Annotated in this window: 40 protein-coding genes and 4 pseudogenes (1 of these 44 running past the window's edge); 13 read left to right on the forward strand and 31 right to left on the reverse strand. The window is 69.1% G+C overall.

The annotated features are described in order from the left end of the window. The 3 genes from AB0F61_RS19105 to AB0F61_RS19115 all read right to left on the reverse strand — a co-directional run. Positions 1 to 620 (reverse strand): 4Fe-4S dicluster domain-containing protein (locus AB0F61_RS19105; RefSeq protein WP_357811315.1); only part of this gene is annotated, 620 nt, incomplete at its 3' end. Between the two features lie 3 nt (positions 621 to 623). Further along, entirely contained in the window at positions 624 to 3,899 is a 3,276-nt protein-coding gene (fdh, locus tag AB0F61_RS19110) for a formate dehydrogenase (RefSeq protein WP_357811318.1), read from the reverse strand. 145 nt (positions 3,900 to 4,044) lie between these two features. Next, positions 4,045 to 4,842 carry a PrsW family intramembrane metalloprotease gene (locus AB0F61_RS19115; RefSeq protein ID WP_357811321.1) on the reverse strand — a complete coding sequence of 266 codons (798 nt, stop codon included), beginning with the start codon at positions 4,840 to 4,842 and terminating at the stop codon, positions 4,045 to 4,047. Positions 4,843 to 4,987: 145 nt separating this feature from the next. Here AB0F61_RS19115 and AB0F61_RS19120 point away from each other — a divergent pair, with 145 nt between their 5' ends. Further along, a complete protein-coding gene (locus AB0F61_RS19120; RefSeq protein WP_357811324.1) occupies positions 4,988 to 5,656 on the forward strand; it encodes a permease-like cell division protein FtsX in 669 nt (222 codons plus the stop codon). 386 nt (positions 5,657 to 6,042) lie between these two features. On the opposite strand, the gene AB0F61_RS19125 is transcribed toward AB0F61_RS19120, so the two are convergent. The 6 genes and pseudogenes from AB0F61_RS19125 to AB0F61_RS19150 all read right to left on the reverse strand — a co-directional run bounded on the left by AB0F61_RS19125 (position 6,043) and on the right by AB0F61_RS19150 (position 11,347). Continuing rightward, positions 6,043 to 6,228, reverse strand: a complete 186-nt coding sequence (locus AB0F61_RS19125; protein ID WP_357811328.1) for a hypothetical protein — start codon at positions 6,226 to 6,228, stop codon at positions 6,043 to 6,045. Positions 6,229 to 6,451: 223 nt separating this feature from the next. Further along, on the reverse strand, positions 6,452 to 6,871 hold the full coding sequence (locus AB0F61_RS19130) for an ASCH domain-containing protein (protein ID WP_357811547.1): 420 nt from the start codon (positions 6,869 to 6,871) through the stop codon (positions 6,452 to 6,454). Positions 6,872 to 7,024: 153 nt separating this feature from the next. Next, positions 7,025 to 7,738, reverse strand: a pseudogene (locus AB0F61_RS19135) (FkbM family methyltransferase); the annotation flags it as partial. An 87-nt stretch (positions 7,739 to 7,825) separates the two neighbouring features. Beyond that, positions 7,826 to 9,406 (reverse strand): annotated as a pseudogene (locus AB0F61_RS19140) (sulfatase-like hydrolase/transferase); the annotation flags it as partial. Positions 9,407 to 9,691: 285 nt separating this feature from the next. Beyond that, positions 9,692 to 10,384 (reverse strand): annotated as a pseudogene (locus AB0F61_RS19145) (CDP-alcohol phosphatidyltransferase family protein); the annotation flags it as partial. 147 nt (positions 10,385 to 10,531) lie between these two features. Then, positions 10,532 to 11,347: a helix-turn-helix transcriptional regulator gene (locus tag AB0F61_RS19150; RefSeq protein WP_357811330.1), complete on the reverse strand. Its 816-nt coding sequence runs from the start codon at positions 11,345 to 11,347 to the stop codon at positions 10,532 to 10,534. Positions 11,348 to 11,470: 123 nt separating this feature from the next. Between AB0F61_RS19150 and AB0F61_RS19155 the strand changes: the two genes are divergently transcribed. Further along, positions 11,471 to 11,815, forward strand: a complete 345-nt coding sequence (locus AB0F61_RS19155) for a DUF1330 domain-containing protein (RefSeq protein ID WP_357811333.1) — start codon at positions 11,471 to 11,473, stop codon at positions 11,813 to 11,815. 85 nt (positions 11,816 to 11,900) lie between these two features. On the opposite strand, the gene AB0F61_RS19160 is transcribed toward AB0F61_RS19155, so the two are convergent. Further along, a complete protein-coding gene (locus AB0F61_RS19160) occupies positions 11,901 to 13,073 on the reverse strand; it encodes a beta-propeller fold lactonase family protein (protein WP_357811336.1) in 1,173 nt (390 codons plus the stop codon). Between the two features lie 207 nt (positions 13,074 to 13,280). Next, positions 13,281 to 14,030 carry a glyoxalase gene (locus tag AB0F61_RS19165; protein WP_357811339.1) on the reverse strand — a complete coding sequence of 250 codons (750 nt, stop codon included), beginning with the start codon at positions 14,028 to 14,030 and terminating at the stop codon, positions 13,281 to 13,283. A gap of 167 nt (positions 14,031 to 14,197) precedes the next feature. Between AB0F61_RS19165 and AB0F61_RS19170 the strand changes: the two genes are divergently transcribed. Genes AB0F61_RS19170 through AB0F61_RS19185 form a run of 4 tightly spaced genes read left to right on the forward strand, consistent with a single transcriptional unit; the run spans position 14,198 to position 17,440 of the window. After that, positions 14,198 to 15,124 (forward strand): hypothetical protein, encoded by a 927-nt coding sequence (locus tag AB0F61_RS19170; RefSeq protein WP_357811342.1) that lies wholly within the window; start codon positions 14,198 to 14,200, stop codon positions 15,122 to 15,124. After that, positions 15,121 to 15,573: an ABA4-like family protein gene (locus tag AB0F61_RS19175; RefSeq protein ID WP_357811345.1), complete on the forward strand. Its 453-nt coding sequence runs from the start codon at positions 15,121 to 15,123 to the stop codon at positions 15,571 to 15,573. Before AB0F61_RS19170 ends, AB0F61_RS19175 begins: the two co-directional genes overlap by 4 nt. A 5-nt stretch (positions 15,574 to 15,578) precedes the next feature. Continuing rightward, positions 15,579 to 16,817 (forward strand): histidine kinase, encoded by a 1,239-nt coding sequence (locus tag AB0F61_RS19180; RefSeq protein ID WP_357811348.1) that lies wholly within the window; start codon positions 15,579 to 15,581, stop codon positions 16,815 to 16,817. Next, complete coding sequence (locus AB0F61_RS19185; RefSeq protein ID WP_357811350.1) at positions 16,814 to 17,440, forward strand: response regulator transcription factor; 627 nt, start codon at positions 16,814 to 16,816, stop codon at positions 17,438 to 17,440. Before AB0F61_RS19180 ends, AB0F61_RS19185 begins: the two co-directional genes overlap by 4 nt. A 3-nt stretch (positions 17,441 to 17,443) precedes the next feature. Here AB0F61_RS19185 and AB0F61_RS19190 read toward each other — a convergent pair whose 3' ends face one another. After that, a complete protein-coding gene (locus tag AB0F61_RS19190; protein ID WP_357811352.1) occupies positions 17,444 to 18,160 on the reverse strand; it encodes a YoaK family protein in 717 nt (238 codons plus the stop codon). A gap of 70 nt (positions 18,161 to 18,230) precedes the next feature. Here AB0F61_RS19190 and AB0F61_RS19195 point away from each other — a divergent pair, with 70 nt between their 5' ends. Continuing rightward, on the forward strand, positions 18,231 to 18,911 hold the full coding sequence (locus tag AB0F61_RS19195; protein ID WP_357811354.1) for a GntR family transcriptional regulator: 681 nt from the start codon (positions 18,231 to 18,233) through the stop codon (positions 18,909 to 18,911). Here AB0F61_RS19195 and AB0F61_RS19200 read toward each other — a convergent pair. The 9 genes from AB0F61_RS19200 to AB0F61_RS19240 all read right to left on the reverse strand — a co-directional run bounded on the left by AB0F61_RS19200 (position 18,908) and on the right by AB0F61_RS19240 (position 32,971). Beyond that, entirely contained in the window at positions 18,908 to 20,698 is a 1,791-nt protein-coding gene (locus AB0F61_RS19200; RefSeq protein ID WP_357811356.1) for a gamma-glutamyltransferase family protein, read from the reverse strand. The genes AB0F61_RS19195 and AB0F61_RS19200 overlap by 4 nt on opposite strands. Beyond that, a complete protein-coding gene (locus AB0F61_RS19205) occupies positions 20,695 to 21,696 on the reverse strand; it encodes an oligopeptide/dipeptide ABC transporter ATP-binding protein (RefSeq protein ID WP_357811359.1) in 1,002 nt (333 codons plus the stop codon). The genes AB0F61_RS19200 and AB0F61_RS19205 overlap by 4 nt, the downstream gene beginning before the upstream one ends. Continuing rightward, positions 21,693 to 22,709, reverse strand: a complete 1,017-nt coding sequence (locus tag AB0F61_RS19210) for an ABC transporter ATP-binding protein (protein ID WP_357811363.1) — start codon at positions 22,707 to 22,709, stop codon at positions 21,693 to 21,695. The genes AB0F61_RS19205 and AB0F61_RS19210 overlap by 4 nt, the downstream gene beginning before the upstream one ends. Beyond that, a complete protein-coding gene (locus tag AB0F61_RS19215; protein ID WP_357811366.1) occupies positions 22,706 to 23,593 on the reverse strand; it encodes an ABC transporter permease in 888 nt (295 codons plus the stop codon). Before AB0F61_RS19215 ends, AB0F61_RS19210 begins: the two co-directional genes overlap by 4 nt. Continuing rightward, on the reverse strand, positions 23,590 to 24,546 hold the full coding sequence (locus AB0F61_RS19220; protein WP_357811369.1) for an ABC transporter permease: 957 nt from the start codon (positions 24,544 to 24,546) through the stop codon (positions 23,590 to 23,592). The genes AB0F61_RS19215 and AB0F61_RS19220 overlap by 4 nt, the downstream gene beginning before the upstream one ends. Positions 24,547 to 24,552: 6 nt before the next feature. Further along, the gene (locus AB0F61_RS19225; protein WP_357811371.1) at positions 24,553 to 26,229 is read right to left on the reverse strand and encodes an ABC transporter substrate-binding protein; all 1,677 of its coding nucleotides are present in this window, start codon (positions 26,227 to 26,229) and stop codon (positions 24,553 to 24,555) included. A 214-nt stretch (positions 26,230 to 26,443) separates the two neighbouring features. Continuing rightward, complete coding sequence (locus tag AB0F61_RS19230) at positions 26,444 to 28,024, reverse strand: alkaline phosphatase D family protein (protein WP_357811374.1); 1,581 nt, start codon at positions 28,022 to 28,024, stop codon at positions 26,444 to 26,446. Between the two features lie 180 nt (positions 28,025 to 28,204). Further along, positions 28,205 to 32,236: a discoidin domain-containing protein gene (locus AB0F61_RS19235; protein ID WP_357811377.1), complete on the reverse strand. Its 4,032-nt coding sequence runs from the start codon at positions 32,234 to 32,236 to the stop codon at positions 28,205 to 28,207. Between the two features lie 168 nt (positions 32,237 to 32,404). Further along, positions 32,405 to 32,971 carry a TetR family transcriptional regulator gene (locus AB0F61_RS19240; protein ID WP_357811379.1) on the reverse strand — a complete coding sequence of 189 codons (567 nt, stop codon included), beginning with the start codon at positions 32,969 to 32,971 and terminating at the stop codon, positions 32,405 to 32,407. Positions 32,972 to 33,083: 112 nt separating this feature from the next. Between AB0F61_RS19240 and AB0F61_RS19245 the strand changes: the two genes are divergently transcribed. Continuing rightward, positions 33,084 to 34,484: an MFS transporter gene (locus AB0F61_RS19245; RefSeq protein ID WP_357811381.1), complete on the forward strand. Its 1,401-nt coding sequence runs from the start codon at positions 33,084 to 33,086 to the stop codon at positions 34,482 to 34,484. Positions 34,485 to 34,631: 147 nt separating this feature from the next. Here the strand turns inward: AB0F61_RS19245 and AB0F61_RS19250 are convergent, their stop codons facing one another. The 3 genes and pseudogenes from AB0F61_RS19250 to AB0F61_RS19260 form a co-directional block, all read right to left on the reverse strand. Next, complete coding sequence (locus AB0F61_RS19250) at positions 34,632 to 36,416, reverse strand: alpha/beta hydrolase (protein ID WP_357811383.1); 1,785 nt, start codon at positions 36,414 to 36,416, stop codon at positions 34,632 to 34,634. A gap of 112 nt (positions 36,417 to 36,528) precedes the next feature. Further along, entirely contained in the window at positions 36,529 to 37,515 is a 987-nt protein-coding gene (locus tag AB0F61_RS19255) for a LuxR C-terminal-related transcriptional regulator (protein ID WP_357811386.1), read from the reverse strand. 106 nt (positions 37,516 to 37,621) lie between these two features. Then, positions 37,622 to 39,508 (reverse strand): annotated as a pseudogene (locus AB0F61_RS19260) (Na+/H+ antiporter NhaA); the annotation flags it as partial. A gap of 170 nt (positions 39,509 to 39,678) precedes the next feature. Between AB0F61_RS19260 and AB0F61_RS19265 the strand changes: the two are divergent. Together AB0F61_RS19265 and AB0F61_RS19270 are read left to right on the forward strand one after the other, a co-directional pair. Then, entirely contained in the window at positions 39,679 to 40,101 is a 423-nt protein-coding gene (locus tag AB0F61_RS19265; RefSeq protein ID WP_357811388.1) for a hypothetical protein, read from the forward strand. A gap of 70 nt (positions 40,102 to 40,171) precedes the next feature. Next, positions 40,172 to 40,726, forward strand: coding sequence for a Uma2 family endonuclease (locus AB0F61_RS19270; RefSeq protein WP_357811390.1), 555 nt, complete (start codon positions 40,172 to 40,174; stop codon positions 40,724 to 40,726). 259 nt (positions 40,727 to 40,985) lie between these two features. Here the strand turns inward: AB0F61_RS19270 and AB0F61_RS19275 are convergent, their stop codons facing one another. The 3 genes from AB0F61_RS19275 to AB0F61_RS19285 form a co-directional block, all read right to left on the reverse strand. Continuing rightward, a complete protein-coding gene (locus AB0F61_RS19275; RefSeq protein ID WP_357811392.1) occupies positions 40,986 to 44,252 on the reverse strand; it encodes a type ISP restriction/modification enzyme in 3,267 nt (1,088 codons plus the stop codon). A gap of 252 nt (positions 44,253 to 44,504) precedes the next feature. Beyond that, entirely contained in the window at positions 44,505 to 44,756 is a 252-nt protein-coding gene (locus AB0F61_RS19280) for a hypothetical protein (RefSeq protein WP_357811394.1), read from the reverse strand. After that, positions 44,753 to 45,055: a DivIVA domain-containing protein gene (locus AB0F61_RS19285; protein WP_357811395.1), complete on the reverse strand. Its 303-nt coding sequence runs from the start codon at positions 45,053 to 45,055 to the stop codon at positions 44,753 to 44,755. The genes AB0F61_RS19280 and AB0F61_RS19285 overlap by 4 nt, the downstream gene beginning before the upstream one ends. Positions 45,056 to 45,284: 229 nt before the next feature. On the opposite strand from AB0F61_RS19285, the gene AB0F61_RS19290 reads away from it, so the two are divergent. From AB0F61_RS19290 to AB0F61_RS19300, 3 genes are all read left to right on the forward strand, one after another. Then, positions 45,285 to 46,172, forward strand: coding sequence for a helix-turn-helix transcriptional regulator (locus AB0F61_RS19290; RefSeq protein WP_357811398.1), 888 nt, complete (start codon positions 45,285 to 45,287; stop codon positions 46,170 to 46,172). Continuing rightward, entirely contained in the window at positions 46,165 to 46,365 is a 201-nt protein-coding gene (locus tag AB0F61_RS19295) for a DUF397 domain-containing protein (protein WP_357811401.1), read from the forward strand. Before AB0F61_RS19290 ends, AB0F61_RS19295 begins: the two co-directional genes overlap by 8 nt. 615 nt (positions 46,366 to 46,980) lie before the next feature. Next, positions 46,981 to 50,361 carry a helicase-related protein gene (locus tag AB0F61_RS19300; RefSeq protein ID WP_357811404.1) on the forward strand — a complete coding sequence of 1,127 codons (3,381 nt, stop codon included), beginning with the start codon at positions 46,981 to 46,983 and terminating at the stop codon, positions 50,359 to 50,361. Here the strand turns inward: AB0F61_RS19300 and AB0F61_RS19305 are convergent. From AB0F61_RS19305 to AB0F61_RS19320, 4 genes are all read right to left on the reverse strand, one after another. Then, on the reverse strand, positions 50,315 to 51,967 hold the full coding sequence (locus AB0F61_RS19305; RefSeq protein WP_357811407.1) for an Hsp70 family protein: 1,653 nt from the start codon (positions 51,965 to 51,967) through the stop codon (positions 50,315 to 50,317). The two genes, AB0F61_RS19300 and AB0F61_RS19305, sit on opposite strands and share 47 nt — an antisense overlap. An 8-nt stretch (positions 51,968 to 51,975) precedes the next feature. After that, the gene (locus tag AB0F61_RS19310; RefSeq protein ID WP_357811409.1) at positions 51,976 to 54,042 is read right to left on the reverse strand and encodes a hypothetical protein; all 2,067 of its coding nucleotides are present in this window, start codon (positions 54,040 to 54,042) and stop codon (positions 51,976 to 51,978) included. Between the two features lie 53 nt (positions 54,043 to 54,095). Further along, complete coding sequence (locus AB0F61_RS19315) at positions 54,096 to 56,102, reverse strand: UvrD-helicase domain-containing protein (RefSeq protein ID WP_357811412.1); 2,007 nt, start codon at positions 56,100 to 56,102, stop codon at positions 54,096 to 54,098. A 269-nt stretch (positions 56,103 to 56,371) separates the two neighbouring features. Further along, a protein-coding gene (locus AB0F61_RS19320; RefSeq protein WP_357811414.1) for a DUF262 domain-containing protein crosses the window boundary here: on the reverse strand, positions 56,372 to 57,671 show its 3' portion. 1,244 nt of this gene lie beyond the right edge of the window; 1,300 of the gene's 2,544 nt are visible here — the last part of the coding sequence; its start codon lies off the right edge, out of view; the stop codon is at positions 56,372 to 56,374.

Below are 57,671 nucleotides of genomic sequence, written 5' to 3' on the forward strand. Positions count from 1 at the left end.
CAGCCGTTGCAGATGTCCTCCTGCACCACCACCGTCCCGAACTCCGTCCGGAACAACGAACCCGTCGGACACACATCCAGACAAGCCGCGTGCGTGCAGTGCTTACAGACATCCGACATCATCAACCACCGAAAATCCGAACGCCCCTCCACACCCGTTCCCCGCCCCGGCGGCTGCGCCCCCGGCATCCCCAGGAACTCCGGTTGCGGCCCGGCCGACATGCGCACCGCCGCCGCGGGCGACCCGGTCGGCAACCCCGGGTTGGTCCCGGTGTCGACGCTCGTCAGCGCGCCGAGCGCCGCCGTCGCCGGGCTGACCGCCGGCCCGTCCGGGTTCTGCTCGAACGCCGGGGTGTCCAGGCCGGCCCGGCGGGGCTGCTCGACGAACGCGACGTGCCGCCACGAGTTCGCGGTCAACGCGCCGGTGTTGTCATAGGACATGCCGAGCAGGTCGAGGCCGCTCTCCGGGACGAGGTTCCACTCCTTGCAGGCCACCTCGCAGGCCTTGCAGCCGATGCAGACGCTGGTGTCGGTGAAGAACCCCATCCGGGGCGGCGCGTCCTCGTAACCGGCGTCCGGCGCCGGATCCAACGGGCCGTACAGGGCGTTGGTGTGGGGCATGGGTCAGACCTCCTGGTCCGGGCCGCTGTCGGCGGAGTCGGTCGTGACCTGCGGTGGGTAGTGCGGGTTGAGGTCCCCGGACCGCCGTCGGTAGTCGACGACGAGTTCCTGGAGCTGGAGTCCTCGGGGGCGTCGTCCCGGCTGGATGTCGCAGGTGCCGACCTTGCTCTCCTGGATCAGGACGTTCGGGTCCAGGCTGATGCCGAACAGGTCGTTTGCCGAGTCACCGGTCACCAGACCCTCGAATCCGAAGTGGTACGGCAACCACACCTGGTGGATGATCCGACCGTCCACCCGCAGCGGGGTGAGCCGGTCGGTCACCAGCACCTTCGCCTCGATGGCCGCCCGGGCGGTCACCAGGTGCGCCCAACCCAGGTGGGTGAGTCCGCGCTGGACCGCCAACTCCGGCGAGACCTCGACGAACATCTCCGGTTGCAGCTCGGCAAGTGTCCGGACGTTCCGGCTCATCGCACCGGCGGTGTGGTGCTCGGTGAGCCGGCTGACCGTGAACACGATCGGGAACACCTGGCTGTACGGTTCCGGTGGGCTCGGGTTGAGCGTGTTGATCGGGTGGGTGTAGACCTTGCGGGTCGGGTTGGCCTGCTGCCGGTAGAGCGGGTTGCGCACCGGCGACTCCACCGGCTCGTAGTGGGTGGGCATCGGGCCGTCGAGCACGCCGGTGGGCGCGTACAGCCAGCCCTTGCCGTCACCCTGGAGGATGAACGGGTCGTCGCCGGCGATGCCCGCCACGCCCGAGGCATCCTTGGCCGGTCGGTACGACGGCGGTTTGGTCTTCTCGAAGTCCGGCACGTCGTAGCCGGTCCACTCGGCCTTCTCCGCGTCCCACCAGACGTAGCGTTTGCGCTCACTCCACGGGTTGCCGTCCGGGTCAGCCGACGCTCGGTTGTAGAGGATGCGTCGGTTCGCCGGCCACGCCCACCCCCACTCCGGGGCAACCAGGGACTGCTCCGCACCGGGTTTGCGGCGGGCGGCCTGGTTGACGCCGTCGGCGTACACGCCGGTGTAGATCCAGCAACCGCCCGCGGTCGAGCCGTCGTCCTTCATTTCGGTGAACGACGACAGTGGCCGGCCGGTCGCCACGTCGTACCCGTTGATCTCGTAGAGCACCGACTCGGCGCTCGGCTCCGCGTTCGGGCCGTGCGTGGGGTAGTTCCAGTTGAGGTCGAGCAGCGCGCGGTCGCGTGACCGGGTCGACGACGCCAGCCGTTCCCGGATGATCCGCCCGAGGTGGTAGAAGAACCACAGCTCGGAGCGGGCGTCGCCCGGCGGCTCGACGGCCTTCTCCCGCCACTGCAACAGCCGCTGCGTCTGGGTGAACGTGCCCTCCTTCTCCACGTGCGAGGCGGCGGGCAGGAAGAACACCTCGGTCCGGCACTCCCCCGTCATGATCTCGCCGGTCTCGATCTCCGGAGCGTTCTTCCAGAAGGTGGCGCTCTCGATCTCGAACAGGTCCCGGACCACCAACCAGTCGAGGTTGGCCATGCCGAGGCGCTGCGCCCGGCCGTGCGCCGAACCGACAGCCGGATTCTGGCCCAGCAGGAAGTACCCCTTGATCTTGCCGTCGATCATGTCGAGCACCTGCTGGTAGGTGCCGTGGTCACCGGTCATCCGCGGCATGTAGCCGTAGCAGTAGTCGTTCTCCGCGGTGGCGGCGTCACCCCAGTACGCCTTGAGCAGGTTGACGCCGTAGGTGCGGGCGTTGCCCCAGAAGCCCTTCTGCCCGGGGTGCCGGATGCTGTCCACCCAACTCTCAAGCGTCGGGTGGTTGGCGTGGTGCGGCATCGGCAGGTAGCCGGGCAGCAGGTTGAACAACGTCGGAATGTCCGTCGAGCCCTGGATGCTGGCGTGTCCGCGCAGGGCCATCACGCCGCCACCCGGGCGGCCCACGTTGCCGAGCAGCAACTGGATGATCGCGCCGGTACGGATGTACTGCACACCCACGCTGTGCTGCGTCCAGCCCACCGAGTAGACGAGCATGCCGGTGCGGTCCCGGCCGGAGTTCTCCGTCCACGCCTGGGCCAGTTCGAAGAACTTGTCCTGCGGGATGCCGCAGACCCGTTCCACCATCTCCGGGGTGTAGCGGGCGTAGTGGCGCTTGAGGATCTGGTAGACGCAGCGCGGGTGCTGCAACGTCTCGTCGCGTTCGGTCTGGCCGCCGACCGGTGCGCCGTGCGACTCGTTCTCCAGCCCGGCAGCGGTTTCCCGCTGCGTCTCGCTGTCGCGGGTCGTCTGGGCCTGGCTGTGGCCCTCGTACCGCCAGCTCGCCTGGTCGTAGGTGGCGTTGTCGTCGTTGAAGCCGGAGAAGAGCCCGTGCATGTCCTCGGTGTCGGCGAACTCGTCGGTCACGATCGTCGCGGCGTTGGTGTAGGCGACGACGTACTCGCGGAAGTCCAGCTCGTTGTCGAGGATGTAGCGGATCACCCCGCCGAGCAGGGCGATGTCGGTGCCGGCCCGGATCGGCAGGTACGAGTCGGCAAGCGCGCTGGTTCGGGTGAACCGTGGGTCGACGTGGAACACCTTCGCGCCACGGCGCTTGGCCTCCATCACCCACTGGAAGCCCACCGGGTGCGCCTCAGCCATGTTCGAACCCTGGATGACGATCACGTCGGAGTTCGACAGGTCCTGCTGGAACTGGGTGGCGCCGCCGCGACCGAAGCTGGTCCCCAGACCGGGGACTGTGGCGGAGTGTCAAATGCGGGCCTGGTTCTCGATCTGGAGCGCCCCCATCGCGGTGAACAACTTCTTGATGAGGTAGTTCTCCTCGTTGTCCAGCGTCGCCCCACCCAGGCTGGAGATGCCGAGCGTCCGGTTCAGCGGTCGACCCTCGGCGTCGACGTCCTCCCAGGTCTCGTCCCGGGCGGCCAGGACCCGATCGGCGATCATGTTCATCGCCGTGTCGAGGTCGAGGTCCTCCCACTCGGTGCCGTACGGCCGGCGGTAGCGGACCGTGGTCTGCCGCAGCGGGCTGGTCACCAGGCTCCTGCTGGCCGAGCCCTTCGGGCAGAGCCGACCCCGCGAGATCGGGCTGTCCGGGTCGCCCTCGATCTGGGTGACCTGCCCGTCCTTGACGTACACCCGCTGGCCGCAGCCGACGGCGCAGTACGGGCAGACGGACCGGGCCATCGAGTCGGCGGTGTCGGTGCGGGCGGTGAGTGCCCGGGATCCGTCGGATTCGGCAGCCGTCCCCCGGCCGAGCGGGTCGGTGCCGGTGAGCTGGCGGTAGACCGGCCAGCCCTCGATCCAGGTCCGCACCCCCATCGCCGCACCTTCCCGACTAATCAGACCAAATGTGAACAGCCTGACAGTAGACGAGGCGTCGACCCGGTCGCAGCGAGATCACAAACAGTCATGCCTTCCCCGGCCTTTTTCAGCAGGCCGAGGAAGGCATGGTGTACGACGGGGGTCAGTTCGGTTGGAGCTGGCCGACCCGGTGGTCGCCGAAGGCCCGGTAGCGGCGCAGCTCCCAGAACAGCCAGCCGATGCTGATGATCGCCAGCACGACGAAGACAAGTGAGCCGGAGAACGTGTCCCACAGGGTGTGCAGGACGACGACACCCAGGAACGTGCCGAGGAAGCCGAAGAGCCGGCCGACGCTCGGGCTGGCCACCAGCGCCCACAGCGCGCCGGCGGTGAGCCCGGTCCACGCGGTGTGACCGGCGGGCGCGGTCAGACCACGGATGAACAGGGTCTGCTCCACCGCGCCGATGTTGCCCTGCGAACTCAGCAGGGCGGTGAAGGCGTAACCCATCGTCTCCAGCGCGGCGAAACCCATGCCGGCGGCGATGCCGATGATCAACCCGTCCGAGGGCACCCGACGGCGGTGCTGGGCCACCACCGTGAACAGCAGCACCACCGGGACGATCAGCTTCGCCGTCTCCTCGATCAGTGCCACGAACAACATGGGCAGGGCGCCGAGGCCGCGCAGGGTGTCGTACTCAAGCGTGCCGGCGACCACCGTGCCGATCACCCCACCGAAGAACGCCGACGTCACAAGCACCGACGCCGGAACCTGCCACCGACCGGTACGCGCCTGCGCGAACGTCAGGAACGTCAACGGCACAAGCGTCGCCCCGAGCAGGATCAACGCCGGGACGAAGTTCGGGTTCTTGGTGCTGACGAGCGTCCGCAGCACCGCCATGTAAAGGATCAGCCCGACGACGAGCACCCCGACCCACGCCCACCGGCGCCAACGATCACCCATACCGCGCAGTCTGTCGGCCGCAGGTTACGAAGACCAGCCACGGCACTGAGATTCTGACGACTTTCGCACGGGCCGCGACGGCCGGGAACGACAACTACGATCTCCGCTCATGCGTCGCTTAGCACCATCACTGGCACTCGTAGTCATGCTGGGCCTGTCCGCCTGCACCTCGGAGCCCGAGGAGATCGCCGACGTCGCCTTGGCCGTCTTCCTCGACAATGACGTGACGGTGGCGCAGAAGGGCAGCGTGGAGCAGCGGCTCCGATCGATGCCGAGCGTCACGGAGGTGGCTTTCGAAACCCGCGAGCAGACGTACGAGCGTCAGAAGGCGGATCTGAAGGACCAGCCCGACCTGCTGGCCACCCTCAAGCCGGAGCACATGCCAGAGCTTTTCCGCGCCACCGTCACCGACGCATCGATCGCCGAGGCGGTCGAACTGGTGCTGGAGGAGGTCGAGGGCGTGGAGGACGTGGTGCTCAGGATCGCGGATGTCGACCCCCTGCCATCCCGGATCGGCGTCATCGTCCGGCTGAAGCCGTCGGCGACCGGAGAGCAGCGGGCCGCCGTGGAGAAGGCCGTCCGGGCACTGCCGACGGCGAAGTCGGTCACGTTCGAGGACCGCGACGCCGCGTACGAGCGCCTACGCAAGCGGTGCCGGGGCAAGGGCGACCTGTCCACGCAGCTCCAACCGCAGATGACGCACGAGTCGTGGCGGTTCGAGATGCCCCTGACCAAACAGGGGTCTGGGGTGTCCGAGCTGATGAGGCTCGACGGCGTCGATGGCGTACCCCTGGCCCCGCTGGCGATGCTGTAACGCCTGCGGAGAGAGCCGGCTCGGCATGGCCGACACTCTCCCGCGATCATCATCAGCCGCACCTGGGGGCAAATGGGTTGCCGATCAGGGGGCGCGGTCAAGATCCGCCCGGTCCTGATCGACGATCATGGGGTTGGCGGGGTGTTTGATCTCGCTCGGCCCGGTCAACCTCATGATCACCTCCGTGCTCCTACCCCCCAGGTGGGTTTTCCGCCGGGGGCCTGGGAGTTTGCCGAAACCAGGGAACCCGACTACGCGTCGAGGGGCATCCGGGCAAAGGTGTCTATTAGCCGAGCCCAAGCAATCGAGTTGGCGATGCCCGTGCCGCGACCGGCACGGGCATCGCCGTCTGATCAGTGTTACGTCCCGGAGACCCCGGGAGAGAGTCACCCGGCGCGAGATCCGGCACGGGTGGCAAGCCAGTTCGGCGGCAGGGGGATGGTGTGGAACCACTCCCGCGATATCTGACCGTAGAACGGCGCCTTGAGCACCGGCGTTCCCCCGCCGAACCGGGCGGCGGCTGCGGAGGCGCGCCTGACGATCAACCACCAGCCGCCCCTTCCCCGGGACATGACGATTCTGCCACCTTGGACGATCCCCACGTGACGAGTCGTGGGTGGCAGATTAGCTGCCGTCCACACTCGACCGTGGAAGTAGACAATGGCGTCGATGTTGGACCAGTTCTCGCGCATCGCGGGCCGGCCAAAGTCATCCGGGCCCAGGTAGACGCCCCGTTGCTGGAGTGATCACGCGCCGAGCATAGGAGGCCCGTCGTTCCATGGTGGACCCGCACGCTCAGATGACGCGCACCAACCGGAAGCGTTGAGTGACCACCGGGGTGTCGTCGTCGACGGTGAACCCCGGATCGGCCAGCTCTTCGCGTACCTCCGGGCTGTGCCAGAACGTCTCGTGCCCGGCCCGCCACTGTGCCACCGACTCGTCCCCCTCGCCCTCGGCCACCGCGTGCGACAGGTCGACGTCGGCGAGCCGGAGCACCCGTACGTCGGTCAGCTCGATGACCGCCACCCGCCGACCGGCCGAGTCCACCACGGCGGATCGCTGCCCCACCTCGGGCAGCGGTTCGTTCGCGCACTCGTACCCGATCAGCAGGCCGGTGGTCGACGTCTTCGCACCGGACAGGATCGCGGCGACGAGACTGTCGCGCAGCGGTCCCGGGAACGCGAACTCGGCCAGCGGAAGATCATGGAGTTCCATCCGCGGAGCGTACGAGATCCCGGGCGCCGGCGCGTGGGGGGCAGCAGAGCAAAGGACGCGGTACGAGGGTCCATCCCGTCGGATCCCGCTGGCTCGGATCATCAGACGGCGGCGGCGATCCCCCACGGCTTCCGTCTGGTGCCGACCGGCCACGCAGTACACGTCGCCGGAGTTCGTCCGGTGTGGCAGGTGGCGCAGGTGTGCCGCCATGTCGCTGGCGGGCAGCCACTCCTCGAAGGTCATCGCCTTGTTGTCGCCCAGCGCGACGTCGAAGCCGTCGAAGCCGAGCACGGTCAGGCGGTCGAGACACCGGGCGGCGACCGCGCGCGCGATGGTGGTGAATTCGAAGGAGAGCGCCGGCAGTGGCCGGCTCAGGCCGGCCAGCACCTCGTCCTCGAAACCCTCCACGTCGATCTTGGTGAAGCGTGGCGTGCCGTACTCGTCGATCAGCGCGTCGACGGTGACCACCGGGACCTCGATGACCGCGTCCCACACCTCGCCCTCCCAACCGCCCGCGCCCCGGGCCGCCCGCACGAAGTCGGGCGAGGCGGTCGACACGGTGGGGTTTGCCGAGTTCACGTGCAACCGGGTGCTGCCGGGCAGCGCGCCGCACGCGGCGTCGACAAGCGTCACCTGATCGTCGTCGGCGTAGATCGCCCGCAGGGCGCGCAGGCACAGCGGCTGCGGCTCCACGGCGACGACCCGGGCTCCGAGGCGACGGAAGCTGCCGATGTGGTCGCCCACGTGGGAGCCGATGTCGAAGACGAGATCCCCGCTGCCGACGAACCGGGAGTAGAAGGCGTCCATATGCGCGTCCCGTTCGGGATCGCCGTAGTAGACGTCAAGCGACCGGTGCAGCAGGGACATCCCCGGATCGCTGCGCAGGGCGGCGACCCTGAGGTCGGTGATAGCCGTCAACTGTCTGGGTCCAGTCCGTGAGAGAGGTGTCCGGGGTTACGGTCCGAAGGCGGTCAGGAACCGGTCCCGGAAGGTGTCCATCCGCCAGACCGGCGCCTGCGGTCCCGGTTTGAGCCCGTCCTGCCAACCCCACCCGGAGATCCGGTCCAGGACCGCCCGGTCCTTCGTGATGATCGTGATCGGGACGTCGTGGCTGGCGTTCTCGCCGGTGACGACCGCGGCGGGCTGGTGGTCGCCGAGGAAGACGAACACGAGATCGTCGTCTCCGTAGGTCTGCACGTAGGAGATGAGCGTGCTCAGCGTGTACTCGATGGACCTGCGGTAGTCCGCCCGGATCTGGGTGGTGTTCCGGCGCTTGTCGTCGTCGGAGGCGCCCGCGCCCGCGGCGCGGAAGACCGCGCCGTCGCCGACGGCCGCCCAGTCGAGCAACGGCGGAACGGGCGTCCAGGGCGCGTGGCTCGACACCAACGCCAGCTCCGTCATCACGTTGCCGTCGGGCTTCGCCTGCTCCAGGCGCTGCCAGCGGGCCAGCGTGTACTGGTCCGGCGGGGTGCCGAAGCTGAACTTCGGGCCACGGTACGCGAGCGTCTTGGCGTTGTAGAACCGCTCGTAGCCGAAGAAGGACCCCTCCGGCCACGCCCTGCTGACGGCGGGCATCACTCCCACGGTCTGCCAGTTCGCCCGCCGGAAGGCGCCGTTGAGGGTCATCCGGTCGCTCGCCAGCAGGGTGCGGTGACGCTGGTCGTTGTCGATCCAGAGGCCGGAGAGCAGCGTGTCGTGCGCGAGCCAACTGCCACCTCCGAACGTCGGCGAGGTGAGGAAGCCGCTCTGCGCGGCGAACCCGGCCGCGCCCAGCCTGCTGGTGCCGCTGTCGAGGACGGCACCGACCTGCGGCGCGAACTCCGGGTCCTCGACGGCGTCCCGGCCGTAGCTCTCCACGAAGGCGACGACCACGTTCTTGCCCCGCAGCGCGGTCAGCAACCGATCGCCCGGGGTGTCGCGGAACGGGTCGGCCTCGATCTGGGTGGAGAACGTCTTACGGTCTTCCAGACGCAGGCGCACCTGGAAGCCGTGGCCGTTGGTCAGGGTCGTCGCGGACGTGTCGGCGACCGGTACGGCCGGCCCCACCCGCACATCGAACGCGGCGCAGGCCACCCAGACGACCACGAGCGCGGCCACCATCCGGGTGGTTCCGGTACGGTGCCCGACCACCAGCCGCCGCAGTCGCCGCACCGACAGCGTCACCAGGACGGGCAGTCCCACGAGCACCACCGCCAGGACGGCTGCGGCGCCGATGGCGGCGGGCCGGCCGTACGACTCGCTGAGGAAGGTGAAGCCCTCGTCGAGCAACGCCCAGTCGAGCACCGGGTCGAACGCCCGGCTGAGCGCGGCGGAGAACCCCAGGTCGAGCAGCTTCAGCAGGCCGAGCAGGCCGAGGGTCACGCCGGCGAGGGTGGCGACCAGCCGGCTGCCACGCGGTGGCAGGGCGAGCAGGAGGGCCACGACAAGCAGCGCTTCCAGGGGGATCCGCACGAACGCCGCCGGGGTGAGGCGGCCGTAGTCGTACGGCACGGTGAGGACGAGCAGTACGAGCAGCACGGCCAGGGCTGTCGTCAGCCGGGCGACGGTGTTACGCCTCACCCGACCCGCGCCTGCGGTGCCGTCGTCGGGGGTACCACCCGCGGGTCCGTTCCTCGTCGCCTTTCGGCTCTGGTTCGGCAGCTCACGTACTCGCGTCAGGAGCGACAACCCGGGCATCCCTTCCATGGTCACTACGGAGTGCGGTGTGCGGGTGGCTCAGACGCGGGCGACGCCGCCGCGGGTTACGGCGACCGTCGGGCGGTGACTGCTCAGGTGGACCATCGTGGCCGGTACGGCCGGGGTGCTGTGGAGCGGGGTGCGGCGACGGTGCCGGGTCACCCACAACCACGTGACGTCACGGCCGAACGACTCGATCAGCAGAGCCAGTGACACCATCAGCAGGACTGTCGTCAGCGGTCCGGGCAGCGCGTCTCCCATGGCCACCATCAGCACCACGCCCTGGATCGCCGCGACGACCTTGCGCCAGTAGCGCGGCGGCAGAGACCCGCGCATCCACCCCAGCACCCAGCTCGCGGCGACGAAGACGTAGCGCATCGCGCCGATCGCGAGCACCCAGCCGCCCACCGCCGGAGCGACGTGCAGGCAGAGCACCAGCACCAGGAAGGAGTCGATCTCCATGTCGAAGCGCGCGCCCAGCTCACTTGTGGTCCCGGTGCGTCGGGCCGTGTACCCGTCCACCGCGTCGAGGGCCAGCGCCACGGCGGTCAGGGCGACCATCACCGCGATCGGCGCCGGCCGGGTGAGCGCGTCCGCGGCCAGGGCGGTCACGCCACCGACGAGGACCGCCCGGCTCAGGGTCACCCGGTCAGCCGGGCTCAGGCCCCGCGCACCCGACCGGGACAACCCCCGGCTCAGCAGGGCGCACAGGCCCACCCCGTACGCCAGCCCCGCCAGCCAGCCGGCCGTGCCCAGACCGACGGTCCCCGCGAGCACCGCGAGCACGGCGACCTGCACGATCAGCCCGATGACCGGACCGGTTCGAACCGTTGACATCGTGCCTCCGTGACTCTGGTGAATGACCCTGACCGTCATCACGGAAAATATGACCGATCGGTTCATTCTGAAACGGACGCCGCCAGGCTGCGCGGGATGAGTTGCCTCCGCCGAGGTGCGCCACGGCCGCGACGGTGGGCGCCGAGGTCAACGCGGATGGGCTGCGGGCGTGAGGGCGTGCAGCGCGGCGGTGGTCACCGGATCGGCGGGGAAGAACGCCTCGACGGCCAGCCCGGCGACTGTGACGTCCAGCGGGGTGCCGAAGAGGGTGGTGGTGCTGATGAAGCACAGCTCCCGCTCGCCGTGGCGGTACCGCAGTGGGATGACGACACGCGACGCGCCCTCGCTTGTCGGCGCGGCGACGTCGCCGCCGCCGGGATAGCCGCGGAGCTCCTGAAGCAGGTCGCGCAGGGCCGGGTCGTCTGTTGTCGCGGCCTGCTGGCGCAACCGTGCGAGCAGGTGAGCCCGCCACTCGGGCAGGTTGCTGATTCGCGACGCCATGCCGCCGGGGTGCAGGCTGAGCCGCAGCACGTTCACCGGTGGGGTCAGCAGGTGGGGTTCAGCCCCGGCGGTGAACAGGGCGACGGCGGGGTTTGCCTCGACGAGCCGCCAGTGCCTGTCGACGAGCACCGCGGGGTACGGGCTGTGCCCGTCGAGAATCTGCCGTAGGGCGGCCCGTAGCGGGGCGAGTTCCGGGTCGCTCAGCTCGTGGCTGGAATAGGCAGGGGCGTATCCACCGGCGAGCAGCACGAGGTTGCGCTCGGCCAACGGCATGTCGAGCCGCTCCGTCAGCCGCATGATCAGGTCCGGGCTCGGCCGGGACCGCCCGGTCTCCACGAAGCTCAGATGCCGGGCCGACACCCCCGCCTCGATCGACAGGTCTAGCTGACTCAACCCGCGGGTTCGACGCCAGTCGCGCAGCAGCTCCCCCACCGCTCGGCCCGGCCTGGTCCTGGTCGTCACACCCCGACCCTAGTGACCACGGCCGGGTACGCCCCCATTACCTGCGACGTAATCGACAACGAGCCCGGGCGGTCGCGATCATTTCCGGCAAGGCGACGACCCGTCCGAAACGAACGGAGAATCATGACCGCGTACGCGCTTGCTCATCTGCGCCGGGCACCCGTCCATGCCGACGTGCTGGAGTACCTGGAGCGCATCGATGCCACTCTGGCGCCCTTTGGTGGCCGGTTCATCGTCCACGGTGGGCCGGTCGAGGTGCTGGAAGGTAGTTGGCCTGGCGACCTGGTCGTCATCGAATTTCCCGATTCGGCCAGGGCCCGCTCCTGGTACCACTCCACCGCGTACCAGGAGATCAAACCCCTGCGGACGAGGCACCTCGCGGGTGAGGTGATCCTCGTCGAGGGAGTCGACGCCAACCACAGCTCAGCGGAGCTGGCTGCCGCACTCCGACAGGCCGATGGTTCCTAGCGTCGGGATCATGGGCTCGGCAGGGCGGACTCCACACGGAGCTGGTCCCGGTCGGTGAGCGACCGGGACCAGCGGGCGACGCGTCTCAGGAGGCGGCGATGCCTTCCATGCCGATGCCGTTCTCGAACTTCGGCAGGCCCTCCACAGTGGTGACGAGCTTCAGCGAGCCGTCCTCGTTCACCTCGTAGCCCTGCACGTTGCCGGCGGTGGCGTTCTGTACGTACAGGAAGCCGTCCTTGGCGGTCATGTCGATCGACCCGCCGCCGGTGTCGGCGGCGACGTTCCTGACCAGTTCGAGCTTGCCGTCGTCGTCGACCCGGTAGGAGCTGATGGTGGAGCTGCCGGCGTTGGCGACGAAGAAGTAGTCGCCGACGCGTTGGATCCAGCACGGCGCCTGCTGACCGTTGGGCACCGACGGCCCGACCTGGTCGAGCGTGCCGTCGTCCTCCAACTCGAACCGGCTGACCGCGTTCGCACCCGACTCGGTGACCAGCAGCGAGTCCTCGGTGTCGAAGGTGAAGCCGAACGGGGTGTTGCCGGCGTCGCTGATGACGGGGTTCGAGGCCAGCTCGCCGTGGCGGCCGATCTCGTAGCTGAACATGACGTTGGCACCCTTTGTCGACACCAGGACGAACTCGCTGTCCGGGTCGATCTTGACCTGCGCCGGGGCGGTGCCGAACGCGGGGGGGTTGCCGTTGTGCAGCCCGAGCGACCGGTTGGCGTCCTCGATCCGCGACAGGCGGCCCTTGTGCAGCTCGAAGCCCTGCACCGAACCCTCACCGCCGGCGTTGAGGACGTAGACGAGGTCGCCACGGGCCGCGATGCTCACCGGCAGCAGGCCCCCGGACCAGATGACCTGGAGCTTGTGCAGCCTGGTGCCCTCGACACCGAAGACGGTCACGGTGTTGCTGCCGGCGTTCACGGCGAAGAGCAGCCCCTTGTGGTAGATCAGGGAGCCCTGCGAGGCCAGTGCGTCCAGCGGCGCGCCGATGGTGAAGCCGCCCAGCCCGCCGGTCTCGTACTCACCCGCCTTGGTCAGACGGCCGTCCTCGTCGCGGTCGTACACCTTGATGGTGTTGCCCTCGGCCTTGTTGGTCTGGACAAAGACAGCGCCCTCGTCGCCGTGGTGGTGTTCACCTCCCTTGCGGTCGTCGTGGTATCCGGGGCCGCCACCGTCGGCGAGAGCGGTCCCGGGGGGCGATCCGACGCTGGTCAGACCTGCCAGGAGGGCTGTCGCGAGCGCAACGCTGCGCTTCATCACTGACTCCTTTACGCACACGAAGGGAGGAATACGAGTTTTCCTCTGCTTCGAAAGCTATCGGAGGATGTAGTCGTGATAGACGGCCTTACCCTAAAGCGGTAATTTTGTGCCGTTCTGTGGATTGAGCAGACGTACGCACCGGAGATGGCATATCGACAAGCGGACGGCCGGCCCGGCGGGGCCGAAACTCGGCGGTGCGAGAGATCAACGCTCCGGCGGCATCCAGGGCGTGAGCAGGGCCGGGTCGGCGACGTACTGCTCCACGCGCGTCCGCTGCTCCGACGTCAGGGACAACGCCTGGAGGCGGGCTCCCCACTCGGGCACCCGGTCGGTCTTGTCCAGCGCGATCGACAACTCGATCAGGGCGGCCAACGCCATCGCCTGCTCGACGACCGGGGCGTCCTCGGCGCGGCGACGCATCCCCGAGTCGAGCGCCCGGTAGGCCGCCCGGTCGTCCATCTTGAACTCCCGCAGGATGCGCGCGTTGTCGAGCACCCGCGCCAGACCCGCCAACTCCGTCGAACCGCCGTACTCCAGATCCTTCGGCTCGTCCCGCTGGATGAAGATGATGGTGTTGCCCGACGGGTCGACGATGCTGAACCGGGACGCCCCGGCCCGGTAGCGGGTCATCCGGGGCAGACCCTTGACCAGCACCTTGCCGTAGCTGCGGCGCATCGCCTCGGTGAACGCCGCGTGGTACGCCGCGACCGCGTCGACCATCACCAGGCAGCCACCGGACGTCTCCTTCGCCGGGTCGAGGTCCTTCGGCGCCGGCCCGTAGTGCAACTGGAACCCACTCCAGGTGAAGGCCAGATACACGTACGGTTTGAGCTGCTCGTAGGCCACCTCGAAGCCGAGCGCCCGCCAGAACGCCAGGGTCTCCTCCGGCGCCGCGCAGTGCAGCAGCGGCACCGTCGTCTCGTTCGGCTGGACCCGGTCCGCATGTGTCGACACCTGTCGTTCCCCGTCCGCTCGGCAGGCCGGCCATTGTGCCAGCACCGGCGACGAGCGCCGCCGGTTTTCGTCTCCTACCCAGGGAGGAGGCCCGCTCCGACCGCCGGCCGCAACCAGGGCTCGCGGTCGGACGCTTTCGACCGACCCGGCCACCAGCATCTACAGACATGATTACCTTCCTGCGCCGGACGAGACACTGGAACCGCCTCCTGCTGGTCCTGGTAGCCGCGATGACGGTGCTCACCGTCGTCGCCGCGGTCGGCGTCCTCGTCGACACACGCGTCCTCACCGGGGCGCCGATCTGGCTCAAGCCGTTCAAGTTCGGGGTGTCCTTCGTGCTGTACGGCGCGACCCTCGCCTGGATGCTCTCCCTGCTGCCCCGCCGCAGCCGGGCCGTCGAGGTGGCGGTCATCGTCATCGTCGCCGTGGCGGTCATCGAGAACGCGGTGATCGTCGGCCAGGTGCTCCGCGGACAGACCAGCCACTTCAACGACAGCACCCCCCTGAACACGGCGCTGTTCGCGGCGATGGGCGCGGCGATCATGCTGCTGTTCTTCGCCCACCTCGTCATCGGGATCGTGGTCCTGATCCAGCGGATTCCCGATCGGGTCGCCGCGACCGCCGTCGGGTGGGGCCTCGGCCTGTCCCTGCTGGGCATGCTCGCGGCGGTGCCGATGGCGCTGCCGATGCAGGACCCGGGGATCGAGGGGATCAGTGGCGCGCACAGCGTCGGCGTGCCCGACGGCGGGCCGGGGTTGCCGGTGGTGGGCTGGAGCACAACCGGTGGTGACCTGCGCATCGGGCACTTCGTGGGGCTGCACGCCCTACAGGCGCTGCCGATCCTGGCGATCCTGCTGAGCCGGTTCGCGACGCGGCTGGACGAGCGCACCCGGGTCCGGCTGCTGGTCGTCGCGGGCGGCGCGTACGGCGTACTCACCGTGCTGTTGACCTGGCAGGCGCTGCGCGGTCAGCCGCTGCTGCGCCCGGACGCCGGCACGCTGGTCGCGGTCGCGGCCCTGGTCGCCGCGACGGCGACCGCCAGCGGACTGGTGCTGGCCCGGCGACGCCGCCCGGACCTGGCGTTGGCCGCATGACCGCGACGCTGTTCTCCCTGACGTTCGCGGTGGCCGCGCCGTTCTGGGCGCTGATGATCCTGCTGCCGCGCTGGTCGTGGACCGCCCGGATCATCGCCTCGCCGCTTATCGTGCTGCCGGTCGTGGTGATCTACGCGCTGCTGGTGCTCCCGGCGTTCGGCAACGTGCTGCCGGCCGTGACGTCGCCGACCCTGGCCGGGGTACGTGACCTGCTCGGCACCTCCGCCGGGGCGGCGGCGGGCTGGGCGCACATGATCGCGTTCGACCTGTTCGTCGGCCGCTGGGCGTGGTTGGACAGCAGGGAACGGGGGGTGCCGGCGCTGGTGATGGCTCCGGTGCTGCTGCTGACCATCCTGCTCGGACCGCTCGGCCTGGCCGCGTACCTCGCGGTCCGGACCCGGTGGCGGCGGCCGGCGGCGGCCGCCACCGGCCCGCACCGCCTAGGCTGACCACCGTGCGATGGCTGGGGCGACTGTTCGACCTGCGGGACACGCTCGTGCGGATGCTGCTGCTGGACCTCAGCGGGCTGTGCTACCTGCTCGTCGTCCCCCACGCCCACGCCGCCACCGCGACGCAGTGGATCCTCGCGGTGCTCGCGTTCGCGGGGGCGCTGGCGACACACCGTCGACCGGTGGTCAACCTGGTGATCCAGGCCGCCCTGCTGGCGGTCGCGATCGGCCTGGTCGACGATTTCACGATCAACCAGGTTGGTGCCAGTTGGGCGCTGCTCGAGGTCACCATGCGGGCGCACCGTCCCCGGGTCATCTGGCTGACCACCGCGCTGCTGGTCGTGGTCGACCTGACCGACTCCATCGGCGACACGCTCAGCCAGGTCGCCTCCGGTGTGGTCGGACTGGCCCTGGAGGTTGGCGTGCCGGTGCTGCTCGGCCTGGTCATCCGCACCAACCGGGAGCTGAGCCGGCAGTCCGTCGAGCGGGCCGTGGCCGAGCAACGCCAGCACGCGTCGGAGAGCCGCGCGGCCCGCGCCGACGAACGCAGCGCCATCGCCCGCGAGTTGCACGACGTCGTCGCGCATCACGTGGCGTCGATGGTGCTGCGGGTCGGTGTGGCCCGGCACGTGCTCACCGACCTGGATCCCCGGGTGGGCGAGGTGTTCGACGACGTGCACGGCACCGGCACCGCGGCCCTGGCGGAGCTGCGCCGGCTGGTCGCGGTGCTGCGCAACCCCGACGGGGTACGCGGTGACGCGGCGCTGACCGCGATCGAACCCTCCGCGCTGCCGGCGGCGATCGGCGCGTCCATCGACCGGGCCCGCCAGGCCGGTGTCACGGTGGAGGCCGACCTGGACCCGGCGATCGGTTCGCTCGACGCGGTACGCGGCATGGCGGTGCTGCGACTGACCCAGGAGGCGCTGACAAACGTGGCCAAACACGCGGGGACGTCCGCGCTCGCGCGTCTCGTGGTCGCCGTCCGCGACGGTTGCGTGCACTGGGAGGTCGCCGACACCGGATACGGTGGGGTGCCGGCGGGCGTGCCGACTGGCGGCGGGCACGGCATCACCGGAATGCGCGAACGCGTCGAGGTCCTCGGCGGTCGGCTGGAGGCCGGCCCGACCCCGACGGGGTGGCGGGTGCGTACCGTGCTCCCGGCCTCCGCCGCCGAGCCCTCCGGCCATTCGGTGCCCCGGGACCGCACCGCACCCGCCGGGTCGACCGCGCCGGAGCCGGCGTGATCCGGGTGCTGCTGGTCGACGACCAGCACCTGATCCGCGCCGGGCTGCGCATGCTCTGCGACGCCCAGCCCGACATCGAGGTCGTCGGTGAGGCCGACAACGGCCGGGACGCGATCCCGTTGGCCGGGCGGCTCCTGCCCGACGTCGTCGTCATGGACCTGCGGATGCCCGGTGTCGACGGGATCACCGCGACCAGTCGGATCCTCGCCGAACGCCCCAGCACCCGCATCCTGGTGCTGACCACGTTCGGCGACGACGACCACCTCTACCCCGCTCTGACCGCCGGAGCCTGCGGGTTCCTGCTCAAGGACGCGCCACCGACCGAGCTGCTCGACGGCATCCGGCGGGCCGCCGTCGGTGACAGCCCGTTCAGCCCGGAGGTGCTGCGGCGTCTCGTGCAGCGCGCGGTGCACGCCCGACCCGAGACACCACGGTTGGTGCAGGGTCTGACCGCCCGTGAACGCGACGTGCTGGACCTGGTCGCCGAGGGCCTGTCCAACACCGAGATCGCCGACCGGCTGCACATCGGTGTCACCACGGTCAAGACCCACATCACCAGCCTGATGACCAAGACCGGCAGCCCCAACCGGGTACGGCTGGCCCTGTTCGCGCGCGGCGTCTGACGCTCAGGCCCGCATCCGCGCGGACACGGCGATGACGAGTGCCAGCGGCACGATCAGCAGGGCCGGGGCGACGACCGGCAGATGCAGGGCGACCACGGCGCCGACCGCCGCGCCGGCCATGAGGGCCAGCAGCACCTGAGCCTTGGGGCGCAGGCTGGCCCACGGGCTGCGCGCGGCGACCCCGGCGATCAGGCTGGTGAGCGTGCCGGTCAGGTACGTGGAGGACAGGCCGGACACTCCGAAGCGTTGGATCGCACTGCTCTGCACGCCCAGCGCGACAGCGGACAGCATCAGCAGCGCCAGGTGGACACCCGCGTCGGCGGTGTGCAGCGTGACCTCCCAGACGACGGCGAACACCACGAACACCGACAGCTCCAGGACCAGCGCCCAGGTGACCCGCCGGGGCCAGACCGGATCGTCGGGCTGTGCCGAGCCGACGACGCGCGCGCCCGCGAGGACGCCGACGATGAAGCTGACGATGGCGCAGCCCGACGTCAGAGCCAGGTCGGCCTCGCCTCGGCCGGCGGAGAGCCCGAGCAGGACCATGTTGCCGGTCATCACGCTGGCGAAGGCGCCGCCGAGGGCGAGGAAGCCGAGAGCGTCGGCGCTCCCGGTGAGGAAGGTGAGGACGACGACGAGCGCCTGCCGTCGCCGCAGCAGGCGCTCGTCTTGGCGCGGGGCGACGCGGGGGCGGGTGACGCGGGGCGCTGTGCTCGACACTGTCGGCCACCTTCCAGTAATTGTTCTTCGTATACACTTTGTCCGGACACGTTCACGGAGAGGCGACCAGGTGGCTGAAGACCTACGGGACAAGCTCGGCGCGCAACACCTGCCGCTCCGCGATCAGGTCCTCGCCGCGCTGCGGACCGCCATCATCGACGGCGACTACCTGCCCGGGGAACGGCTCACCGAGGACCGGCTCGCCGAGGACTTCGGCGTCTCCCGCAACCCCGTGCGGGAGGCGCTGCGCGTCGCCGAGGCGGAGGGATTCGTCGTGATCCTCCCCCGCCGGGGAGCGGTCGTCGCCTCACCGAGCAGCGGGACCATCACCGACATGTTCGCCGTGCGCGAGCGCCTGGAGGCGCTGGCCGCCCGGCTGGCCGCCGAGCGGGCCACCGCGGCCGACGTGGCGTCCCTGCGTGCCCTGCTCGACCAGGGCCGCGAGGCGACGCAGCGCCACGACCTGGCCCGGGTCGCCGAGCTGAACAGCACACTGCACCTGCGCATCCTCCAGATCAGCGGAAACCCTTGGCTGTCGTCGATCGCCAAGTCCCTCTACCTCCATGTCCAGTGGGTCTTCCGGCTCGGGGCGGCCGAACGCGCGCCACACTCGTGGGCCGAGCACATCCAACTCGTCGACGCCATCGAGTCAGGCGACGGCGACCGCGCCGAGCGGGCCGCGCTCGACCACCTCGACGCGGCATCCGCCGCGGCGTACGAGAACGCCGAGGGCGGCTACGGCGTCCGCTAACGGCCGCACGCGTAGCCCTGCATCCCCCGGGGGTTCGCACCGGCGGCCAGCACTCCCGTCGCCGGGTCACGGGTCACCGCGCAGAGCCGACCGAGGCTCCACCCGTCGGTGACCCGCACCTCGTGCCCGTACGCCCGCAGGGCCGCCAGCACACCCTCGTCGAGCCGGTCCTCCACCACCAGGACACCGGGCTCCATGTCCCGGGGATAGAACGACCCCGGCAGGCTGAGCGTGTGCCACGCCGGCGCGTCGATGGCCTCCTGGAGGCTCTGCCCACCGACGAGATGCCGCAACAGGAACGGCAACTGCCACTGGTCCTGCTGGTCGCCACCGGGCGTGCCGCAGGCCAGCACCGGCTCGCCGTCGCGGTGCACCATCGTCGGGCTCAACGTCGTCCGCGGGCGGCGGCCCGGCGCCAGCGACGAGGCGAGCCCCTCCTCCAGCCAGAACATCTGCAACCTGCTGCCCAGCGGAAAGCCCAGCTCCGGAATCGTCGGGGAACTCTGCAACCAGCCGCCGCTGGGCGTAGCGGAGATCATGTTGCCCCAGCGGTCGACCACGTCCACGTGACAGGTGTCGCCCCGGGTCACCCCGTCCGACTGCACTGTCGGCTCACCCGTCGTGGCGTCCGTCGGCCCGGTACGCCGCGCGGCACCGGGTCCGACGTGGGCGGGCAGGCGCGGCTGTGCCCCGTCCGGACTCCCCGGCCGCAACTGCGCCGACGCGCGGTCGCCGATCAGGGCGGCCCGCTCCCGCGCGTACTGCGGGGAGAGCAGCGCCTTGGCGGGCACGTCGACGCCGTCGCCGTACCAGGCTTCCCGGTCGGCGAAGGCGAGCTTGAGCGCCTCGACCTGGGCGTGGATGCCAGCCGCGGTGCCCGCGTCGTACGCGCCCGGGTCGTCGAGCGCGTCCAATGTGGACAGGGACTCCAGCAGCACCGGGCCCTGACCCCAGAAGCCGGTCTTCGCCACCGAGTAGCCGTGCCAGTCGAGGGTGGCGGGTGCCTCCCAGCTCGCCGAGTACCCGGCCAGGTCGTCGCCGGTGACCAGCCCGGCGTGCGGGCGGCCGCTGGAGTCCTGGAACGGTCGCCGGCTGAACGCGTCGATCGCCTCGGCGACGAAACCCGTGCTCCAGGCCCGGCGAGCGGCCTCGATCTGGGCCTCCCGGTCGGCGCCGGCCGCCTGTCCCGCCTCGACGAGTCGGCGCAGGGTGTCCGCGTACGCCGGGTTGGTGACCAGCTCCCCCGCGGCCGGCGGTCGGCCGCCTCGCAGCCAGAGCGCGGCGGAGGTGGGCCAGTGGTCCTCGAACAACGACCGGACGGCCGCCACCGTGGCACCGACCCGGCCCACCAGCGGGTGCCCGGCGCCGGCGTAGCCGATCGCCGGCTCCAGCACCTCGGCGAGGGTGAGCGTGCCGTGCTCGCGCAGCAGCAGCAGCCAGGCGTCCACTGCTCCGGGTACGGCCGCCGCGAGCGGCCCGGCACCCGGGATGAGGTCCATGCCGAGGGACCGGAAGTGGGCGATGGTGGCACCGGCCGGCGCCGGCCCCTGCCCGCACAGCACCTTCGGTCGAGGGTCCCGGGCGGTGGCCACGATGGCCGGCACCTCGCCGCCCGGCCCGTTCAGGTGCGGCTCGACGACGTGCAGGACGAACCCGGCGGTGACCGCGGCGTCGAAGGCGTTGCCCCCGCGTTCCAGGATGCCCATCGCCGCCTGGCTGGCGAGCCAGTGGGTGGAGGACACCATGCCGAAGGTGCCCTGCAACGTGGGTCGAGTGGTGAACGTCATGACAACACCTCACTGGGATCTGCGGTACGAACGTCGGGGCCGGTGCCGTCCGGCCGGACCAGGTGGCACGCGGCCATGCCGTCGCCGATGGCGGTCTGCGCCGGCACCTCCGTCGCGCACCTGTCGAAGGCGAGCGGGCACCGGGTGCGGAACCGGCAGCCGGACGGCGGATCGAGCGCGGACGGCAGGTCGTCGCCGAGCAGCACCGGCTGACGGTGACGCTGACGCACCGGGTCGGCCACCGGCGCGGCGGAGAGCAGAGCCTGCGTGTACGGGTGGGCGGGCCGGGCGAAGATCCGCTCGCGGCTGCCCGTCTCGACGAGTTGACCCAGGTACATGACCGCGATGTCGTCGGCCAGGTACTCGACAGCGGACAGGTCGTGGGTGATGAAGAGGCAGGCGAACCCGATGTCGCGTTGCAGGTCGGCGAGGAGATTGAGCACCGACGCCTGCACCGACACGTCGAGCGCGCTCGTGGGTTCGTCAGCGATGAGCAGCATGGGCTCGGAGATCAGGGCCCGCGCGATGCTGACCCGTTGGCGTTGCCCGCCCGACAGCTCGTGGGGATAGCGACGGGCCACCTCGGCACGCAGGCCGACGCGTTCGAGTTGGGGGGCGACGCGGGCGTCCCGGTCGCGCCGGGAGATCCGCTTGCCGGCCAGCCGCAGCGGCTCGGCCACGATCTCGCCCACCAGCATGCGCGGGTCCAGTGACGCGGCCGGGTCCTGGAAGACGATCGACACCGCGCCACGGTGGGGGCGCAGCCGTCGTCGGGTCAGGTGGGTGACGTCGGTGCCCGCGATCCGGACCGTTCCCGCGGTCGGCTCGACGAGCCGCACCACGCATCGACCCACTGTCGACTTCCCGGAACCGCTCTCCCCCACCAGGGCCGTGACCCGGCCGCGCGGGATGGTCAGGGACACCCCGTCCACGGCGCGCACCGGGCCGAAGTGCATCACCAGGTCCGTGATCTCCAGGGCGTTCGGCTGCGGCGTCATCGGTTCGCCTCCTGAACTGCCGTCGGTGCCGTCGCGCAGGGGTGCCAACAGGCGGCGACGTGGTCGGTGCCATCGATGCCCTCCAGCGGCGGGGCGGCCGCCCGGCACTGCTCGTCGGCGGCCGGGCATCGATCCGCGAAGGTGCAGGCGTCGGGTTGGCTGGACAGGACGGGCACCAACCCGGGGATCTCGGTCAACCGGTCGGTGCCGGCGTGCCGGCCCGGCTGCGGTGACGCCGACAGGAGCCCGGCCGTGTACCGGTGCCGGGGGTGGGCGAACAGGTCGTCGACAGGTGCCCGTTCCACCACCCGGCCCGCGTACATGACGACGACGCGGTCCGCGATGTCGGCGATCACGCCGAGGTCGTGGGTGATGATGAGGACGCTCGTGCCGAGCCGGTCGCGCAGGTCCCGCAGCACCTGGAGGATGCCGGCCTGGACGGTGACGTCCAGCGCGGTTGTCGGCTCGTCGGCCACCAGTACCTTCGGGCCGCAGGCCACCGCCATCGCGATCATCACCCGCTGGCGCATGCCACCGGAGAGCTGGTGCGGATAGCTGTCGACCCGCTGGGCGGCGGACGGGATCCCGACGAGCGTCAACAGCTCGACGGCGCGCGCCCGCGCCGCCCGTCGGGACATCCGTTCGTGGACCTGGAGCACCTCCCCGATCTGCCGCCCGACGGTGAGCACCGGGTTCAACGACGTCATCGGTTCCTGGAAGATGTAGGCGATCTCCCGGCCCCGGACCCGACGTAGGGCCGACTCGCGGGCCCCGACCAACTGCGTGCCGTCCAGGCGCACCGAACCGGTGACCCGGGCGCTGCCCGGGAGCAGCCCGGCGATGCTCATCGCCGTGACGCTCTTTCCGCACCCCGACTCGCCCACCATCCCGACGATCTCCCCGGCCGCGAGGTCCAGGCTGACCGCGTCGACCGCCGAGACGGTGCCGGTCTCGGTCGGGAACGACACCGACAGGTCGCGGATCTCCAGCACGGGCGCGGAGGCCGTGGTCATCGCCGGTCTCCCTTCGGGTCGAGGGCGTCGCGCAGGGCGTCGCCGAAGACGTTGAACGCCAGCGCCAAACCCATGATCACGACGCCGGGGAAGACGGCGGCCCAGGGCGCGCGGGCGGCGAACTGCTGGGCGGTGGCCAGCATGGTGCCGAGACTGGGCGCGGGTGGTTGGATGCCGAGGCCGAGGAAGGACAGCACCGCCTCACCGAGGATCGCGGCTGGGATGGCGACAGTGGCCTGCACCAGGATCACCGAGGTCGCGTTGGGCAGGATGTGCCGGGCCAGCACCCACAGGTCGCTCGCGCCGTCCACGACTGCCGCCGCGACGAAGTCCAGCGACTTGAGGCGCAGGGTGTCCGAGCGGACGACCCGGATCACCCCGGGGATCTGGGCGATGCCGATGGCCACCGCGGCGTTGCCGAGGCTGGCGCCCCGGATGGCCGCCAACCCCACCGCCATGATCAGAAACGGAAACGCCAGCAGCAGGTCGGTGAAGCGCGAGATCACCGCGTCCCAGGCCCGGAAGTAACCGGCCGCGAGCCCGAGTGGCACCCCGATGACCAGCGACGTGGCCACCGCCAGGAGCCCCACCTGCAACGACGCCCGCGCACCCAGCATGATGCGGGAGAGCACGTCCCGGCCGAGATCGTCGGTCCCCAGCAGGTGCCCGGCGGTGCCGGGAGGTGCGAACGTACGGGCGAAGTCGGTCTGGTCCACCGAGTAGGGCGCAAGCCAGGGCGAGAGCAGCGCGATGACGCCCGCCAGCGCGAGCACGACGAAGCTCACCACGGCGAGCGGGTTGCGACGCAGCCGCCGCAGCACCCGGGTACGCCGGGTGACGCTGGCGGTGCCGGTCTCCGCCATCGGTACGGTGAGGACGGTCATGCCGGATCTCCCGTCACCCGGATGCGTGGATCGATGACCGAGTAGAGCAGGTCCACGAAGAAATTGATCACGATGTAGGCGATGGCGGTGAGCAGGACGACGGCCTGGATCACCGGGTAGTCCCGTTGGAACACCGCGTCGATGGTCATCTTGCCGAAGCCCGGCAGCCCGAAGATCTGTTCGGTGACGACCGCGCCCGAGATCAGCCCGCCGAGTTGGAGGCCCACGACGGTCACCACCACGATGAGGCTGTTCCGCAGGGCGTGCCGGGTGATGACGGCGCGTGGTCGCAGTCCCTTCGCCTTCGCCGTGCGTACGTAGTCGGAGGAGAGCGAGTCGAGCATCGCCGACCGGGTCTGGCGCATGATGATGGCGGCCAGGCCGGTGCCGAGGATCACCGCCGGCAGGACGATGTGGTGCAGGTTGTCCACCGGGTCCTCCAGGATCGGCACGAAGCCGGAGGCGGGGAAGAGCCCGGTCGCCACGGAGAGGTAGAGGATCGCCAGCAGCCCCAGCCAGAAGTGCGGCACCGACAGGCCGATCAGGGCCAGGCCGTTGGCGAGCCACTCCGCCGGACGTCCACGACGGACCGCCGCGAGCACCCCGGCGCCGACGCCGAGCGCCGCCGCGATGAGGATCGCCAGGACGGACAGCTCGACGGTCACCGGCAGGGCTGTCGTGAGCATCGACGAGACCGGCGTGCCGGTGCGGATCGACACCCCGAAGTCGCCCTGTGCCATGCGCTCCACGTACTGGGCGAACTGCACCGGCAGCGGCTGGTCCAGCCCGTAGTGCCGACGGATGGCCTCCAGCGCCTCCGGCGACCGGTCCTCCCCGGCCAGGGCGAGGGCCGGGTCGCCGGGGAGCGCCCGTACGCCGACGAAGACCACGATCGTCGACAACAGCAGGGTCAGCGCCGACTGCCAGGCGCGGGTGAGCAGATACCGGGCCACTGCGGACTACTTGCCGAAGCCGGCGAAGGCCGCCCGGATCACACCGTCCGGGTAGACCTGGAGGCCCTGGATCTGCTTGCTGACGGCGGTCAGGTTGCGCTGCCGGTAGAGGTAGATCAGGGCATCGTCCTGCTGGAGCAGGCCGACCGCCTGCCCGTACAGCTTCCTGCGCTCCTCGACGTCGCCGGCCTGCCGGGCCTGGGTCAGCAGTGTGTCGAGCTGCGGGTTGCTGTAGCCGGCGACGTTCTGGCTGGCGCCGGTGCCGACGAAGTTCGTGATGTTGGCGTCCGGGTCGATGCGGCCGCTCCATCCCAGTTGCAGCAGCTCGAAGTTGCCGCGGTCCTGCTCGTCGAGGAGCGACGAGTACTCCACCGGGTTGATCTTCAGGTCGAATCCGCCGTCCTTGACCATGGACTGCAACGCCTGCGCGAGGCGCAGCGTGTCCGGGGTGTTCGAGGCGAGCATCGTGACCGCGTACGGCGTCTGCACGCCGGCCTCGGCCAGCAACTGCTTGGCCTTGGCGGGGTCGTGGGCCGGGCAGGTCTGCGCCTCGGGGGACGAGAACGCGCTCGCGGGTGAGATCGGGGAGCAGGCGGCGGCGTGCAGACCGTTGAAGACCGCGTCGACCAGGGCCTTGCGGTCGATGGCGTGCTCGAAGGCCTGCCGCACCTTGGCGTTCTGGGCGAGGGGGCGGTTGATGGGCTTGGCCGGGGTGCCGACGCCGTCGACGTTGCCGACGTTGATGGTCAGGCCCTGGTAGCCGAGGGACTGCGACTGGAGGACGGAGACCGCCGCGTCCTGGCGGAGCGAGGCGACGTCCTGGGTGGAGACCGAGTCGGCGACCTGCGCGTCGCCGGAGCGCAGGTTGGCCGCGCGGATGCTGGCGTCGGTGAGGATCCGCCACGAGATGGTGTCCAGGTGCACCTTGCTGGCGTCGTAGTAGTTGGGGTCCCGCACGACCTCGATGGAGTTCTGTGGCACCCGCTTGGCGAACTTGAAGGGGCCGACGCAGACCGGCGCGGAGGCGAAGTTGTCACCCAGGGTCCGCAGCGCCTGCGCGCTCATGATCATGCCGGCCCGGTCGGCGAGGGCGCCGAGCAGGGGCGCGAACGGCTGCTTCAGCCGCAGGACGACGGTCTGCGCGTCCGGGGTGTCGACGCCGTCGATGGGGCCGAGTTCGCTCTTGCGCGCCGACCGGTCGTTGGTGAGGTGGCGTTGCAGGGTGGCCTTCACCGCTGCCGAGTCGAACGCCGTGCCGTCCGCGAAGCGCACGCCGGGCCGCAGCGGAATGGTCACCGTCCGGCCGTCACCGCTCGTGGTGGGCAGCGCGGTCGCGAGCTGCGGTACGACCTGCGCCTGCTCGTTGACGTCGTAGAGCTTCTGACACATCGCCTGGAAGACGTAGCGGGAGTAGAGGCTTCTCGACAGCGTCGGGTCCAGCGCGTCGGGCTCGGCGGAGAGGGCCACCACCAGCTTGCCGCCCTGCTTCACGGCGGCGGGGTCCGCGGGCGTACCGAAGGAATCCTGGCCTGCCGACTGGCCGCCGCCGGACGGGTCGCCGCCTTCGCTGTCCGACACCGGTGAGCAGGCGACGACAGTGCAGACGACGGCGGACGCCGCCAGGGCGGCCCGGAGCACCCGGGGGCGGGGCACAAACGTGTCGCGGACGGAGAGGTTCGTCATGGAGAGCTCCTCAAGTGGGCGATTCGGGGAGCGTATGTTGTATACGATGACCGCCGCAAGACCTCCATGAATGGCTCTCCGGCACCCGACGCGTGCGTGACCACGATGGACAAAGCGGGCCCGCGAACGGCGCGCGTCGTGTCCCGTGGCCGGGTGGCTGGTCACCGACACCGGAGATCCCGACTCGGTGACCAACCGCCGGGCCCACGTTCAGCTACGCCGACACGTGGGCCACCCCGGGCCGTCCGCTCTGCACGTTAACGCTGGCCCGAGTCGTGACCGGGGCGCCCGGCGCGTTCACGAACGGCACCACCCGGTAGTCGGTCCGCATCTCGCGGTGGCCGAGGTGACAGACCTGATAGCCACGCTGGGAGTTGTGGAACTTCATGTGCGGATTCTCGGCCAGCCAGGTCACCCCGAGCGCGTCCATGTCCTGCCCGTTGCCGCCCGAGCTGATCGCGGTCCCGAGGAACTCGGTTCCGATCGTGCGCGATGCCGGGTCGGAGAAGTCCAGCTTGAGATCCGCGGCGACACTCCGGTGCGCGTCACCGGTGATGACGAGGAAGTTGTCGACGTTACGTTGCGCCAGACCGTCGAAGAGCCGCTGACGCGCCGCCGCGTACCCGTCCCAGGTGTCCATGCCGAACGTCTCGGCCGCGCCGCCGGTGTGATCGGCTTCCATCGCGAAGACCTGGTTGCCGAGCACGTTCCACCGGGCGGTGGACGCACCGAGGCCTGCCAACAGCCAGGCCTCCTGCTCGGCGCCGAGCATCTGCCGGTTGGGGTCCCAGCGCAGCGACTGGTCGGTGAGCTGCTGGTCGCGGAACCGCCGGGTGTCGAGAACGTCGAGCTGAAGCAGGTCGCCGAACGTCAGGCGCCGGTAGACCTGCATCTCCGGGCCCCGGGGCATCGACGACCTGCGCAGCGGCAGGTTCTCGTAGTACGCCTGGTAGGCGGCGGCACGCCGCAGCCGGAACACGGCCGGGTCCTGGTCCGGCTCGGTGTCCGGCTGGGAGTGGTCACCGGCCCAGTTGTTCTCCACGTCGTGGTCGTCCGGGGCGACCACCCACGGCGCGGTCCGGTGCGCGGCCTGCAGCGCCGGGTCGAGCTTGTACTGGGAGTACCGGATCCGGTAGTCGGTCAGAGAGAACGTCTCGGCGGCCGGAAGGTGAGCCCGGCCGATCGATCCGGCGCCGCCGCCCTCGTAGATGTAGTCGCCGAGGTGGACCACGAGGTCCAGGTCCTCACGGGCCATGTGCTCGTACGCGGTGAAATAACCGTCGGTATAGGCCTGGCAACTCGCGAACGCGAAGGTCAGCGATTGCAGGGCCGCCCCCGGCCGCGGTGCCGTACGGGTGCGGCCCACCGGGCTGACCTGGCCCGCGACGCGGAACCGGTACCAGTACACGCGGTCCGGCCGCAGCCCGTGCACCTCCACGTGCACCGAGTGCGCCCACGCCGCCGTGGCACGCTCCACGCCACGACGCACCACCCTGCGGAACGTCTCGTCCTCCGCCACCTCCCACCGCACGTTGACGGCGCGGTCGGGCATGCCGCCGAGCCCGTCGAGTGCGAGCGGGTCCGGTGCCAGGCGGGTCCAGAGAACGACCCCGTCGGGTAACGGGTCGCCGGAAGCGACACCGAGCGTGAACGCGTAGCCCGGCAGGGTCAACCGGTCGTCCGAGACGCCGGAGTTCGCCGAGGCGGGTGCGGCGCCGACCAAAGCCGCGCCAGCGGCGACACCTCCGAGGGCGAGGAAGTGACGACGCGGCAGCATCAGAGGGGACTGCGACATGGATGGGATACCTTCCGGGAAGCAGATGGTGTGGCCTTTGCTTCCTTGATCCCAACTGCCCGACGTGACGACCGCCGGAACACCCCATGAACAGGCCCCGGGTAATCCACTGACGACGGTAGAGCCGGCCGGGTCGTGGTGGGAAGCGGCGAGCGGGGCGCCGCTTCCCACCACGCACTCCTAGCTGCTGGCCGAGTTGTACGCCTGCGCCGTCACCGTGACCTGGCGGGCGAGGCCAGACCGCGCGGGCCACGAGATCTGCACCTGACGGGTCTCTCCCGGCAGCAGCCAGAAGTAGTTGTCGGCGTAGCGAGCGGGAAGAACCCGGTCACCGCGCTGGTCGCGCACGGCGAGTCGCACCAGTGCCGCGACCGTACGACCCTGGTTGCGGACCGTCGTGGTGACGGTGTTGCGGCCGTCCACGACGCGTACGGTGCTCGACGACGTCGACAGTCGGGTACTCGGCAGGTCGTTGAGCGCCCGCATCTGCTCGGCCTCGTCGTACCGCCAGTAGGTGTTCTCCGTGAGCAGCCGGTCGCGGCTGTCGCGCAGCTCCAGTCGGACCAGGTGCAGCCCGCCACCGTCGGGCGCGGCGAGCGGGAAGACCGGCGTCGTGGCCGAGCGGGCGACGTCCACCCGCTGACGCTGGGGCGCACCCAGTGATCGGCCGCTCAGGTCGTAGCGGCGGGCGGTGACCGTGAGCCCACCCAGCGCCTCGGCGGTGTGGTTGACCACCCGCACCTGCCAGGTGCCCGGGTCGGCCTGGACGTGCAGCGGCTCGCAACCCTTGCGGGCACCGTAGTAGGCGCCGTTCACGTCGAGGTCGTAGTCGTAGGTCTGCCAGACCGTGCTGTGCCACGCCGGGTGCGACATCCACAGCAGCAGACCGGTGGCGTCCTGCCACAGGTTGGCGTTCCACGCCTCGAACATGGCGCGGTGGCTCTCGTAGTTGACGAACTGCGCCCGGGTGACGAACTCGTCGAGGGAGTCGGACTCGCCGAGCCGCGCGTCGATCGCGGCCTGGTAGGTGCTAACGCGCTGGTTACCGATGGTCGACCAGTCGTGGTAGTTCCACACCTCGCTCGCCGGCCACTCCGGTGCGTCGCCGACGAGGTTGCGCATGCTCTCGACGACCGGGATCACCGGCATGCCGATCTCGGTGTGGAAGCCGAACGCACCCGTGTCGTAGGTGTTCCTGTTGTTGTACGTCGCCGGCTCCACCCAGTGGTACGGGCCGTGGCCGCTGACGATGCCGCCCGCCGAGTTGGGGATGTAGAGGATCTCCGGGTGCTCGGTGGCGGCGGCCTGCTTGAGCCCGGCGTCCACGATCGGCGGCGGGTCACCCTCGTTGGCGCCGCACCACACCACGATGCTCGGGTGGTGGCGGAAGCGCCGGATGGTGTCCGCGGCGATATCCACGTAGCCGGGTGGGTTGGGCAGGAACTGGCCGGCCTGCCAGAAGTCGTTCCAGACGAGGATGCCCTGCTCGTCGCAGGCCTGGTACAGCTCCTCGCGGTTGCTGCTGCCGAGCCAGTTGCGGATCATCGTGAAGTTCATGTCGCGGTGCATCTCGACCGTGTCGGCCAACCGGTCGGGCAGCACCCGGCGCAGCAGTTCGTCCCAGCCCCAGTTACCGCCTCGAGCGAACACCGGCACACCGTTGACGCTGATCTTCAGTTGGGTGACGGCGTTGCTGACCGACTTCACGTCGGTCCACCGCTGCCCGTCGTCGGAGACCTGGATGACGAAGTCGCGGGCGTACGCCTGCTCCCAGACGATCGTGACCTGGTCGAAGCTGACCGGCCCACCGAGGTCGACCTGGATCCACTGGTTGTCCTCGAACTTCGAGGACCACCGGGTACGCGGGTTGCCGTCGACGGCCCGGTCCGGGCTGTTGGAGTCGCTGTCGAACGACGACGCAGTGGCGGTGCGGCCCAGGGCCAGGTCGACGTCCGGCTCGGCCTGCCGCTGCACCGAGAGCGCCCACATGGACACACCCCACGAGGTCACCCGCGCGCCGGTCTGGATGCGCAGGTGCTGCGCGGTCTGGCTCGCGAACGTCTCGACCTGGGTGGCGCGGCTGCCCAGCGGGGTGTCGTTGCTGACCGCCTTCACGTCGGTCCAGGCATTCCCGTCAGCGGAGACCTGGACGCGGTAGCCGAGGGCGTACGCCTGCTCCCAGACGATGGTGACCCGATCGAAGTCGACCGGGGCACCCAGGTCGACCTGGATCCACTGGTTGTCCTCGGCCTTCGAGGCCCAGCGGGTCGCGGAGTCGCCGTCGACGGCCTTGCCGGCCACGTTGCTGTCGTTCTCCGACGACGACGCGGACGCGTCCTTGTGCAGGGCGAGATCCGGGCCGGTGCCATCGGCCACCGACAGCGAGAACATCGAGATGCCCCACCCGGTGGCACGCTGACCCGCTTGGATGCGCACGTGCCGGGCGTGCTGCCGGGCGAACGTGACGGTCTGGGTCGCGGCGCCGTCGACGAACTCCAGCGCGGGCTTGCCGGGCGGCGAGATGACGATCGGCTGGTGCCAGTCGTAGGCGAACTCCCGGATACCGAAGCGGACCTTGCGCCGGTCGCTGACGGAGCGCTTGACGGTGGCGGTGAGCTTGAGGTCGTACAGGTGGGGCTCGCCGTAGCCGTTGGGCCACCAGAGCCGAGGATTGCGCAGCCGCAGCGCGTGGAAGCGCTCCGGTGCGAAGGTGACCGTGGTGCTCTCGCCCGCGGGGACGGTCACCGTGGACTCGACCCGTACCGTGTCGAACTCCGCCCGCACGGTGACCGTGGTGGCGGTGGCCGCCGCGTTGCGCACCGGCACCCGGATGGTGACCTCGGCCGTGTCGGTGGCGGGCAGGTCGGGCAGGGTGGTCTGGACGTGCGGATCGCCGATGACCACGGCGCCGGTGCTGCGCAGGCGGACGTGGTCCCAGAGGCCGGTGACCCGGTCGCGGACGGCGGGCATCCAGTCCCACCCGGACACCGCCAGGTAGGTCGGCGCGTCGAGGTAGTGGTGGGCCGACTGGAGGAAGGTGCGACCGTCGGGGCCCTTGTCGCCGGGCGTGCCCGGGTGCGGCATCGGGGTGACCCGGACGGCGAGGACGTGCTCGCCGCGGTGACCGGCCAGGGCGTCGGTGATGTCGAAGGCCGCCCGTGCGAACGGGTGCTTGACGCTGCCGACCTGCACGCCGTTGACCCAGGCGGTGGCCTCGTGGTTGATCCCGTCGAACTCCAGCCAGATCCTTCGGCCCGGCGAGGTGTCCAGGTCACGGGGCAGGCGCAACGCGCGCCGGTACCACCAGGTGTGCCGGGACAGCGCCTCCGGGATGCGCATGTTGTTGAAGCCGGCCACCGGGTCGGGCAGGTGGCCCTGGTCGACCAGGGTGCCCAGCACGGTGCCGGGCACCGTCGCCGGCAGCCAGGACCGGACGTCAACGCCGGCACGGGAGAGTTCGGCGCCGTCGGCGGTGCCGGCGAAGTCGTCCATCGTCAGCGACCAGCCCGACTCCAGCGGGACCGTACCGTCGGCGGCCACCGTGAGCTCGGGCGCCGGGCGGGTGTTGCCGCCCTCCCAGCTGGTCCAGCCCTCGGCCTTCGGCCGGTCGGTCAGGGGGACGCCGTAGACCTGGAAGCCGTTGAGGCCCACCGGGTTGCTGTTCGAGCGCTTCGTGGCCGTCATGCGGATCCACCGGGCGGTGACCGGCTGCGGAAGCTTGATGGCCTGCACTCCGCCCTGGCCCTCGGCGGTCTCGTACACCGACCGCCAGTCGCGGCCGTCGGTGGAGACCTCGATCCGGTACGCCGTCGCGGCGCTGGAGAGGATCTCGTCGCCGTCGGTGTCGGTGTAGTTGCCGTCGAACGGCCGGTCGGTGAGCGTGGCCTCGAAGACCAGGGAGACGGCCTCGACCCGGCACATCGCCTGGAGATCCACCGAGATCCACTGTGGATCGCCGTTTGCGGCGCGCCACCCACTCCCCCGGACGCCGACCTGCGGCAGGCCGTCCACGGCGAAGGCGGCGGGCGTCGGCGCGTAGTCGGTCGAGGAGACGGTCACCGGACGGTACCGGGCAAGGTCGGTGGCGGTCGGCGCCGGCCCGGCGGCGGACGCAAGGGCATCCGGCAGGGCCGCGGTCACCCCGACCGACGCCAGCAGCGTCGCGCCGGCGGAGAGGAAGGTACGCCGGGAAATCGGCGATGGCTCGGACATCTTGCCTCCAGACATGACAACGTTGTCAGGTGGCGGGGGCCGTGACAACGTTGTCAGATGGTGGCCCGATGTTTCCCGAGAGTCAAGGGTCCAAGTCGATCGTGATTCCCCGAACACGTTCCGCAGCTGTTCCACTTCGGACATCGATGTGCCGACGGTCGGTCGAGGTCACTCTGGCTGTGTGCTCAACCCGTCGAGGGCGACCGTGAGCACGTGATCGCGCTGGTCGGCGCGAGGAAAGTGCCCGGAGGCGATGGCACTGGTCAGCCGCATCACGTCGTCGATCGTCACGTCGGCGCGCACCTCGCGCGCCCGCTGCGCCCGCTCCAGCAACGGCCCACCGGCGGCGTAGAGCGCCCGCCGGCACTCCAGGTAGGCGGTGGACTCCCGGTTCAGGCCGGCGGCCAGCGGCTGCTTCGCCCCGATGTACTCCACGAAGCGCCGCAACCACAGGTACAGGCCGTCGCGGGGGGCGAGGCCCTCGGCTTCTCCGGCCGTCGCGCACACCGCCTCGACCTCGGTGACGTAGACGTTCTCGATCAGCACCTCACGGGTCGGGAAGTTGCGGTACAGCGTCGCGATGCCCACCCCGGCACGGCGGGCGATCTCCTCCAGCGGGGCCTCCGCGCCCTGCTCGGCGAAGGCGGCCCGGGCCGCCGCCAGGATCGCGTCGTAGTTGCGGGCGGCGTCCGCCCGGTGCGGGCGGGCCACGCGCAGGTGGGTGAGGGCCGTCACGATGCCGATGTCTCCCAGCGCTAGCAACCGGAGGCCGGCTATCACTAGAGTGATAGTGCGCCTCCGCTTATCCGGAGGTCTCCTATCAGTCTAGCCCGAAAGAAGGCGGACCATGTCCCCGACTCCCGCTTCCCGTCGCGGGATCGCTCTGGCACTCATCCTCGGCTCGCAGCTGATGATGACCCTGGACACCTCGATCATCACGACCGCGCTGCCGCACGTGCAGCGGCAGTTCGGTTTCTCCCAGTCCGGGCTCTCCTGGGTACAGAACGCCTATGTCCTGGCCTTCGGTGGCCTGCTCCTGCTCGGCGCCCGGGCCGGCGACCTGCTCGGCCGCCGCCGGGTGTTCCTCGCCGGGATCACCCTGTTCACCGCGGCGTCGCTCGCCGCCGGCCTCGCACAGAGCGGCGGTTGGCTGATCAGCGCCCGCGTCGTGCAGGGGCTCGCCGCCGCGCTCGCGGTGCCCTCCACGCTCGCGCTGCTGGTGGCCGACCACCCCCAGCCGGGCGACCGGGCCAGGGTGATCGCCCTCTACAGCGCGGTCATCGGCGCTGGCGGCAGCGTCGGGATCGTGGTCGGCGGCGTCTTCACCGACCTGCTCTCCTGGCGCTGGGGAATGCTCGTCAACGTCCCGATCGGCATCGCCATCGCGCTGCTCGCACCCCGGTTCCTGGTCGAGACCGAACGCCGCTCCGGCACCTTCGACCTCGGCGGCGCGCTGACCTCCATCACCGGCATGACCGCCCTGGTGTACGGCTTCATCCAGGCCGCCGCAGCCGGCTGGAGCGCACCGGCCACCGTGGTCTCGCTGGGCCTCGGCGCCGTCCTGCTGGTGGCCTTCGTGCTGATCGAACACCGGGCACCCCAGCCGATCACCCCACTGCGACTCTTCGTCAGCGCGGAACGCTCCGCGGCGTACGCCGGCCGGATCCTCATCGTCGGCGCGACCTTCTCCACCTTCTACTTCCTCAGCCAGTACCTCCAGGAGGTGCTGCACCTCAGCGCCCTGCAGACCGGCTTCGCGTACGTTCCCATCACCGGCATGTTCTTCGCCATGGTGTACGCCAACCGGCCCCTGCAGAACCGGCTCGGCCGTCCCGTACTGCTGGTGGCGTCCCTCGCCACCGCGCTGGTCGGCATGGCGTGGCTGTCCCGGATCTCGACCGGCTCCAGCTACTTCCCGGATGTTCTGCTGCCGCTGCTGGTGATCGGAATCGGCCAGGGCATCGCGATCGTCTTGATGACCCAGGGCGGCGTCGCCGGGGTCGAGCCGCAGGACGCAGGCGCCGCGTCGGGCCTCGTCAACGTCGCCCACCAACTCGGCGGTTCACTCGGCATCGCGATCCTGACCATCGCGTACACCCGCGCCAGCTCCGCGACCGACCCGACCGCCGGTTTTCACGCCGCCTTCACCGGCGCCGACGTCTTCTTCCTGATCGCGTTGGCCCTGGCCGTCGTCGTAGCCATCGCAGGCCGCCGCGCCAACCGGCTCGCCGTTCTCCCGGCCAACTGAGAGGACAGTGCCCTCGCGGCGGCCGGCGAGCCACCACGAGCACATCCCCACCGACGCGACGCCGATGCGGATCAGTCCGGTCGGGCACGCAGCCCCATCAGTTGACAGGGTGCGGGCGGCCGTGCGCCGCCCGCACCCCACGACGGGTCACTCCGGGTACGACGGCCCCGGCTCGGTGCGCAGCATCCGCTTGAGCATGCGGTTCGCCGTCCGCATGTCGTCGGTGATCAGGCGGGTCCGCACCGTCCCCTTGCCGGTCAGCTTTCCACCCACCTCGAAGACGGCGGTGTCGCCCGGAAGTGGCACCGCCTGGCACCCGGTGTACTTCTCGGCGGGCAGCCGACCGTCCAGCAGGTAGGCGTACACCGGGTCGTCCACGCACGGCGTGTAGTACGGGAAGACCCCGTGGCTGCCCTCGTTGTCGACGCTGATCATCGACGCGCCGGGCAGCTTCTTCGACGCCGCCAGGGCACCCTCGTACGCCGTGGCGACGTCGAGCTCGTCCTGCAACATCAGCACCTTGGGAAACGTCTTGTTGTCGGGCTTCGGCATCCGGTTGCTCGTCGGCCAGTACGCGCACGCCGGCGGGTTCTGCAGGAACGGGGCGACCACGGGGGCGTCGCGGGTCAGGCGACGGCTGAACGCGTTCCAGTGCGCGATGCTGTCGTTCCACTGCCCGTCCTGGCAGCGGATCACCTCGAAGACGTAGTCGATGTCGTACGTGTACTCGTCGGTGCCCTGCGGCAGCAGAGCCCGGCCAGGCTGGGTCTTCAGCGCCGTCGCTGCGATGCTCCGCGACTGCTCGATGTACGCCCGGTCGTCGACGCTGATCCCCGGTGCGGCGAGCATCTTCGCCGTCGCCGCGCTGAGAATCTGCTCGGGCGTCCAGCCGTTCCACTCCTCGTAGTACTGGATCACCGTGTTCACCGCCGCCGCGGCGGTCGGGTAGTTCTGGGTGTCGTAGAGGGCGCCCAGGATGAACCAGCCGAACATGAACGGCGCCATGCCGACGCGGGTGCCGCCGGCCCGCTCGAACATCTCCCGGATCTTCATCGGGTCGGTGCCCCGGCCGTACAGGTCATCATGACGCGCCATGTACGGCAGCAGTTGCTCCTGGAACGCCCGGTCGCGGGTGAACGGTTGCAGGTCCCAGGTCTCCTGCAACGTCGGGGAACCGACCGCGGCCACCGAGTCGAGCACCATCCGGTTCGTACGGCTTCCGAACGTGGCGGCATACCAGGTGCCCAGCCAGGTCCCGTACGAGTAGCCGAGGTAGTTGAGCTTGCGCTCACCCAGCAGCACCCGGATGAAGTCCATGTCGTACGTGGTCTGCTCGGTGGTGATGTACTTCGTCAGCTCGGTGCCCCGACAGCCGGCCACGTTTGCCTGGGTGATCAGGTCGTTGGTGTTGTCGGTGTCGCGGTAGGTGACGGTGCAGAGCAGCGGGGTGCTCTGCCCGACCCCACGCGGGTCGAAGCCGATCACGTCGTAGTGCTCGGCGAGGGTCGGCGCGGACCGCGCCACGTACGGCGCCAGCGACAGGCCACTGCCACCGGGGCCGCCGGGGTTGACCAACAGGATGCCCTTGCGGTCGCTGCCGGAGGCGACGGTCCGACTGATCCGGACCTGGATCGTGTGCCCGTCGCGCGGGTTGTGCCAGTCCCGTGGCACGGTGACAGTCGCGCAGGTGAGCAGCAGGTGCGCCTCGTCCTCGGGGCTGACGTCAGGCAACCCGCACGGCTCCCAGGTGAGCCGCTGGCTGGTGAGGGACGCGGCCAGGGCGGCGGTGTCCGGCTCGGCGGTGCTGGCCGCGGCGGCCGGGGTCACGGCGGCGCCGCTGACCAGGACGGCGCCGACCACTGTCGCGGCGAGGAAGGCGGCCGGCCGGCGCACGCGATGGGGGCGGCGCGACCCGGTCGTGGGATGGGGCATCGTCCCGTCCTCTCATGGAGCGGATGATCGAATCGCCTTCACCTTGGACCAGGAGTGTTTCGCCGCTGCGGTCCCGGGATGACGAAGACCGGCCATGGCATGATCCGGCCAGTCACAGCCAGCCGCGGCGGGTGGCCTGCACACCGAGTTGGAACCGGCTGCGCGCGCCGAGCAATTCCTGGAGGCGACTGACCCGCCGGTGCACGGTGCGGTTGCTGATGCCGAGGTCACGGGCGATGGCCTCGTCGGTCAGGCCCGCGGTGAGCAGCGCGAGCAACCGTTGCGTGGTGGCGGTCGGCTCGGCGTCCGGTTGGGCGGTGTCGGTGGTGGCGTGGATCGGCGCACCCAGACGCCAGAACACCTCGAACAACTCGGAAAGCCCATCCAACAGCCGGGAGCGGTGCACAAGCATCGCGTCGGCGTCGTCACCGCTGGCGCGCGGCAGGATGATGAGGCCACGATCGTTGTCGGCGAGCATCATCTTCAGTGGAAGCTCCGGGAAGACCCGCGCCTGCTCCCCGGCGCCGACAGCGGCACGCACCGCCGCCAGCATCGCCTCGTCGTGCAGCAGCTCGCCCTCGTAGACGCAGCGGTAGCGCAGCCCGCGCCGCAGCGCGTCGTACTGCACCTCCTCCGGGACCCGCGTGGTGTCGCGCAGGTACGGTCCGCGTTCCAGACCTCGCACCTCCGTACCGGCACCGGCCTGGAGCTGGCGGAACAGCTCGCGGACGGCGTCCTTGCCCTCGATGACCTCGACGAACGCCGCCCCCGTTCCGTGCACCGCCGTGTAGAGCCCGGACAGCGTCTCCGCCACGGCACGGGCCTGGGCGGCCTCCATCTCCCGTTGCGCGGCCCAGCTCTCCAACGCGCTGCGCGGCGGCCGGACGTGCAGCACACCGGCCGTGTCGCGGTGCACCGCTCCGCTGGTCAGCAGCCCGGCAAGCGCCCGAGCGTCACGCGGCGAGGCGGTGGACAGGAACTCCCGCTGCGCCACGGGCGCCATTCTCAGCAGATCGCGGTAGACGTCCGCGGCGTCCGGTGTGAGGGGGATCGAGGCCAGCTCAAGGGCTGAGGCCACACCGGAGGGCTCGGTCCGCATGCCCGGATCGTAGAGCGCGGACGTTGCGGCGGGGTACGAGGCCCGACGGCCCGCACGGTCAGCTCACCGGCCCGCCCGCACGTCGTCCGGGAGGCCGGGGGTGGTACTCGGGACGGAGTCTCGCGCTGGCGAACGCCCCCTTCACCGCCGCCGACAGCGCGGTGATGTCGTACGCGCCGTGGTGCCGCCGACCGTTGATGAAGAACGTCAGGGTGCCGGTGACACCGCTGAGGTCGGCGGAGTCGACGTCCTCGGCGACCCGGTCGACGCCCATCCGTTTCACCATGTGCTCCCGGAACCGGTCGAGGTCCAGGCCGAGCTGTTCGGCGTAGCCGAGCACATCGGTGGGGCCGAGGGCGTCCTGGTGCGCGAGCAGCAGATCGTGCATCTCCCAGAACGCGCCCTGCTCCCCCGCCGCCTCGGCGGCCTCGGCGGCGAGTTGGGCGTGCGGGTGGACGTCGGTGAGCGGCAGGTGCCGCCAGACGTACCGGATGTTGGCGAAGTCGGCAAGCAGTTCCCGGACCACCGGCTCGGCCTGCCCGCAGTAGGGGCACTCGAAGTCGCCGTACTCCACGACGGTCACCGGCGCGTCGAGCGAACCGCGCAGGTGGTCGCGATCCGGGTCGACCGGCAGCATCAGGTCGACGATGCCCTCGGTGACGCCCAGCAGCGCCCGTGACCGCCGCGCCGGCGACAGTCGCCCGACCGCGCGGAACACCAGCCAGGTGACGAGGGACGCGCCAACCGTCGCGACGAGGATGCCGAGCTTCGCCTCGTCCAGGGCCGGGCCGCTCAGGGCATGCGTGGCGATGAGCAGCGCCACGGTGAACCCGATGCCGGAGACGGTGCCGACCCCCGCGACGGCGACCCAGCCCACGGGTGGCCGGAACCGGTTACCGCTGAGCCGGGCCACCAACCACGAGACAGCCACGATCCCGGCCGGCTTACCGACGACGTACGCGACCACGACGCCGACGGTGACCGGCGAGACCACGGCCCGGCCCAGCAGGTCGCCGTCGATCACGATCCCGGCGTTGGCGAGCGCGAAGAGCGGCACGACCAGGTAGCTCGCCCACGGGTGGTAGATGCTCTGGAGCCGCTCGTTCGGCGACAGCGCCGAGGTGAGCCCGGCCCGCGCCATCCGGGCGAGCTGCGGGGTGGGCTGCTCCCGGAAGAGGCGGAACTGGTCGCTGGCCCGTTGCAGGTCGCTGCGGCCGGGAGCGTAGGCGTAGGTCAGCAACCCCATCACCAGGCCCACCACCACCGGGTCGACACCGGACTCCGAGACCGCCACCCAGGCCGCCACCCCCAGCAGCCCGAAGACGGGCCCGAACCGCACACCCAAGGCCCGGACGAGCAGGACGACACCGAAGATCAGCACCGCGATGAGCAGCGCCGACAGCGAGGGATGATGCGGGTACGCGATGGCCAGCACCACGATCGCGACCACGTCGTCGACGACGGCGACGGTCAGCAGGAAACCGCGCAGCCGATCCGAGAAGCGCGGCCCGAAGACGGCCAGCGCACCGAGGGCGAGCGCTGTGTCCGTGGACATCACCACTCCCCAGCCTCCGGCCGTGGTGTGCCCGGCGTTGATCACCAGATAGATCGCGATGGGCAGGAGCATGCCGCCGAAACCGGCGAGCATCGGCAACGCCAGTCGACGCCGATCCCGCAACTCCCCGATGTCGAACTCGCGGCGCAACTCCAGCCCGGCTACCAGGAAGAAGAAGGTCATGAGGCCGCTGTTGACCCAGGTACGCAGATCGTGTGACAGGGACCAGTCGCCGAGCCGCACCGAGAACGACGTGCCCCAGACCGACTCGTACGACGACAGGTGCAGATTGGCCCAGCCGAGAGCCACCACCGCGGCGACCACCACCACCCGGGCACCGCCGGTCTCGGTACGCAGGAACGCACGCAGCGGAGCGTTGAACCGCCCCTCCCAGGCGGTCCGGCTACTCCAACCCCGGTGCACGTTGTCGCTCGTCACGGAGACAATCCTTGTCGATCTGGTCCCGAATCGGCGGTGAATCGTCTGCCGGGTGCGGCGTCCGCTGACCCCGATGGGTGTCCACACGGATGTGGGGGCGGCCCTTGCAGTCGGTGCACGGGACCAAACGGCGGGTGACTCGCCGACTGTTCGCACGCGAGACTCGTGCGGTGACTCATCCCGATCCTTACCAACAAAGGCAGTTGCCGCCGACCGAGCACCTGCCGGCTCTGGTGCAGCCGGTGTACGTCGGGCCGCAGGCGGTGCTCGTACCGCAGAAGTCCGCCGGTGCCGCCATCGCCCTTGAGCTGGTCCTTGGCCTCTTCGGCATCTTCGGTGTGGGCAACCTGTACGCCGGGCGAACGGCTCCCGGGGTGATCCTGATGCTGTCCTTCTGGGGGCTCTTCTGGATCAACTTCCTGCTCATCTTCGTTGTCGTCGGCCTGGTGACGATGCCCCTGACCTGGATCGCATACCTGGTCCTGGGTCCCCTCCTCGCGGCCCGTGGCGTCGAGCGACACAACCTGAATGTGGTGGCCGGCACCCACGCCCATGCCATCCACGGCGGTCACGTCGGACCAGGGCGCGGGTAGCGGACCGACGCGGGCAATGGTGAGGTTCCACCAGGCCCGGAGTGGGGCGGCCAACCGGTACGATGCGCCCATGAGCTCAGAGGCGGTTGGCAGGTACATGCCCCCGGTCGTGACGCTCGATGACCTGACGGCGATGATGGCCGCCGACGAGAACCACCGGTACGAGATCAGCCCCGAGGGAGTCGTCTCGATCATGCCGCCGCCGGGGTACAACCACGCAATCATCGCGACCCGGCTCATGGTGTGGCTGGCTCAGGGCGGTGTCCCGGCGGAGCACATCGCTCAAGCTGTCGGCTTGCGCATACCGGGTCGTGACGGCGGCGTCGGCGGACGTATTCCTGACCTCGTCGTTTGGAGTAAGGCTCAGGCAGACGGCGTGTGGTTGCCAGTCGCCGACGTGCTCCTTGTGATCGAGATCGTTTCACCTGGCTCCGAGGGTGTCGACACGGTGACCAAGCGCAGTGAATACGCCGCCGCCAACATCCCCCAGTATTGGGTGGTCGACCAGGATGCGGCGCAGACCGTCACCATGCACCGCCTCGACGGCGACCAGTACGTCGCCCGTGCGACCATGCCGCTCGCCTGGGTCCTCAACACCCGGCCGGACGAGCACGGCCTCGCCTGAAGCAGCCCAGACCTGACTCGTCAGCCGTGGGTGAGGCGACTGTGCCCGGCTTGAGGTCGAGCACCTCGAAGACCCGGCCGTCTCCACGGCCCGGGTGAGCTGTTGGCGAAGCTGCGCCAGAGCGGCTACGACGTCACCCACGACGAAGGGCTGGGTCGGTGAGAGTCCCGATCCGGAGAGGGCAAGGCGACTGCTTCGCGAGCACCGCTACGCCTGTTGACGTGTCCCGAGCGGTCGGGGGCGCATTGACGGGAAGCCGTCAGAACAACCTCGGGATACGCCCTTCGTCAACCGTGGTGAGCTTGGCGGCTCCCTGTACCGGCAGGACGCCGCCGGCCGACAGGTCTGCCACAGAGATCAGCCGACCGGCGCAGATGCGATCCAGTAGTTCCAGCTGCCGCTGTTCGGCAGCCACGCAACCGCCGAGCACCGCGAGGATTTCCAGCAGCTCGTCGGTGAGGTCGCTACTCCACCGGTTCAGCTCCTCGTCATCCAGCGGAGAGGAGCGACGGCGGTGGCGTTGGTGTGCGCAGCGATAGTTGAACCAGTGCCGGAGAACTCTCATCCCACCGACGTCGTACTCCCAGACTCGACGGTGAACGGGAGCGATGCGCCCGCTGCCGACCAGCAACGTCTCGCTGTCCGCCTCCCAGGAGATGCTGTCGGGGAGGGCTCCCGGCTCGTCCGGTATCGCCGCCTGCACCCTTGGCGCTGCCTCGTCAACGAAGTCGCGGAACGAGATCGGGCGCTCGCCCAGGCTGATCTGCCCGAAGGTGTGCAGCCACAACACCTCGCGACCGATCGACACCGCCTCGGCCCAGCTGTTGGCACCCGCTGTCAGCGGCACCCGAACGCCGGGGTGCTGCAGCTCCTGCCTAAACCGCTCGGTGTAGCCGGGGTGGGCGGTGACTGCGGCTACGTAGGCCATCACATCGGCGGCCGCCACCTCGGTACCGAGCGTCTCGGCCAGCATTGCGCACAGCCCTGGTGCGACGTTGGGTCGCTCGGCCGAGGTGTCGCAGTAGAGCGGGAAGACCCGCCCGCTACGGCCGTTGTAGTGGTGCAGGTCGGGTATCAGCTGGGTGAAGGTCACGCCCGGACCGCTGTCGATCGGTTGACTGTTCTGCTCGGTCAGGTAGATCTGGTGCGGTGACCGGATTGCCCAGAGCGGTGGTCGTGGCCTCGCCATGAGCCGGCTGTCCGGCAGCACCCACTGCCGGTCGAACGAGCGGTAGGCGACCCTCACCGGCATCGGCGCCGGGCCCGTCTCCGCAACGAGCGGCCCGTCCGGTGCCGGCATCCCGGGCAGCGGTCGGACGACGCTGTCGAGCGTGCGCTCCTCAGACTCGGGTAGCATCAGCCGGCGCAGGCCCTCCCCCGCCTGCACGAATTTGCGCCAGCGGCGGCGAAGGGTGTCGGCATCCGGGGAGTAGATCCAGGTCCGTCCTGCCGTCACGCCGCGTGACGACTCCGGAAAGAGCTGCTTCAATCCCGGGTAGCGGCCCCAATCGGTGTCGGATTCCGGCAGGAACGGCGCCCGCCAGTCCGCGCGGCACCGCTGCCACCCCGGATCGGCGAGGCACAGCTCCTGCAACCGCAGGAGCTTGTCTTCCCTCGCGCCGTTCAGTGACACGGTCCTAACCGTCGCCGGAGTGGTCCGGTCGCCTGGGCCGTAGCGAGCGAAAACAGCAACGCAGAGCTGCCGCCCGACATCGGGCCCGAAAAGGCGGGTGTGCTGCTGCGGTCGGTTCCCCTCAGGGGACAGCTCGATGATCCATCCCTCGTCGCAGGTTCGTCGAAGGTACTCGCGCATGCCCTCGAAGGACTTGCCCTTGACGAAGCTCGACGGCGTCACAAAGGCCACGATCCCCTGCGGTTCCCCGGGGTGAGCCTCGAACGCCTTCCACAGCGCCCAGCGCCAGAAGCACCACGGCAGCCCGTAGAGGTCCGACTCGTAGCGGCCTCCGCCGGGCACCCGGAACTCGTCGAGCGAGGGCCGATCGGGACAGGTGCCCGGAAGAAGCGGCGTCTTCCGCCGCTCTTCGATCCACGGTGCTCGGCCTCGCGTGTTCTCTACGTGCGGTGGATTGCCCACCACGACCATGACCGGCATCTCACGCTTGATCCGGTTTGCCTCCAGACGCGAGCGGTCAAGGATCCGGTACGCCGCCGCGCGCAGCCGGCTCTGTTGGGTATCGGGATCTTCCAACGCGTCGGTGAGAAACCGGTATTCGGATGGGGGCAGTTCGGTGTTGAACTGCGCCTTCATCGCCTGGTGCAGCCGAAGTTCGGTGACGGCGTAGGGCGCGGCCTGAATCTCGAAGCCGACGAGACGCTGTTGGAAGAACTGCCGCAACCGTGGTCCTCGCGCGCCCGCACCCTGCTTGGCGTCGATCGTCGCCGAGACTGCTCGTAAGACCTCGACGAGGAAGGTCCCGGTACCCATGGCGGGATCCACGACAGTGACATCATGGGCGGCGAACCCCCACGAACGATCGAACCGGTCACGCAGAATCTCGTCCACAAAGTCGACGACCGCACCCGCGACGGGCTGTGGAGTGTAGAAGGATCCGCTGCGCCGCCGCAGCGTGGGGTCGTAGATGGACAAGAAGCGCTCGTACAAGTCGGCGTGGATATCGCCCCGCCCGTTGTCGATGGTGCTCCAGTCCACACAACCGATGACCCGCAACAAGGTATCGATCATCCGAAGCTCGTAGGCGGCGTCGTTGTCGGTCAGCACCGCCAAAGCCCGGCCCATGAGGGAGTGCTTCTTGCCGAGCAGACGGGCGATCTCGTGCATCGGGGTCTCGTCGAAGACGATTCCGTCGATGCGGGCAAGGAGCAGTGCGAAGGTGACGGTCTGGGCGTAGGCGTCCGCGAAGCCGGCGTCATCCAATTCGGGAAAGAGCAGGTCACGCCAGTCATCCGCGAGCAGCGACAACTCCTCGTGGGCCAGATCACGGGTGGGGTCCGCGAGGATCGCGCCAACCTCGTCGCGCAGCAGCCGACACAGCCCGGCAACGATCCGAATGAGCTGGGCCAGCGTCCTCGGCTGTTCGGGCTGCCACAGCAGAAACTCCTGGATGAGGGCTTCGAACTCCGGCCCGGTCGCCCGCAGCGGACGCCGACCGCCGGAGAGGTCGCCCTCCAGGTGAACAACGGAGCCAGCCAGTTCCCCGTAGGTGTATCTCGCCCAGGTAGTGCCGTCGGAGTAGAGGACGTTCGGTAGGGCCTTGAGCTTCTCCCACTGCAGGCGCTCATGCTTCGTGGGGCGACGCCAGGTCGAGGGGATCCCGTGCCCGTCGGCTTTCAGCTCGACATATCCCACGCGGACTCCCCCGACGTCCACGGCGAAGTCGGGGCGCGCACGCACCACGTCGAGCCGGACCTCTCCGTATGGAATGGCGTCGACTCCCAGGTGCTGGCCCATACGACGAAGCAGTTCCTCCAGAGGACTGCGCAACTGATCCTCGGGATCGCCGCCGCGACCGCTCTTCTGCGCGACTCGGGCGCCGAACGCAGCCACTGCCTGGGCGGTTGGATCTGGCACCAGGCGTAACTGACGTTCACTGGAGGGCGTATGACGGCGACGTGCGGGACTACCCATGAATCCCCCTGCAGCCGTGGGCTGGCCCTTCAGGATTACCGGCGCTTCACGTCGGGCACATCCTGCAATCGATTGATAGCCATACGTGATTGCGGCTCGTAGGATCGGTACCGCCTATGTCCTGACCGGCAGTGGAAGCGCGTTCGCAGGTATCGCGGGTTGGACCGGCTGTCAGCGGCGCAGGCGGCGGGAGCAGTCGCCGTCGTGGTCGGCGCGGAGCACACAGCGTCGACCGCCGGGCATCAGCTGGTCACAGAAGACCCGGTGGCGGAGGAACTGCTGATCCTCCTCGGACACCGTGGTTTCCCCGGGATCGGTCGTCGGCAGCACGGACATCCAGCGGCCGATGACCCGGGCTAGGCGCTGTGCGGCCGGCAGGTTGGCGGCGGTCACGGGCAGATGGATGACATACCGCTGGCTCATCGGGTTTGGCCCCGCTCGTTGCGGGCGCGGGCCTGATCGGTCTGCCAGCGATGCAGCTCGGCCTCGACCCGGGCGGTCCCGCGGCGGCTCTCGGCGAGGGCGGCGTAGACGGCGGCCATGTCGCCGGCGACCCGGTCGAGGAAGGCGTACACGTCGTCGGGGTTCAGACCGCGACGTCCAAGCCCAACCGGCGCGAAGCGGCGCTCACGCACCTGCCACGGCAGCAGACCGGTGTACGCGCCGAAGCGGTAGGAAGCACCGTCGCTCGGCGGCTCTGGGCGCTGGTTTCTGGCGTTCATGTCTGCCTGCCTTCCTGATCGGAGGGGCGAGGGGTGTTCGGAGGCACGGTGGCCGTTCGGGGGGACGGGCCGGCCGCCGTGCTGTGACCAGCCTGCGACAGTCCGCAGCGGAAACGCAACGTTCCAGACCGCAATTTCGCCGTTGTGCATTGACTTTCTTTGCCGCAACCCGTAGGAGTTGCAGGAGCGGGTCACGCAGTGTTGCGTGCTGGAACCAGGGAGTGTGCGGATGCCCGAAGACATCGGATCGACCGTGCCGCGCCGGCAACTCGGCCGGCTGCTGCGGCAGTTCCGCAACGAGGCCGGGGTGACGCTCGACGCCGCCGCCGAAGCCCTCGAATACAGCCGGCAGAAGATCTGGCGCCTCGAATGCGGCCAAGGTTCGGTCCGGGTGCTCGACGTCAAGGCGATGTGCGAGTTGTACGGGGTGTCGCCCGAGATGACCGAGGCGATGCGCGGGCTGGCCATGGAAACGAAGTCGAAGGGCTGGTGGCACGCGTACGGGGATGCGGTGCCGAGCTGGTTCGAGCTGTACGTGGGGCTGGAATCCGCCGCCTCACAACTCCGTCGTTACGACGAATCTCTCATTCCTGGGCTCCTGCAGACGAAGGAGTACGCCCGCGCGCTCTACCGCCTCGGCGGGATGCTGAGCGAGGAGGAACGCGAGCGGGCCGTACAGGTCCGACTTCAACGGCAGGCATTGCTCTTTCGGCGCTTGCCGGCAGCTCCCAGGCTTGAGTCCGTCCTGTCTGAGGCGGTACTCCGCCGTCGCGTTGGCGGGTCGCCGGTCATGACCGAGCAGCTCGCTCACCTCACCAAGCTGTCCGAGCTACCGAACGTCAGCGTCAGGGTGCTGCCACTGGCAGCAGGCCCCCAGCCCGGCGCGGTTGCGGGATCCTTCGTGATCCTCGACTTCCCGACGACCAAGGGTGGCCGTGCCGCGCCGGAGCCGTCCGTGGTCTACAGCGAATCGTTGACTGGGGCGCTCTACCTCGACAAGCCTGACGAGTTGGCCGCCTACGAGCGCGTCTGGATAGGGCTCGATGCGCTGGCCCTCGGCGAGGCAGAATCGACTGACATGATCAAGCGGATCGCTGGGGAGATACGGCATGACTGACCTGACCGGCGCCGTCTGGCGCAAGAGCACCCGCAGCGGCGACAACGGCGGCGACTGCGTCGAAGTCGCCACCAACCTCGCCGACACTGTCGCCGTGCGCGACTCCAAGGACAGCCTGGGTGCCGTCCTCACGTTCAGTCCGAAGGCCTGGAGCGCGTTCACCGATGCCGTCGATCGCAACGCACTTCGCTGACCCTCCGTCTCCACCTCGTATTGCAGGCCTCGCCAGTCGGCGGTCCTGCCTCGGCTGGGCGGCGACGACCTGGCCTCCCAACCCAGCGCCGAGTTCAACCACTTCAACCTCGACGTGGAAGCGCGGAGCGCGGCCGGCCAGGAGCGTCCGCTAGTGAAATGCTGGGCTGTCTCCTCGTCAGAGAAACACAGCACCGGGCGAGGCGCAGCCGACAGGGTCGACGCAACGAATGGGCGACATCGGCGGGCTTAGCCGGTGTTGTGGGGCGTTGACTACCGGCACGAGGGCGGCGAGGGACTTCCCGTTCTAGCACCACATCCACACCGGCCGCCTTCCATCGCCGGCCCGAATCGGCGAAGTCGTCGACGGGATAGCTAACCGACGACGATGGGAACGAGGCCAGCTTTGCCGAGAGGTGGGCTTACCACGCGGCCGTCGCTGCAAGGCCCGGACCGCTTGCCATCCTTGGAAACCGGAAGAAGGTCTTCTTCCCTCAAACGGAGTCTCTGCACCAACGGTGGAGCGCCTTCTGGACGACCGGACCGTTACACGGGCAATCCTCTCCAGCAGGATCGGAGGACTCTTTGCGCATACGGGTAGGACGGAGGACAAGCCGTGCCCGACGACGACCTTCGGTATGAGCCACCTCAACACGGATATGACTGGTTGGCTCGCCTGCAGCCGGCTTCCTGCCTCGTTGTCGGTCAGATACCCGAACATCATCGCGACATCGTCAGCACCATCGCGGGTGACGTCCGCGGATCCTCCCCCGGTCCGCTCACAGGACTTCTCCACTGTGGCGCCTATGCCTTCAATCGAACCGGCTCCTGGCACGCGATGGTGGTGTCCACCGGTAGGGCGCCAACGGATGCAGCGAGTGACCGGCGGAGATACGCCGAGGACGGCCATCTCGTGACGGCCGGGGCGGTTTACGACACGTTGTTTGTGGGTGCAGATCCATTCGCTGGCCGAGCAAAGTTCAACCGTGGGGACATGGTGCGCACCCGGGGCGGTGCCCGCAGCGTGGGGCGCGTGAAGGAGGTCTTACCAGCGGCCGGGAGCTACCAGTACCAGGTCGACATGCACGGCGACATCAAACGCTACAGCGAGGAGGCACTCGTCCTTGTCGAGGGCGACCCGCGTGATCCCGCTTTCTGGCTGTCCCAAGCTCCCGTCGGCGCGAAGGGTCTGTCGCTGACGCTGACCTGGACGAAGCTGCGCCACCCGCTCACCGACACCCTCTACTCGTTCGCATCCAGTAAGACAGTCTTCCGGCCGTACCAGTTCAAGCCGGTCTTGAAGGTTCTCACCGCATCCTCGGGACGTCTTCTGATCGCGGACGAGGTCGGCCTCGGCAAGACGATCGAAGCTGGCCTCATCTGGAGCGAGCTTGAACAGCGGTCCCGCCTTGAGCGGGTCCTCGTCGTGTCCCCCGCTGTACTGACGCTCAAGTGGAAGACCGAGATGGGACGCCGGTTCGACCGCCCGCTTGAGATACTTCGACCCCGCGACCTGGCGGACTTCGCGGACAGGCTCGCGAACGGCGACGAGCCAAACCTGCAGGGCGTCGTTTCCCTCGAGTCGCTACGCTCGGCCGACGCTGTCCTTGAGAAGCTCAACGATCTTCATCCGCGCTTCGACCTGGTCATCATCGATGAGGCGCACTATCTCCGGAACAGCGACAGCAAATCACACGCTCTGGGGCGACTGCTGGCGGACTGGTCCGACTACCTGATCTTTCTCTCCGCCACGCCACTCAATCTTGGCAACAAGGATCTCTTCAATTTGATGAATCTCCTCGACGAGGGGCATTTCGGCGACCATGCGATCTTCGAGGCACAACTCGAGCCCAATCAGATTTTGAACGGGGTGGCGCGGTCACTACTGGAGGAAGGTCGGCGGACACCCCGAAAGCTGGTACGTCAACTCGCCGAGCTCGACGCTCTCCAATTCGGGTCGACCGTCACCGATCGGCCCGATTACCAACTACTCCGCAGCCTGTTCGACGTCGACGGGCCACTCACCCACGATGAGGTTGCCCGGGCACGTCGGTTGCTCGCCGACCTGAACGTCCTTGGCAGCGTGTTGACCCGGACCCGCAAGGCGGACGTACCTGATCGGAAAGCCGTACGGGATCCGCGGAATATCGACGTGGAGTGGACGATCGAGGAGCAGAACTATTATGACTCGGTCTATGCCTGGTACATGCGCCGGGCCTTGGAGATGAACACCCCGCCAGGCTTCGCCATGCAAATGCCGCTACGCCAGGCAGCGAGCTGCATCCCGGCCTCGCAAGAGCTCATGCGGGAGCGCAACCCGGAGCTCTTCCGGCAGGAGGTCGATGACACCGAGGAGGAGATCGGCGCGGATCTGACCGGTCTGCTCGACCTACCGACGCTCGTTCGTCCGGTACCGGTGGACAGCAAGTACGAGCAGCTCCTAGCCGAACTGCGCAAGGTGCGCGGGGCGGAACTACGGCAGGTGATGATCTTTTCGTTCTTCCGGCGCACGCTCTCCTACCTGGCTGGCCGCCTCGGGAAGCACTTCAGCGTGCGGGTGATGCACGGCGGTGTGCCGATGGCTGACCGAGAAAAGATTATGCGGGAGTTCCGCGATGGCCGTTTCGAGATTCTCCTGCTCAGTGAGGTCGGCTCGGAAGGTCTCGACTTCGAGTTCTGTAATGTCCTGGTCAATTACGACCTGCCCTGGAACCCCATGCGCGTGGAACAGCGCATCGGCCGACTCGACCGGTTCGGCCAGGAGCACGAGAAGATTTTCATCTACAACATGCGTGTGCCTGGAACGATCGAGACGGACATCTTCCAACGACTCTACGACCGGATCGGCGTGTTCGAAAGTTCTATAGGCGAACTCGAGCCCATCCTGCGTGACCAACTCGGCGACATAACCAAACGACTGCTTGACCCCAGACTCGACATGGCAGGCCGCCGGCGCGAAATCGACCGGATCGAAGTCGCCATTCAACAGCGCTCCCACGAGACCGACGAGCTGCGTGCTTCTCAAGCGCAGCTTTCCGGACTCGATGGGCTGATTGTCGAGGGCCTCACCGAGACGGGGCCAGGCAACGGTCGCTTCATCGGCCCAGCGGAGGTTCAGCGGATGCTCGATGAACTTTTCGACCGGGTCGGGGGACGGCGTCGCAAACCTAACAAGAGCGGCATCTTCCCGATCATTGGGTCCAGCGAGTTGGCTGAGCGGTTGCGCTCAAGCCGGGTGGGCGACGGCGGGAGCAAGCACAGCCGATCCAAGCTCGCCGCTCTGCTGCAGAGTGAGACTCCGTTGGAGTGCACGTTCCAGCCGGAGGCAGCCAGCAAGTACGACGTCGAACTCCTCTCTGGCCGGCACCCGCTCGTCAAGCTCGCTCTTGAGGTGTTGAACGACGAGACGTTGGCGCTGCCACGGTTTGGATCGATGGCCGTACCGGCACTCCCAGCAGGTAAGAGGTATCTGGTCATGTTGGACCTTGCTGAAACGTCAGGGCTCCGGCCACTGCTCGAATTGTGGGCGACGGCGATCGACCTTGACACGCGCCGTCCAAACCCCGAAGTTGGGGACCTTGTGCTCACCGCTTTGGCCGAAGGCAGACTCCGGGACGGCACGCCGACGCCACCTGCCGAACTGATTGAGGTGTGGTGCCAGGCGCAGGAGCACCTCGCCGTTCGGCATCGCGACACCGAGCGGACCCGGCGGCAGGAGAACGCCGCTCTTGTCGAGGGACGAATCCTGGCCCGACAGGGATCGCTGGACATTCAGATTCAGAAGGCCCAGGAGCTGCTCGCGCGACTGCGTGTCGACGGACACGGGCCGACCATCGTCCGGCTGCACGAGGGGCGGTTCCGCAATCTCCGTGCTCGCCGCGACGAGATCCGTCACGAACTGGCCAGCCGTCAAGAGCTGGAGATCTCGCTGACCGCTGTGGCCATCGCACTCATCGAGTCGGCGGAGACCACTCCTTCTCCATATACCAGGGAGTAGGAGGCGTCGGTGCCGACTCCTCGGCACTGCGCAGCACCAGTTGCGCATGGTCGCGACCGCGGATCACCGGCCACCGGTCGACCCGCATCTGAATCCTGCTGCCCGACCCGTGCTGGATGAGGATCCGCCCGTCGCAGTAGAGCTTAAAGATCATCCGGCGGCCGAAGTTCAGCCTCAATCCGTCCATGATCTGACCGTCAAACTTGAGGCCGAGCGGCTCCCCGCTGGTGGCGCGCACGCGGAGCCGGCCAACGCCGTGCTGCGGGCCTGGGAAGGCTCGGTCGCGACGTTCATATCCGAGATTGGACTGACCTGTGAGCACCTGCCATGGCTCGTAAAAGGGGGTGTACGCCGCGTATAAGATCTCTTGCCGTACCTGACCGCCCTCTTCCCACTCGACGACGAAGTCGAACCCGGGGCGGTGCAGGTTAAGCCGCTCGTAGCTGGCAGTATCGGCCAGCCCCGCAACAATCGCCTCGTCGGGCTGCACTCCGGCGTTGTCGAATACCTGGGCGTTTGGGAACAGCGCGCCGATGCGCCGCTCCACGTACGGGATGCGACTCATTCCCCCGGCAAGCAACACGTAGTCGATGCCGCCGCTCAGCTCGGCCGGACCCATCGCGCGTAGCTCAGACGGCGACCGGCTGCCACGTTCAGTAAGCTGAGCGGCCCGCAGCGCAGCCCATACCAGCTGCTCTGCATTGTCCATCTGCTCCCGAAATGCCTCCTCCAACTGCTCCCGGCTGTAGGTCAAGACCGGCATCTGCCCGATCTGGCGGGAGGGCAACACAATGCGGTGTTCAGGCAGGCGGGAAAGACTGACCTTGGCGTCGCGGGCGGCACGGAGGACAAGCGCTCGCAGCAACTCCGGGTGCCGTACGGCCTCCAAGTCGACGCCCCGCGCGCCCAGGCCCTCAAGGAGATCCCGTGCCATCGCATGGTCGAGCGCGTCGCCTGCGTACGCGGTGCCGAGTGCCGTCAGCACTGAGATCTCGGGGTGGTCGCCGCCCACCACGTCGAGGACCGCGATGTCGAGGGTGCCGCCGCCCATGTCGAACACGAGCAGGCGGCCCTCGGGCCGCTCGCCATGCGCGAGGAATCGGTGGGTCACCCAGGCGATGCCGGCAGCGATCGGTTCGTCGACGAGAGCCGAGTCGTCTACCGGCAGGCCCGCCTTCGCGGCCAGGTCAAGCAAACGTTGCCGCTGCGGTCCATCCCACATGGCCGGACAACCCAGCCGAAACTCGCGATCGGCGGTCAGCGGCTCGCCCGCCCTGGTGGCCCGTTCACTGATCTCGGCAAGAAGGGCAATCATGACGTCATCGGCGGACACACCCCGCAGCCCGCTTGGGCCGGGCAACGAGACCGTTTCCTGGTTGTCGGTGATCGCTCGCTTGATGGACCGGATCACCTGGTCGCTCGGAAGCGCGTCGGCATCCTCCCCGACCAGCAACGTTTCACCACGGTAGCCCGCCAAGGAGGGAAACCATCGGGTCGTACGGCCGAGCGGCGCGATCTCCACGGGACGGCGACCCGCCCGGGTGGCCACCAAAGACGTGGATGTGCCGAAATCAACCCCGACGGCGTGGCCGTGGGCTCCCCCCATGAGCACTCCTAGGTCGTAGTCACCAGCGCCCTCTCGATGAGAATGTCCTCACCGGACGGTTGCCAGTGGTATCCAGGTCGGATGACCGTAACTGCGCTCCCAATGGTGGGAACACCGACGATGGGTTCATGAACGGTCGGATCAAAGGTCAGTTTCTGCCCGGCCTGGCCAATCGGCTCGAGTGCCTGTGCCGAGACAAGTGCCCGTACGCGTTCGACCACAGTCTCCGAGGATGTTTGCTCGACCGCGAGTTCCTCCACTTCGGCGGCAAGATCGGCCAAGGAACGGATTACATCAATCTGAATTTGCCGGTCCTGCGCAGACCTCAGCGAAGAGGTCTCGCGATGCTCCGCCCGCAGGGCCTCTTCCAGTTGCGCACACCGGTCCGCCAAAGCAGCAGCTCGGCCCTCAGCCGCCTCGGCACGCTGATCAGCTGCGGCTGCGGCCGCCGCGGCCCGCTCGGCGGTGCGACGCAGCGTCTCCACCCGCTGCTCCTGCCTCAGTGCGCTTGTCCACCCAGCCACCACCGGGTCGTCGGCGGCGACCCGGTTAAAGGCGGCAACGATCGCGTCAGAGGGAAGTCCGGCGACGAACTCGCCAGGTAGGCCGAGCAGGAAGGTCAAGCGTCGGCGGGACTCGGTGGCAGCCAGCTCCCGCAGCACGAGCGGGTGAAGGTAGCGGGCGGCCACCTCCGGGATAGACGTCACGGCGCCGAGGACGCCGGTGGCGCAAATAGCAAGGTCATCCAGGGTGGCACCGGCCCACCAGCCGTCGTGAAGGACGCTCTTGACCCGTACCTTGCCCACGGCGGCGATGAGGGCAGCACGTCCCCCGTCGCGGGTAAACGGAAGCCGCGCCACGAGCGGTACGAGACGGTCGAGGTCGACGGCGTTGCGCTCGTCGCGTGACATCAACGGTAGAAGTCGACCAAGTATCACCGCGACGCCGTCGATCACCGGCACGGCATCCTGTTGATTCATGGCGGCAACGATTGAAGCGAGGGTGATCAGCGGCGAGATTGCCTCCGTCGACACGTTATCGACCTTGCAGACCTGGCGTAGTAGCGCCGCAGTTGCGGTGATGACGTCTGGGTCCGGCTCCGAGTACACCTGAATTTCCGCGGCCGCCGAGTTCAGAAGCAGTGTCGTGCTTTCATGGCTGAGCGCGGTGACACGACCAACGACGGCAGATTGCCGGGGCAAGGCAAGCAATAGAGCACCGGCGGCTGCGGCGTCCGGTTCTTCCAGGTCAGTGATGAGGTCTTGCAGCTGCTGATCATCCAGTCGTCCGAGCTGGGCACCGACCGTTAGGGGCTTCGAAAGGTAGTACGGCAAAGGCCGGGAGGTGTCCTCACCGGTCGCTACGGCCAGCCGACCAGGCAGGGACGCAGCTTTTGCCACGACGGTCTGCCGCTCATCTGTTGCCGGTAGGGTTCGGTCCTCTGAAGGGGATCCTGGGGACTCCGGCTGTTCCGCCGTTGGCGACACACCCGAGGGCTGCCGAGCCTCGCGAACATCGTGCTCGACTGAGCCTTTCTCGACGGCGTACGCCGGTGTTGCTGTCGCACGATCCTGCTGGTCGGCCATGGGCAAGGTGGGCGCCACGTCCAACTGTTCGGAGAGCTCCGTGCGGCGCCTCTTGGGTGGCTTCCACTTGAAGGTCGCCGCCACCCCCGCACCGGTCATCTGCACATCGTCGCTGCTGGTAAGGAACCGATCGATAAGCCTCCAGCGGGCGCGAACCCGGTCAAGGTCAAGGCCGAGCGCATTCAGCTTTTCCTTGATCTTGGTCCGGGTCAGCCCCGAGTCGTACTCCCGAAGGAGTCGTAGGACCATCGCGGTCGGGTCCTCGTCGAACATGGTCGTCGCCGATGCCAGGTCCAGGAGAAACTGGTGACGCAACGAGCCGCGAGGGGCGAATTGGTTCCGGCCACCGATCTTGACCGTCTCCTCGGTGCCGTCGTCGTGCCAGCGGACCTGATAGCTCCCGCCGCTTCTTGACAACACCGCGCCGACCCGAACTGGTCCGCCAGGTCGGTCCGACTGCTGCACCACGACCATCTCCGCCTGATCCACGGGTGAGACTTTAGACGTGCGCTCCACTCCACCCGGGAGCGCCGGTGACGTCGTCACCTGGGCGGGCTGCCGGCGGCGAAATCCAGGAACGGGCTGTGCGCTCCGCTCCACGACACCCATAGCGCCTCTCGCGCCCGCGTGCTGGCGACAAAGAGAAGGCAGCGCTCTCTGAGCATGTCGCTCTCGTGCTGCAACAAGTCCACTTCGGGCGGCGTGATCTCCTTCGCGAAAGGCACGGCCCGTGCCGTGGCGCCGACGACGGCCACGCACCGGAACTCCAGACCCTTCATGGCGTGCATCGTGGCGAGCCGCACCCCGTCGACCTCCGCCCCGGGATGGTCCCGCACCAACACCGACGGAATACCGGCTGCCGACAACTCGTCGCGCACCGCACCCAGGGTCGTGTTGAAGCGCGCACAGACCGCAATCTCATTCGGCTGCACGTCCTGCGCCAGCCACTCCCGCACTTGCGCCACGAGCCCCGCGACCTCAGCCTGGCTGGTCGCATAACCCTTGGCATGCGGCCGCTTGCCGTGCAGCAGGGAGCGATAGCCAGTGAGGCTGTCCTCGCCCTCACCGGCGAGGTCATCTATCCGCGAACCGACCAGCACAGCCGTGGACCAGGACAGGATCTCCTCGGTGCTGCGGTAGTTGATGCGCAGCCGGCTGCTGCGCCCCGTGACGGAGATGCCGAGGATGCCGAGTGACACCCGGGAGTCGTAGATCCGTTGGTGCGGGTCACCGGTGATGAACAGGTCGTCGGGGCCAGACACCACCGACGCGCGCAGGACTCGCCACTGGGCCGGATGCAGGTCCTGCGCCTCGTCGACCACCAAGTGGTCGAAGCCGTGGACGCTTAGGTCGGCTTCACCGAGCAGTTGAGCCGCTCGGGCGCACACCTGTAGGTGGGTGATGGTGCCGGCCGCCGCCAGCTCGGCCGAGAACAACTCCACCGCGTCCCATACCCGGTCACGTTGTCGCGGGCCCAGCGCCGATCCTCTTCCCCGCCGGCTGACCTCGCGGTACTCCTCGCGGCTGCGCACGTCTTGGGCGAGGATGACGTGCCGGTACTCCTGGACGAGGAACTGCTCGGTCCAGGGCAGTGTCAGCCGCCGGCACACCCGCCGCCAGACCTGTCGCTCGTCCGCGTCCCCAATCGGAGTGGGCACTCGCCCAGCGAGAGTGCGCACCGTTCGATTGGCGAGCGCGTTGACCGTGGTCACGTCCACCCGCGCCAACTGCTTCTCGTCGCCGAGGAGCAGCGCCAAATTCTCCCGGAGGGCGGCGGCCAGGGCATTTGTATACGTGGTGAGCAGCACCCGACCGTCGGCTGAGCGGGACAGTAGGTGCTTGACCCGGTGCAGGGCGACCACCGTCTTGCCCGTTCCCGGACCACCCGTCACCTGCGCCGGCCCCTTGTATGAGACCCGGTACGCCAGCCGCCGCTGTGACGGGTGAAGGAACACCCGCCAGGCGGCGAACGGCTTGTCGAGGATCTCGGCCAGCTCGTCGGGCCGGGTCACCAGCATGATGCGGCTGGTGGTGTTGGCGATCGCCGCGGCCAGGCTCCCGCTCGGCTCCGGCGTCGCGGCAGCCGGCCGGCGTTCGACAACGAGGTCGCGATAGACGTCATCGGGGGAGAATCCCTCCGCGAGGTACTGCAAAACCTCGAATTGGTCCTCAGGAAGCAGCATACCGAACGCTTCGAGCTGTGGTTTGTCGATGATCGTCCGTACGGCTCGCAGCACCTGGTCGTCGATACCGAGGTGACGCAGCGAGGTGTCGGAGTGGCGGGCGAACAGCAGCGCCGGCGCCTGCGCCGCCGCTTTCTCCAGTGTCGGCGTGAGCTGCTCGAGAGCGACGACGTTGCGGACCTCCAGTGCCCGAGTCGCCGTGTTGACGGTGTAGAGGCGCTTTGCCGCCCACGTGTACGCGCGGTCGTGCGGTACGACGTTCAGCAGGAGGAATGTGTCACTGCCGTCGTCAGGTGCTAGGACGACCCCACGCCAGAAGTCGTTGATCCTGATAGTCCGCATCCGCGGGTCGCGGGCGTTGTTCACCGACTCCAGGTGCAGGCCCTTGTCTGCGTGCAGGTCTGCGATGGTGAGTTGCTGGAACTTCGCCATCGCCTTGCGTACGCCGGCCTTTATCGGCTTCTCCAGGACGTCGAAGCTCTCCCAGAAGGTGTTGGCGAAGGCGAGCTGAGGCACAAGCAACCTCCAGAGAGTGGGGTCGGCGGCGGTGGCACTATCGGGCGACGCCAGGCGGGCCGGCTTCCGCAACGCCCCAGCCCGGGGCGCTGCGGAAGCGGAAGTGTCGGCGCCGGAGCTTAGACCATGATCAGCTCCTCCGAGGCGGGCAACTGCGCCTGGTCGTAGAACCAGCGCAGGTGGTCGAGCAATCCGTCCCGGGCGTCGGAGTCGGTGAGGACGGTCAGCGAAAACCCGGGCCGAAGCGCGATCTTGGCGGCGGCGATGTCCACACCCGGCAACTGGTTCAGACGCTGACGCAACTCCTCCCGCAGGGCGACGTCCCCGAACGGGGGCCGGACGCTCAGGTGCTGGAACACGACTTCGAACTTCCCGCTCGGGTAGATCGTCGCCGGCCAAACGTCACCGAGTTCGTGCCTCCGGTCGCGGGCCATGAGGAAGCAGGAGGTTTCGTCCCTCGTGCCGAAAAGTAGGGTGCCGCCGATCGCGGTCCAAGCCTCCAGCACGACCTGGGTAGCGGTGGCAACCGCCGGTCCCTGGAGAGCGGTCAACTGCTCGAGAAAGCGTGCGGCATAGTCGACCTCCTGGTCAGCGCGCGGCCGGGGCAGGCGCTCGGGCAGATCATCCGGCGTCACCCCGGCCAGCTGCGCCAGCTCCTCGGTGCCGATCCGCTGGGCCTGGTCCGCGCGGTCGTACTGGTCGAACTGCACGCCCTCCGCACGCAGTAGGGCGCGCGGGTCGTCGGTGCGGTTCGGATCGAGCCAGCGGAAGCCCGGGGAGACCGTGCCCTCGACCTGCAGGACCCGATGGGCGTTCGGGACAGGGTGGTTGGCAAGTCGGGCACCAACGGGCACTGGAGCGGTGCCGATAAGTGCGGCCAGGTCGCCGTACGTGGTCCACGAACCTGCGGGCAGCTCGGCGAGAGCCTTGTTCATCACATCCCATGGCACCACCGACTGGTCGACCGCCTGCTCCGTGGGGCCCGGCCAGATGGAGATGATTCGTTCCGCGAGCGCGTCAGCCCTGGCATGGATCTCGGGACGGCCCCAGCGGTCCTGGGCGGCGATCTCCTGGTTGAGCACGATCCCGCTCTTGCCGAGCTGGACTCGCTTGACCGGGAAGGAGCTGTTGCTCAGCTCCGAGTTGTAGCCGGTCAGGGTCAGGTTCCCGAGGGTGTGGACCAGGGCCTCGTGCGCCTCACCGACGTTTTCCTCCGGCCCGAGGTCAGGTGCCAGCATCTGCCGCCATTCGCTGGTGGAGGTCTGCGGCAGCACGTGCTCGATGGTCAGCGAGTCCAGCGCCACCGGCTCCTTGCTGCCGTACGACTCCTCCAGCCACCGCAGTACCAGGTTGCGTTGGTGTGGACGGCCGTTGAGGTAGTACGGGATCGACCGGACGGCGGCCCGGACGCTTTCGTCG

This window comes from Micromonospora sp. NPDC023888 (assembly GCF_040639415.1).
Classification (GTDB): Bacteria; Actinomycetota; Actinomycetes; order Mycobacteriales; family Micromonosporaceae; genus Micromonospora.

Excerpts from the sequence above, each read along its gene's own strand:
- AB0F61_RS19115 (WP_357811321.1), bottom strand. The coding sequence starts at position 4,842 with ATGGGTGATCGTTGGCGCCGGTGGGCGTGGGTCGGGGTGCTCGTCGTC.
- AB0F61_RS19120 (WP_357811324.1), top strand. The coding sequence starts at position 4,988 with ATGCTGGGCCTGTCCGCCTGCACCTCGGAGCCCGAGGAGATCGCCGAC.
- AB0F61_RS19125 (WP_357811328.1), bottom strand. The coding sequence starts at position 6,228 with ATGTCCCGGGGAAGGGGCGGCTGGTGGTTGATCGTCAGGCGCGCCTCC.
- AB0F61_RS19130 (WP_357811547.1), bottom strand. The coding sequence starts at position 6,871 with ATGGAACTCCATGATCTTCCGCTGGCCGAGTTCGCGTTCCCGGGACCG.
- AB0F61_RS19155 (WP_357811333.1), top strand. The coding sequence starts at position 11,471 with ATGACCGCGTACGCGCTTGCTCATCTGCGCCGGGCACCCGTCCATGCC.
- AB0F61_RS19160 (WP_357811336.1), bottom strand. The coding sequence starts at position 13,073 with ATGAAGCGCAGCGTTGCGCTCGCGACAGCCCTCCTGGCAGGTCTGACC.
- AB0F61_RS19170 (WP_357811342.1), top strand. The coding sequence starts at position 14,198 with ATGATTACCTTCCTGCGCCGGACGAGACACTGGAACCGCCTCCTGCTG.
- AB0F61_RS19175 (WP_357811345.1), top strand. The coding sequence starts at position 15,121 with ATGACCGCGACGCTGTTCTCCCTGACGTTCGCGGTGGCCGCGCCGTTC.
- AB0F61_RS19200 (WP_357811356.1), bottom strand. The coding sequence starts at position 20,698 with ATGACGTTCACCACTCGACCCACGTTGCAGGGCACCTTCGGCATGGTG.
- AB0F61_RS19205 (WP_357811359.1), bottom strand. The coding sequence starts at position 21,696 with ATGACGCCGCAGCCGAACGCCCTGGAGATCACGGACCTGGTGATGCAC.
- AB0F61_RS19210 (WP_357811363.1), bottom strand. The coding sequence starts at position 22,709 with ATGACCACGGCCTCCGCGCCCGTGCTGGAGATCCGCGACCTGTCGGTG.
- AB0F61_RS19215 (WP_357811366.1), bottom strand. The coding sequence starts at position 23,593 with ATGACCGTCCTCACCGTACCGATGGCGGAGACCGGCACCGCCAGCGTC.
- AB0F61_RS19225 (WP_357811371.1), bottom strand. The coding sequence starts at position 26,229 with ATGACGAACCTCTCCGTCCGCGACACGTTTGTGCCCCGCCCCCGGGTG.
- AB0F61_RS19230 (WP_357811374.1), bottom strand. The coding sequence starts at position 28,024 with ATGTCGCAGTCCCCTCTGATGCTGCCGCGTCGTCACTTCCTCGCCCTC.
- AB0F61_RS19235 (WP_357811377.1), bottom strand. The coding sequence starts at position 32,236 with ATGTCCGAGCCATCGCCGATTTCCCGGCGTACCTTCCTCTCCGCCGGC.
- AB0F61_RS19245 (WP_357811381.1), top strand. The coding sequence starts at position 33,084 with ATGTCCCCGACTCCCGCTTCCCGTCGCGGGATCGCTCTGGCACTCATC.
- AB0F61_RS19250 (WP_357811383.1), bottom strand. The coding sequence starts at position 36,416 with ATGCCCCATCCCACGACCGGGTCGCGCCGCCCCCATCGCGTGCGCCGG.
- AB0F61_RS19255 (WP_357811386.1), bottom strand. The coding sequence starts at position 37,515 with ATGCGGACCGAGCCCTCCGGTGTGGCCTCAGCCCTTGAGCTGGCCTCG.
- AB0F61_RS19270 (WP_357811390.1), top strand. The coding sequence starts at position 40,172 with ATGAGCTCAGAGGCGGTTGGCAGGTACATGCCCCCGGTCGTGACGCTC.
- AB0F61_RS19280 (WP_357811394.1), bottom strand. The coding sequence starts at position 44,756 with ATGAGCCAGCGGTATGTCATCCATCTGCCCGTGACCGCCGCCAACCTG.
- AB0F61_RS19285 (WP_357811395.1), bottom strand. The coding sequence starts at position 45,055 with ATGAACGCCAGAAACCAGCGCCCAGAGCCGCCGAGCGACGGTGCTTCC.
- AB0F61_RS19290 (WP_357811398.1), top strand. The coding sequence starts at position 45,285 with ATGCCCGAAGACATCGGATCGACCGTGCCGCGCCGGCAACTCGGCCGG.
- AB0F61_RS19295 (WP_357811401.1), top strand. The coding sequence starts at position 46,165 with ATGACTGACCTGACCGGCGCCGTCTGGCGCAAGAGCACCCGCAGCGGC.
- AB0F61_RS19305 (WP_357811407.1), bottom strand. The coding sequence starts at position 51,967 with ATGGGGGGAGCCCACGGCCACGCCGTCGGGGTTGATTTCGGCACATCC.